Origin of the sequence: Streptomyces omiyaensis, assembly GCF_014650895.1 — a bacterium.
GTDB classification, from domain to species: Bacteria; Actinomycetota; Actinomycetes; order Streptomycetales; family Streptomycetaceae; genus Streptomyces; species Streptomyces omiyaensis.
Genome location: NZ_BMVV01000007.1, coordinates 166,753 through 224,423 on the forward strand (window position 1 = coordinate 166,753; position 57,671 = coordinate 224,423).

Annotated in this window: 38 protein-coding genes (2 of these 38 only partly in view); 13 read left to right on the forward strand and 25 right to left on the reverse strand. The window is 74.1% G+C overall.

Features of this window, described 5'->3' with window-relative positions:
- The 5 genes in view from IE287_RS14280 to IE287_RS14300 are tightly spaced (at most 48 nt apart) and all read left to right on the forward strand, a layout consistent with a single transcriptional unit that may run on beyond the window.
- Positions 1-304, forward strand: the 3' end of a protein-coding gene (locus tag IE287_RS14280; RefSeq protein ID WP_189849395.1) for an MCE family protein. Its footprint begins 965 nt before the window's first position; 304 of the gene's 1,269 nt are visible here — the last part of the coding sequence; its start codon lies beyond the left edge, outside the window; its stop codon occupies positions 302-304.
- Complete coding sequence (locus IE287_RS14285) at positions 301-810, forward strand: hypothetical protein (protein WP_189849396.1); 510 nt, start codon at positions 301-303, stop codon at positions 808-810. The genes IE287_RS14280 and IE287_RS14285 overlap by 4 nt, the downstream gene beginning before the upstream one ends.
- Positions 807-1,454, forward strand: coding sequence for a hypothetical protein (locus IE287_RS14290; protein WP_229883482.1), 648 nt, complete (start codon positions 807-809; stop codon positions 1,452-1,454). The genes IE287_RS14285 and IE287_RS14290 overlap by 4 nt, the downstream gene beginning before the upstream one ends.
- A gap of 26 nt (positions 1,455-1,480) precedes the next feature.
- Complete coding sequence (locus tag IE287_RS14295; RefSeq protein ID WP_189849397.1) at positions 1,481-2,023, forward strand: Rv1363c family protein; 543 nt, start codon at positions 1,481-1,483, stop codon at positions 2,021-2,023.
- Positions 2,024-2,071: 48 nt separating this feature from the next.
- Complete coding sequence (locus IE287_RS14300) at positions 2,072-2,887, forward strand: hypothetical protein (RefSeq protein WP_189849398.1); 816 nt, start codon at positions 2,072-2,074, stop codon at positions 2,885-2,887.
- 3 nt (positions 2,888-2,890) lie between these two features.
- On the opposite strand, the gene IE287_RS14305 is transcribed toward IE287_RS14300, so the two are convergent.
- Positions 2,891-3,682, reverse strand: coding sequence for a putative protein N(5)-glutamine methyltransferase (locus IE287_RS14305; RefSeq protein ID WP_189849399.1), 792 nt, complete (start codon positions 3,680-3,682; stop codon positions 2,891-2,893).
- Positions 3,683-3,902: 220 nt separating this feature from the next.
- A complete protein-coding gene (locus IE287_RS14310) occupies positions 3,903-4,385 on the reverse strand; it encodes a glutathione peroxidase (RefSeq protein WP_189849400.1) in 483 nt (160 codons plus the stop codon).
- Between the two features lie 43 nt (positions 4,386-4,428).
- On the opposite strand from IE287_RS14310, the gene IE287_RS14315 reads away from it, so the two are divergent.
- Together IE287_RS14315 and IE287_RS14320 are read left to right on the forward strand one after the other, a co-directional pair.
- Complete coding sequence (locus IE287_RS14315) at positions 4,429-4,677, forward strand: DUF6011 domain-containing protein (protein WP_189849401.1); 249 nt, start codon at positions 4,429-4,431, stop codon at positions 4,675-4,677.
- A 100-nt stretch (positions 4,678-4,777) separates the two neighbouring features.
- Positions 4,778-5,848, forward strand: a complete 1,071-nt coding sequence (locus IE287_RS14320) for an RNA ligase (ATP) (RefSeq protein ID WP_189849402.1) — start codon at positions 4,778-4,780, stop codon at positions 5,846-5,848.
- Between the two features lie 10 nt (positions 5,849-5,858).
- Here the strand turns inward: IE287_RS14320 and IE287_RS14325 are convergent, their stop codons facing one another.
- Both IE287_RS14325 and IE287_RS14330 read right to left on the reverse strand, forming a co-directional pair.
- Positions 5,859-6,725, reverse strand: a complete 867-nt coding sequence (locus IE287_RS14325; protein WP_189849403.1) for an acyl-CoA thioesterase — start codon at positions 6,723-6,725, stop codon at positions 5,859-5,861.
- Positions 6,726-6,747: 22 nt separating this feature from the next.
- Positions 6,748-9,261, reverse strand: a complete 2,514-nt coding sequence (locus IE287_RS14330) for a DEAD/DEAH box helicase (RefSeq protein WP_189849404.1) — start codon at positions 9,259-9,261, stop codon at positions 6,748-6,750.
- A gap of 132 nt (positions 9,262-9,393) precedes the next feature.
- Between IE287_RS14330 and IE287_RS14335 the strand changes: the two genes are divergently transcribed.
- Complete coding sequence (locus tag IE287_RS14335) at positions 9,394-10,185, forward strand: metal-dependent hydrolase (RefSeq protein ID WP_189849405.1); 792 nt, start codon at positions 9,394-9,396, stop codon at positions 10,183-10,185.
- 284 nt (positions 10,186-10,469) lie between these two features.
- Positions 10,470-11,195: a S1 family peptidase gene (locus tag IE287_RS14340; protein WP_229883483.1), complete on the forward strand. Its 726-nt coding sequence runs from the start codon at positions 10,470-10,472 to the stop codon at positions 11,193-11,195.
- Positions 11,196-11,275: 80 nt separating this feature from the next.
- On the opposite strand, the gene IE287_RS14345 is transcribed toward IE287_RS14340, so the two are convergent.
- The 5 genes from IE287_RS14345 to IE287_RS14365 form a co-directional block, all read right to left on the reverse strand.
- The gene (locus tag IE287_RS14345) at positions 11,276-13,057 is read right to left on the reverse strand and encodes an ABC transporter ATP-binding protein (RefSeq protein ID WP_189849407.1); all 1,782 of its coding nucleotides are present in this window, start codon (positions 13,055-13,057) and stop codon (positions 11,276-11,278) included.
- Complete coding sequence (locus IE287_RS14350; protein ID WP_189849408.1) at positions 13,054-14,862, reverse strand: ABC transporter transmembrane domain-containing protein; 1,809 nt, start codon at positions 14,860-14,862, stop codon at positions 13,054-13,056. The genes IE287_RS14345 and IE287_RS14350 overlap by 4 nt, the downstream gene beginning before the upstream one ends.
- A 238-nt stretch (positions 14,863-15,100) precedes the next feature.
- On the reverse strand, positions 15,101-17,107 hold the full coding sequence (locus tag IE287_RS14355; protein WP_229883484.1) for an ABC transporter ATP-binding protein: 2,007 nt from the start codon (positions 17,105-17,107) through the stop codon (positions 15,101-15,103).
- 209 nt (positions 17,108-17,316) lie between these two features.
- On the reverse strand, positions 17,317-20,241 hold the full coding sequence (locus IE287_RS14360; RefSeq protein ID WP_189849409.1) for an FAD-binding and (Fe-S)-binding domain-containing protein: 2,925 nt from the start codon (positions 20,239-20,241) through the stop codon (positions 17,317-17,319).
- Positions 20,242-20,272: 31 nt separating this feature from the next.
- Positions 20,273-20,734, reverse strand: a complete 462-nt coding sequence (locus tag IE287_RS14365; protein ID WP_189849410.1) for a MarR family winged helix-turn-helix transcriptional regulator — start codon at positions 20,732-20,734, stop codon at positions 20,273-20,275.
- Positions 20,735-20,831: 97 nt separating this feature from the next.
- Here IE287_RS14365 and IE287_RS14370 point away from each other — a divergent pair, with 97 nt between their 5' ends.
- The 3 genes from IE287_RS14370 (at position 20,832) to IE287_RS14380 (ending at position 24,275) form a co-directional block, all read left to right on the forward strand.
- A complete protein-coding gene (locus tag IE287_RS14370) occupies positions 20,832-22,667 on the forward strand; it encodes an ABC transporter ATP-binding protein (RefSeq protein ID WP_189849411.1) in 1,836 nt (611 codons plus the stop codon).
- Between the two features lie 289 nt (positions 22,668-22,956).
- Complete coding sequence (gene mltG, locus IE287_RS14375) at positions 22,957-23,853, forward strand: endolytic transglycosylase MltG (RefSeq protein WP_189849412.1); 897 nt, start codon at positions 22,957-22,959, stop codon at positions 23,851-23,853.
- A gap of 62 nt (positions 23,854-23,915) precedes the next feature.
- Positions 23,916-24,275, forward strand: a complete 360-nt coding sequence (locus IE287_RS14380) for a hypothetical protein (RefSeq protein ID WP_189849413.1) — start codon at positions 23,916-23,918, stop codon at positions 24,273-24,275.
- Here the strand turns inward: IE287_RS14380 and IE287_RS14385 are convergent.
- The 5 genes from IE287_RS14385 to IE287_RS14405 form a co-directional block, all read right to left on the reverse strand.
- On the reverse strand, positions 24,265-25,353 hold the full coding sequence (locus tag IE287_RS14385; RefSeq protein ID WP_189849546.1) for an NAD(P)-binding domain-containing protein: 1,089 nt from the start codon (positions 25,351-25,353) through the stop codon (positions 24,265-24,267). The two genes, IE287_RS14380 and IE287_RS14385, sit on opposite strands and share 11 nt — an antisense overlap.
- Before the next feature lie 191 nt (positions 25,354-25,544).
- Positions 25,545-26,720 (reverse strand): LLM class flavin-dependent oxidoreductase, encoded by a 1,176-nt coding sequence (locus tag IE287_RS14390; protein ID WP_189849414.1) that lies wholly within the window; start codon positions 26,718-26,720, stop codon positions 25,545-25,547.
- Between the two features lie 3 nt (positions 26,721-26,723).
- Complete coding sequence (locus IE287_RS14395) at positions 26,724-27,761, reverse strand: ABC transporter substrate-binding protein (protein ID WP_189849415.1); 1,038 nt, start codon at positions 27,759-27,761, stop codon at positions 26,724-26,726.
- 9 nt (positions 27,762-27,770) lie between these two features.
- The gene (locus IE287_RS14400; protein ID WP_189849416.1) at positions 27,771-28,535 is read right to left on the reverse strand and encodes an ABC transporter ATP-binding protein; all 765 of its coding nucleotides are present in this window, start codon (positions 28,533-28,535) and stop codon (positions 27,771-27,773) included.
- Entirely contained in the window at positions 28,508-29,377 is an 870-nt protein-coding gene (locus IE287_RS14405; protein ID WP_189849417.1) for an ABC transporter permease, read from the reverse strand. Before IE287_RS14405 ends, IE287_RS14400 begins: the two co-directional genes overlap by 28 nt.
- Positions 29,378-29,709: 332 nt before the next feature.
- Between IE287_RS14405 and IE287_RS14410 the strand changes: the two genes are divergently transcribed.
- Positions 29,710-30,132: a secondary thiamine-phosphate synthase enzyme YjbQ gene (locus tag IE287_RS14410; protein WP_189849418.1), complete on the forward strand. Its 423-nt coding sequence runs from the start codon at positions 29,710-29,712 to the stop codon at positions 30,130-30,132.
- Positions 30,133-30,646: 514 nt separating this feature from the next.
- Here IE287_RS14410 and IE287_RS14415 read toward each other — a convergent pair.
- The 11 genes from IE287_RS14415 to IE287_RS14465 all read right to left on the reverse strand — a co-directional run.
- Positions 30,647-31,201, reverse strand: a complete 555-nt coding sequence (locus IE287_RS14415; protein WP_189849419.1) for a hypothetical protein — start codon at positions 31,199-31,201, stop codon at positions 30,647-30,649.
- Positions 31,202-31,279: 78 nt separating this feature from the next.
- Positions 31,280-32,638 (reverse strand): nucleotide-binding protein, encoded by a 1,359-nt coding sequence (locus IE287_RS14420; protein ID WP_189849420.1) that lies wholly within the window; start codon positions 32,636-32,638, stop codon positions 31,280-31,282.
- A gap of 106 nt (positions 32,639-32,744) precedes the next feature.
- On the reverse strand, positions 32,745-33,254 hold the full coding sequence (locus IE287_RS14425; protein ID WP_229883485.1) for a sigma-70 family RNA polymerase sigma factor: 510 nt from the start codon (positions 33,252-33,254) through the stop codon (positions 32,745-32,747).
- A gap of 271 nt (positions 33,255-33,525) precedes the next feature.
- Positions 33,526-34,800 carry a S8 family serine peptidase gene (locus tag IE287_RS14430; RefSeq protein ID WP_189849422.1) on the reverse strand — a complete coding sequence of 425 codons (1,275 nt, stop codon included), beginning with the start codon at positions 34,798-34,800 and terminating at the stop codon, positions 33,526-33,528.
- Between the two features lie 26 nt (positions 34,801-34,826).
- Positions 34,827-38,234: a right-handed parallel beta-helix repeat-containing protein gene (locus IE287_RS14435; RefSeq protein WP_189849423.1), complete on the reverse strand. Its 3,408-nt coding sequence runs from the start codon at positions 38,232-38,234 to the stop codon at positions 34,827-34,829.
- A gap of 52 nt (positions 38,235-38,286) precedes the next feature.
- A complete protein-coding gene (locus IE287_RS14440) occupies positions 38,287-39,762 on the reverse strand; it encodes a hypothetical protein (RefSeq protein ID WP_189849424.1) in 1,476 nt (491 codons plus the stop codon).
- Between the two features lie 79 nt (positions 39,763-39,841).
- Complete coding sequence (locus IE287_RS14445; RefSeq protein ID WP_189849425.1) at positions 39,842-40,264, reverse strand: hypothetical protein; 423 nt, start codon at positions 40,262-40,264, stop codon at positions 39,842-39,844.
- 98 nt (positions 40,265-40,362) lie between these two features.
- Positions 40,363-55,995 carry a WXG100-like domain-containing protein gene (locus tag IE287_RS14450; RefSeq protein WP_189849426.1) on the reverse strand — a complete coding sequence of 5,211 codons (15,633 nt, stop codon included), beginning with the start codon at positions 55,993-55,995 and terminating at the stop codon, positions 40,363-40,365.
- Between the two features lie 126 nt (positions 55,996-56,121).
- Complete coding sequence (locus tag IE287_RS14455; protein WP_189849427.1) at positions 56,122-56,430, reverse strand: hypothetical protein; 309 nt, start codon at positions 56,428-56,430, stop codon at positions 56,122-56,124.
- Positions 56,423-56,989, reverse strand: a complete 567-nt coding sequence (locus IE287_RS14460) for a YbaB/EbfC family nucleoid-associated protein (RefSeq protein WP_189849428.1) — start codon at positions 56,987-56,989, stop codon at positions 56,423-56,425. The genes IE287_RS14455 and IE287_RS14460 overlap by 8 nt, the downstream gene beginning before the upstream one ends.
- 50 nt (positions 56,990-57,039) lie before the next feature.
- Positions 57,040-57,671, reverse strand: partial view of a hypothetical protein gene (locus tag IE287_RS14465; protein ID WP_189849429.1) — the 3' end only. It continues 1,624 nt past the right edge of the window; the window shows 632 of its 2,256 coding nt (coding positions 1,625-2,256); its start codon lies off the right edge, out of view; the stop codon is at positions 57,040-57,042.

The window sequence follows — 57,671 nt, forward strand, 5'->3', positions numbered from 1 at the left end:
CTGCACCGACGGCTACGGCGCCACGCGCTACCGCAACGGGCTCGACCTCGGCACCGCGCCCGCCCTCAACACCGGAGCCGCCTGCACCGCCCCGGCCGGCTCCGGGGTCAACGTGCGCGGCTCCGCCCACGCCCCGAAGGGCGACGCCGCCGCGGCCCCGACCCGCACCGGCCCCCCGGCCGGGACGGAGCGCGCCGCGCCCGCGAAGCCCGAGCTCCCCGGCGCGCTCTCCCTGCCGGGCGGGAACGACGGCCCGACGGACCTGGCCGGCCTGCTCGGCCTGGAGACCGGGAGCGGGCGATGAGGCGGCCCCGGATCCTCGCCGCGGGTGCCCTCGCCGTCGCCCTGGGCTTCTGCGCCACCGGTGCCTGGAGCTACGCGCAGGCCCGTACCGACCAGGAGCTCTCCTTCGGCCGCGAGCGGGACACCGCCCTCGCCGAGGGGCGGCAGCGCCTCGCCGTCCTCCACACCCTCGACGCCTCCACCCGCGAGCGCGCTGAGGCGGGCGTGCAGGCCTGGCGCGACGCCACCACCGGGGCGCTCCGCGCCGAACTGGGCCGTACCGAGCCGGCGGTGGGGGCGTCCGCCCGGGCCACCGTCACGGAGGCGGCGCTCACCGCGCTCGACCCGCGCGCGGGCACGGCGAAGCTCATCGCGACCGTACGCGTCGACGTCACCCCCCGGGGGGCGACGGCCGCCACCACCGACCGCAAGCGCCTGGAGGCCGTGCTGACCCGCACCGGCGAGCACACCTGGCGGGTGGCCGCGCTCAGCGCGGTCCCCGTCGCCGGAACGGAGGGGGGCGCATGACGCGCCGCACCCTGGACGGGACGGAGACCGGGCCCGAGACCGAGACCGACGTACAAGACGTAGAAACGGACGCCGACGCGGACGCCGACGCGGACGCCGACGCCGACGCCGACGCCGACGCGGACGCCGAAGCCCGTCGCCGCCCCGCCCGCCGGTGGACGGTCCTGCTGTCCGTCGCGGTCCTCGTGCTCCTCCTCGCCGGCGGCGCGTTCTTCCACCAGGCCGACCGGTTCCGCTCGACCGCCTCGGCGCGCAACCTGGCGCTGACCGACACCGCCGCGACCGACCGGGTCGCCGGCGACGTCGCCGAGGGGCTGGCCCGGATCTTCTCGTACACCCCGACCAGTTCCGACGCCGCCGAGCGCTCCGCCGGGACCGTGCTCGCCGGACGGGCCGCGCGTCAGTACGGCGACCTGTTCGCGCGGGTCCGCGAGAGCCTCGCCGCGCAGCGCGTCACCCTTTCCACCCAGGCCGTCCGCACCGGCGTGATCGAGCTCGACGGCGACAGCGCGCGCCTCCTGGTCTTCCTCGACCAGGTCTCGCGGCGGGACGGGGGCTCCGCCACGGCCGTGGCGGCGCAGCTCACCGTCACCGCGCGGTTCCAGGACGACCGGTGGCGGATCACCGACATCAAGGCCCGCTGACGTTGAGCGGGAGACGGGAGCACTCCATGACACGCGCGGTCCGCACCCCGGCCGGTTCCCGGCCGGTCCTGACCGTGGCCCTCGTGCTCACCCTGGTCGCGGGCGGTTTCGCGGCCTGGACCGGGCAGGGCTGGTACGCGGCGGCCCACGACGACTCCGCCGGGTACGCCGCGGAGCGCGACCGGGCGCTCGCGGCGGGGGAGCAGGCCGTGCAGAACCTCAACACGCTCGACCACCGGAGGGTGGACCAGGGGCTCGACCTCTGGGAGGCGTCGACCACCGGCGAGCTGCACGAGCAGCTCGCCGACGGACGCGAGGAGTTCGCCGGGCAGGTGAGGACGGCGAAGACGGTGACCACCGCCCGGGTGCTGGCGGGCGCGATCACCGAGCTCGACGACCGCGCGGGGCGCGCCCGGCTGCTCGTCGCCCTGCGGGTCACCGTCACCACCCCCGACAGCAAGAGCACCGACAAGGACAGCCGCATGCTGGGCGAGCTCACCCGCACCGACGGGCAGTGGAAGCTCAGCGGTCTGGGGCAGGCCCCCGTGGGCGGCACGGCGACCGGCTGACCGGGGCCGTCCCGCGAGAGCCGCCCGCACCCGAAAGGACACCGCACGATGCCGACGCCCCGCCACCACCTCAACCAGCAGCGCCGCCGCCGGGCCCGCGCCGACGCCCCGGCCCCCGCCACCCCCTCGGCCCCCGCCCCCGCCGCCGCCGGGGAGCGGGACGCCGGCCCCGGCGCCCCGGTCGGCGTCCTGACCGGGCCCGCGCCCCGGACGCGACGGCGACCGGCGGCGAAGCCCGTACCGGAGGGGGCCGGGGCTCCGGAACGGGAGGAGGGTGGAGGGCCGGCGGCGAAGGGGCCGCGCCGCCGCGTCCCCCTGCTGGTCCTCTGCGTCCTGACGCTGCTGCTCGGGGGGTTCGCGGGCTGGGCGCAGAGCAGGGCCGGCGCGCTCCGCGACGATCCCGCGCGCGGGAACACCGCCCTCACCGACCCGGCCCGCACCAGCGAGGTCAAGGGGCGGACCGCCGAGGCGGTCGCCGCGCTCTTCTCCTACGACCACACCGATCCGGGCGCCTTCGAGCAGGCCGGGAAGGCCTTCCTCACGGGGAGGGCGGTGGAGCAGCACCGCACGCTCTTCGCGGGGGTGCTGGCCCAGGCCGCCCGGCAGAAGTCGGTGATCACCACGACCGTCACCGAGAGCGCGGTCGAGCGGATCGACGGCGACCGCGCCCGGGTCCTGGTCTATGCCGACCAGAGCAGTGTGAGCACCGCCGGCGCGCCGAAGCCCGCGGCGGGCGGGGCCAAGGCCAAGGCCCAGGAACAGGCCCAGGACCAGGGCGTCTACGCGGGAGCGATGTTCGCGGTGGACGTCGTCCGGAGGAACGGCACCTGGCTCGTCGAGAACATCGACACCTTCGGCCGCTGACCGTCAGGCCCCGAGGGTGGCGACGAGCACGGTGGCGTACCGCTCCTCGCAGGTGACGAAGCGGGGCGTCAGGCCGTGCGCGGCGACGGCGTCGGCCGCCGCTCCGGTCTGGCGCCCGCTCGTCTCGACGAGCAGGCTCCCGCCGGGCGCCAGCCACTCCGGCGCCGCGGCGGCCACCCGCCGCAGCACGTCGAGGCCGTCCGGGCCGCCGTCGAGGGCGACGAGCGGCTCGTGGTCGCGGGCCTCCGGGGGCAGCAGTCCGACCTCCCCGGTCGGGACGTACGGCACGTTGGCGACCAGCACCTCGACCCGGCCGCGCAGTCCGTCCGGCAGCGGCGCGAAGAGGTCGCCGCCGTGGACGGTGCCGCCGCGCGGCTCGATGTTCCGGCGGGCGCAGGCGACCGCCGCGGGATCGATGTCGGCGGCGTGCACCCGGGCGTCCGGCACCTCGGCGAGCAGCACCGCGCCCGCCGCGCCGGAGCCGCAGCACAGGTCGACGCAGAGCGCGCCGGGCGCGGCCAGCGCCACGGCCCGCTCGACGAGGAACTCGGTGCGCCGCCGGGGCACGAAGACGCCGGGGTCGACGGCGATCCGCAGCCCGGCGAAGTCGGCCCAGCCGACGACGTGTTCGAGGGGGAGTCCGGTCGCGCGCCGCTCGACGAGGACGTCGAGGCCGGCGGTGTCACGGGCGGCGGCGAAGAGGAGTTCCGCCTCGTCCTCGGCGAACACGCAGCCGGCGGCGCGGAGCCGGGCGACGGTGGCGGAGCGGAGGGCGGCGGAGGGGTCGAGCGGCATGGAAGACCTTTCGGGAAGCCGTGAGGAGGCTCCCGCGGCGCGCTACGACCGGGTCGTGCGTACGGCCGCCGAGGGGGAGCGTCCTGCCTGCGTGGTGCGGATGGGACCCACCTCCTCCGGTCGACACGAACTGATCTTGCCGATCGTAACCCATGCGCGGACGGACCCCCGGGCCGCTCGGTCCGGGGGTCCGTCCGCGCGGGGCGGGCGCGGGGTCCGCTCAGGCGAGGAGCGCCTCGATGGCCGCGACGACCTCGGGGGCCTCCGGCTCGGTGCGCGGACGGAAGCGGGTGACGGTGCCGTCGGCGGAGATCAGGAACTTCTCGAAGTTCCACTGCACGTCACCGGCCTCGCCCTCGGCGTCGGCGACCCGGGTCAGCTCGGTGTAGAGCGGGTGCCTGCCGTCGCCGTTGACCTCGGCCTTCTCCAGCAGCGGGAAGGTGACGCCGTACGTCGTCGAGCAGAAGGACAGGATCTCCTCCGCCGTCCCGGGCTCCTGCCCGAGGAACTGGTTGCAGGGCACGCCGACGACGGTCAGGCCCCGTTCCCCGTACGTCTTCTGGAGCCGCTCCAGGCCCTCGTACTGCGGGGTGAGGCCGCACTTCGAGGCCACGTTCACCACCAGGACGGCGCGGTCGCGGTAGTCGGCCAGCGAGACCTGCTCGCCGGCCAGGTTCTTCAGCGGGATGTCGTACAGACTCATGGGGGGATGCTCTCCTCGTCGAGAATCGGAGTGTGATGACAGCATGAGGGAAGAACCACTGGCAATCGCGCTGGATTCCGCGGGCCTGCCCGTCGGCCCGGTCCGCTGCCGCCTCTGCGGCCGCCCCCTCACCGGTGCGGGATCCCGCCGCACCGGCCTCGGCCCCACCTGCGACGCCAAGCTCCACCCGCCGGCGCCCGACATCCGCACCCGCCGCCACGAGGTCGAGCAGGACGCCCTGCCGGGCCTGGAGGCGCCGGAGCGGCGGCCGGGCCGGGCCGCCGGCGCGTGACCCCACCAGCGGTAAAACCGGTGGTGGGGGAATGACCCGCCCGGCACAGTGAACGGCGATGAGAACGAGACGCCGACCCCACCGAGCGGAGCCCTGAACCATGTCGACCCTGCGCGTCACCGCCGAAGTCCTCACCGTCCATCCCCACCCGAACGCCGACGCCCTCGAACTGGCGCAGGTCGGCCTCTACCGGGCCGTCGTCGCCAAGGGCGCCTACCGGACCGGCGACACCGCCGTCTACATCCCGGAGCAGGCCGTGCTGCCCGCCGGCCTCGTCGACGAGCTGGGGCTCACCGGCCGGCTCGCCGGGAAGGCCTCGGACCGGGTGAAGGCGGTACGGCTGCGCGGCGAGCTGTCGCAGGGGATCGTCTGCCGTCCGGGCGCCCTGACCGGGGTCGACCTGGCCCGGGCCGCCGCCGACGGCACCGACTTCGCGGAGGCGCTCGGCATCACCAAATGGGTCCCGCCGATCCCGCCGACCATGAGCGGGGACGTCGAGCCCGCGCCCGACCTCCTGCCCTGGGTCGACATCGAGAACCTGCACCGCTACCCCGGTGTCTTCGAGCCCGGCGAGCGGATCGTCCTCACGGAGAAGGTCCACGGAACGGCCTGCCTGCTCACCCACGTCGCCGACGGCGGCCGGCTCCACGTCACCTCCAAGGGCTTCGGCGCCAAGGGGCTCGCCCTCAGGGAGGACCCGCGCAACCTGTACTGGCGGGCCGTCCGCGCCCACGGCCTGCCCGCCGTCGCCGAGCGGCTCGCCGCCCGTCTCGGGGCGACCCGCGTCGGCCTCTTCGGCGAGGTGTACGGCTCCGGCGTCCAGGACCTCGCCTACGGCGCCGACGCCCGCCGCGAGGCCGTCGGCTACGCGCTGTTCGACGTCTCCGCCGAGATCGACGGCCAGGTCCGCTGGCTGGACCCGGTCGAGGTCCTGGAGCCCGGCGAGGTCCCGCTCGTCCCGCGCCTGTACGAGGGGCCGTACGACCTCGACACCGTCCTCGCGCACGCGAGCGGCGCCGAGACCGTCTCCGGCCGCTCCGCCCACCTCCGGGAGGGCGTGGTCGTCCGGCCGGCCGTCGAGCGGTACAGCCCGGTCACCGGCGGCCGGGCCGTCGCCAAGGCGGTCAGCCCGGCCTACCTCACCCGCAAGGGCGGCACCGAGTACGAGTGACCCGGCCGGCTCAGGCCAGCGCGCGGAACAGGCCCTCCTGCACCACCGAGACGAGCATCCGGCCCTCCCGGTCGTAGATCCGGCCCCGGGCCAGTCCCCGGCCGCCGGTCGCGACCGGGGACTCCTGCTCGTACAGGAACCACTCGTCCGCGCGGAACGGCCGGTGGAACCACATCGCGTGGTCCAGGGACGCCATGTCGAAGCCGCGCGGGCCCCAGAGCGGCTCGACGGGGATCCGCACGGCGTCGAGCAGGGTCATGTCGGAGGCGTACGTGACCGCGCAGGTGTGCACCAGCGGGTCGTCGCCCAGCGGCCCGACCGCCCGCATCCACACCGCGCTGCGCGGGTCCGCGTCCTTGACCTCGTCCTTCGTCCAGCGCAGCCGGTCGACGTACCGGATGTCGAAGGGCATCCGCCGCGCCATCCGCTCCATCGACTCCGGCAGCCCCCCGAGGTGGTCGCGGACCTCGTCCGCCAGCCTCGGCAGGCTCTCCGGGTCGACCAGGTGCCTCGGCGGCAGCTGGTGCTCGAAGCCCGCCTCCTCCGGGAGGTGGAAGGAGGCCGTCAGGTTGAAGATCGTCCGGCCCTCCTGGACCGCCGTGACCCGGCGGGTGGTGAACGACCGGCCGTCCCGGACCCGCTCCACCTGGTACACGATCGGCACGCCCGGCCGGCCCGGCCGCAGGAAGTAGGCGTGCAGCGAGTGCACCGGCCGGTCCGCGTCCACGGTCCGCCCGGCCGCCACCAGGGCCTGCCCGGCGACCTGCCCGCCGAAGACCCGTTGCAGCGACTCCTGCGGGCTGCGTCCGCGGAAGATGTTGACTTCGATCCGCTCCAGGTCGAGCAGGTCCACGAGCTTTTCGGCGGGATTGGTCACGAGCGTCCTCCTCGGGAAGGGCCTACAGCTGTCCGACCGAGGTCACGCGGACGACCGCCCGGCCCTCCTCGTCGGAGGCGGCCAGGTCCACCTCCGCGCTGATGCCCCAGTCGTGGTCGCCGTTCGGGTCGGCGAAGGTCTGCCGGACGCGCCACAGGCCGTGCGCCGCGTCCTCCTCGATCGCCAGCAGCTTCGGGCCGCGCGCGTCGGGGCCGGTGCCCAGGTCCTCGTACTCGTCCCAGTACGCGTCCATCGCGTCGCCCCACGCGTCGGCGTCCCAGCCGGACCCGGCGTCCATCTCGCCCAGCTCGCCGACCTTGTCGAGCGCCGCCAGCTCCACCCGCCGGAACATCGCGTTGCGCACCAGGACCCGGAAGGCGCGCGCGTTCGCCGTGACCGGCTTGACCTGGTCGGCCTTCTCCTGCGCCTCCTCGGCCGTCTGGACCTCCGGGTTCGCCAGCTGCTCCCACTCGTCGAGCAGCGAGGAGTCCACCTGGCGCACCATCTCGCCCAGCCAGGCGATCAGGTCCTCCAGGTCGTCCGTCTTCAGGTCGTCCGGGATGGTGTGGTCGAGCGCCTTGTACGCGCTCGCCAGGTAGCGCAGCACGATGCCCTCGGTCCGCGCCAGCTCGTAGTGGGAGGTGAACTCGGTGAAGGTCATCGCCCGTTCGTACATGTCGCGGATGACGGACTTCGGCGACACCGGGTGGTCGCCGACCCACGGGTGCGACTTCCGGTAGACGTTGTACGCGTGCCAGAGGAGCTCCTCCAGCGGCTTGGGGTAGGAGACGTCCTGGAGCCGCTCCATCCGCTCCTCGTACTCCACCCCGTCCGCCTTCATCCGGCCGACGGCCTCCCCGCGCGCCTTGTTCTGCATCGCGGCGAGGATCTGGCGCGGGTCGTCCAGCGTCGACTCGACCACGGAGACCATGTCCAGGGCGTACGACGGCGATTCGGGGTCGAGCAGGTCGAACGCGGCCAGCGCGAACGTCGACAGCGGCTGGTTCAGCGCGAAGTCCTGCTGGAGGTCGACGGTCAGCCGGATCGTGCGGCCCTCCGCGTCCGGGGCGTCCAGCTGCTCCACCACGCCGCCGTCCAGCAGCGAGCGGTAGATCGCGATGGCCCGCCGGATGTGCTTGAGCTGGTTGCGGCGCGGCTCGTGGTTGTCCTCCAGGAGCTTGCGCATCGCCTCGAAGGCGTTGCCGGGGCGGGCGATCACCGACAGCAGCATGATGTTGGTGACCTTGAAGCGGGAGGTCAGCGGCTCCGGCTCGGCGGTCTGAAGCTTCTCGAAGGTCGTGTCGCTCCAGGCGACGAAGCCCTCGGGCGCCTTCTTCCGGACCACCTTGCGGCGCTTCTTCGGGTCGTCGCCGGCCTTCGCCAGCGCCTTCTCGTTCTCGATGACGTGCTCGGGCGCCTGCGCCACCACGAAGCCGGCGGTGTCGAAGCCGGCCCGGCCCGCCCGGCCCGCGATCTGGTGGAACTCGCGGGCGCGCAGCGTCCGCACCCGGTTGCCGTCGTACTTGGTGAGGGCGGTGAAGAGCACCGTGCGGATCGGCACGTTCACGCCGACGCCGAGGGTGTCCGTCCCGCAGATCACCTTCAGCAGACCCGCCTGCGCCAGCTTCTCCACCAGCCGCCGGTACTTCGGCAGCATGCCGGCGTGGTGCACGCCGATGCCGTGCCGGACGTAGCGGGAGAGGTTCTGGCCGAACTTGGTGGTGAAGCGGAAGTTGCCGATCAGCTCGGCGATCTTGTCCTTCTCCTCGCGCGTGCACATGTTGATGCTCATCAGCGACTGTGCCCGCTCGACGGCCTGCGCCTGCGTGAAGTGCACGATGTAGACGGGCGCCTGGCGGGTCTCCAGGAGCTCGGTCAGCGTGTCGGTGATGGGCGTGAGCCGGTACTCGTACGAGAGCGGCACCGGCCGGGTCGCCGAACGGACCACCGAGGTGGGGCGGCCGGTGCGCCGGGTGAGGTCCTTCTCGAACATCGACACGTCGCCGAGCGTCGCCGACATGAGCACGAACTGTGCCTGGGGGAGTTCCAGCAGCGGGATCTGCCAGGCCCACCCCCGGTCCGCCTCGGCGTAGAAGTGGAACTCGTCCATGACGACCTGGCCGATGTCGGCGTCCTTGCCGTCCCGCAGCGCGATCGAGGCCAGCACCTCCGCCGTACAGCAGATGACCGGCGCGTCCGCGTTCACCGACGCGTCGCCGGTCAGCATGCCGACGTTCTCCGTGCCGAAGATCTTGCACAGGTCGAAGAACTTCTCCGACACCAGCGCCTTGATCGGCGCCGTGTAGAAGGTGACCTGGTCGTTGGCGAGCGCCGTGAAGTGCGCCCCCGCCGCCACCAGCGACTTCCCGGACCCCGTCGGGGTCGACAGGATGACGTTCGCCCCCGAGACCACCTCGATCAGCGCCTCCTCCTGCGCCGGGTAGAGCGTGATGCCGCGCTCCTCCGCCCAGGAGGAGAAGGCCTCGAAGAGGGCGTCGGGGTCGGCGGTCGGCGGCAGCTGATCGATAAGGGTCACGTCACCATCTTGCCTGCATTCCGCCCGGATGAGGGAACCGGCTGTCGAACGTCAAGATCACGCCCGATAGGCTGCCCCGTCGACCGGTCGTCAATGCGGCGCCGGCAGGGGAGAAACGGGGCGGAACCGACCATGATGGGACCGGCGCACTCGCTGTCCGGAGCGGCGGCCTGGCTGGGCGCGGGAGCCGCCGCGGCCGCCCTCGACCACCCGATGCCCTGGCCGGTGCTCCTCGTCGGGGCGCTGCTGTGCGCGGGCGCCGCCCTCGCCCCCGACCTGGACCACAAGTCGGCCACCATCTCGCGCGCCTTCGGCCCCGTCTCCCGGGGCCTGTGCGAGGTCGTCGACAAGCTCTCGTACGCCGTCTACAAGGCGACCCGCAGCCCCCAGGACCCGCGCCGCTCCGGCGGCCACCGCACCCTCACCCACACCTGGCTGTGGGCCGTCCTCATCGGCGGCGGCTGCTCGGTCGCGGCCGTCACCGGCGGCCGCTGGGCGGTCCTCGCCATCCTCTTCGTCCACCTCGTCCTCGCCGTCGAGGGCCTGCTGTGGCGGGCCGCCCGGATGTCCAGCGACATCCTGGTCTGGCTGCTCGGCGCGACCAGCGCCTGGATCCTCGCGGGCGTCCTCGACCAGCCGGGCAACGGCTCGGACTGGCTCTTCACCGCTCCCGGCCAGGAGTACCTGTGGCTCGGCCTGCCGATCGTCCTCGGCGCCCTCGTCCACGACATCGGCGACGCGCTCACCGTCTCCGGCTGCCCGATCCTCTGGCCGCTCCCCATCGCCCGCAAGCGCTGGTACCCCATCGGCCCGCCCAAGGGCCTGCGCTTCCGCGCCGGCAGCTGGGTCGAGCTGAAGGTCCTCATGCCGGTCTTCATGATCCTCGGGGGCGTCGGCGGGGCCTCCGCGCTCGGCTTCCTCTGACCCTTCCGGCACGGTCGCCCGGACACCGGCCCGGCGGCGCGGGAGCCGGGCCCCGGCGGCCCGCCGCCCCGCGCCCCGCCCACCCCGGACCCGGGACGCCACGACCGCCGGGCCCGGGGGCGCCAGACCCCCTCCGGACCCGGGGGCGCCACGACCGCCGGGCCCGGGGATAACACGGCGTTATGGCCGAACGGGATTACCCGGGGATCCCCCGCGTGACCACTCTGGTTCCACCCACTCCCCCCACAGGCGGCACTTCCGCGTGCCGTCGGAGACGAGGAACCTTGCGCACGCACCGCATATGGGCGTCCGTCGCAGCCTCGACGCTCTCCGTGCTCGCCCTCTTCGCGCCCGCCGCCACCGCCGCGGAGCGGACGCCCGTCCGCGCCGACGCCGCGGCCGTCCAGCCGATCATCGGCGGCGGATACGCCCAGAGCGGCCCCTGGGCGGCCCGGCTCTTCTCCAACGGCAGGGAGACCTGCTCCGCGACGATCATCGCCCCCACCTGGATCCTGACGGCCAAGCACTGCGTCACCGGGGGCGGACTGTCCTTCCGGATCGGCAGTCTGGACCAGCACAGCGGCGGGACCGTCGCCAACGGGGCCCAGACCTACACCCACAGCTCCGATCTCGCCCTGGTCCGCCTGGACCGCTCCGTGACGGCGACCTACGCCCGGCTCGGCCAGCCCGGTTCCGTGAGCGTCGGACAGAGCGTCCAGGTCTACGGCTGGGGCGCCACCTCCCAGTGCGGCTCCGAGGCCACCTGTCAGTCCCGCTACCTGAAGGTCGCCGACGTGACGGTGACCGGCGGCTGTCGTGACGCGTACAGCGGCTCGGCGATCTGCGCCCGGCGCGGCAACGGCATCACCGCCGGCGGGGATTCCGGCGGCCCGATGATGGCCAACGGCGTCCAGGTCGGGGTCGCCTCCACCAGCGACCGCCAGACGACCACCGCGTACACCAACGTGACGGCCTACCGCTCCTGGATCCAGTCGGTCGCCGGCGTCTGACCGCCGGCCGGACGGTCGTGACCCGCGCCCGGTCGGGGCGGGTCACGACCGTCGCCCGGGCCGGGCACGACGGCCCGGGCTCAGCCGTGCCAGGAGCGCCACAGCGCCGCGTAGGCGCCGTCCGCCGCGACCAGCTCGTGGTGGCTGCCCAGCTCGCTGATCCGGCCCTGCTCGACGACCGCGATCAGGTCGGCGTCGTGGGCCGTGTGCAGCCGGTGCGCGATCGCCACCACCGTGCGCCCGTCCAGGACCCGGCCGAGCGAGCGCTCCAGGTGCCGGGCCGCGCGCGGGTCGAGGAGCGAGGTCGCCTCGTCCAGGACCAGCGTGTGCGGATCGGCCAGCACCAGCCGCGCCAGCGCGATCTGCTGGGCCTGCGCCGGGGTCAGCGCCCGCCCGCCCGAACCGACCTCGGTGTCCAGGCCCGCCTCCAGACCCCGGGCCCAGCCCTCCGCGTCCACCGCCCCCAGCGCCGTCCACAGCTCCGGATCACCGGCCTGCGGGCGGGCGAGGAGCAGGTTGTCGCGGAGCGTGCCGACGAAGACGTGGTGCTCCTGGTTGACCAGCGCCACGTGCTCGCGGACCCGCTCGGCCGGCATCCGGGCCAGCTCGGCGCCGCCGAGCGTGACCGACCCGGCGCGCGGACCGTAGATGCCCGCGAGGAGCCGGCCCAGCGTCGACTTGCCCGCCCCGGAAGGGCCGACCAGCGCGACCCGGGTGCCCGGAGGGACGGCGAGCGACACCCCGTGCAGGACGTCCACGCCCTCCCGGTAACCGAAGCGCACCCCGGCGGCCTCGACCGCACGCCCCTCGGGCCGCACCGACCCGTCGCCGGGCTCCGGCTCGATGTCCCGCACGCCCACGAGCCGGGCCAGCGACACCTGCGCCACCTGGAGCTCGTCGTACCAGCGCAGCACGATCCCGATCGGGTCCACCAGCATCTGCGCGAGCAGCGCGCCCGTCGTCAGCTGCCCGACGTCCATCCAGCCGCGGAGGACGCAGAAGCCGCCGATGGCGAGCACCCCGCACAGCACCGTCGTGTGGGTGAGCGTGACGACGGGGAAGAGCACCGCCCGCAGGAAGAGGGTGTACCGCTCCCAGCGCGTCCACTCGTGGATCCGCCGGTCCGAGAGCGCCACCCGGCGCGCGCCGAGCCGGTGCGCCTCGACCGTGCGGCCCGCGTCGACGGTCTCGGCGAGCACGGCCGCCACCGCCGCGTACCCGGCCGCCTCCGAGCGGTAGGCGGCGGGCGCCCGCCTGAAGTACCAGCGGCAGCCGGCGATCAGCAGCGGCGCGGCGAGCACCACGGCCAGGGCGAGCGGCGGCGCGGTGAGGGCGAGCCCGCCGATCAGCAGCCCAACCCACACCACGCCGATGACGAGCTGCGGCACGGCCTCGCGCATCGCGTTGGCCAGCCGGTCCACGTCGGTGGTGATGCGGGAGAGCAGGTCGCCGGTGCCGGCCCGCTCCAGGACGCCCGGCGGGAGGCCGACCGCCCGGACCAGGAAGTCCTCGCGCAGGTCGGCGAGCATCTCCTCGCCGAGCATCGCCCCGCGCAGCCGGACGAGCCGCACGAAGACCGTCTGCACCGCCAGCGCGACGGCGAACACCGCCACCGAGCCGCCCAGATGCAGCTCCCGGGCGCCCTCGGCGAGCCGGTCCACGACCTGCCCGAGCACGTACGGCCCCGCCATGGACGCGGTCACGGCGACCGCGTTCACCCCGACGAGCAGCGCGAAGGCCTTCCGGTGCCGGCGCAGCAGCGCCCGGACGTAGGCCCGGACGGTCCCGCCGGCGGCGACGGGCAGGGTCGTGGCGGTCGTGGGGGCCGCCGGGTCGTACGCGGGCGGCGCCAGGCCGATCATGCGGTGTCCCCTTCCGGTGCTTCGCGTCCGGCCACGGCCGTCGCGGCGAGTTCGTCGTCGGTCTCCCGGGTGACGACCGCCCGGTAGCGCGGTTCGTCCGCCAGCAGTTCGCGGTGGGTGCCGTGGGCGACCGCCCGGCCCTCGTGGACCAGGACCACCCGGTCCGCCAGGTCCAGGAGCAGCGGCGACGAGGCCAGCACCACGGTGGTGGCGCCCGCCCGCAGCTTGCGGACCCCGTCCGCGACCCGGGCCTCGGTGTGCGAGTCGACCGCCGAGGTCGGCTCGTCGAGGACGAGCACCTCCGGGTCGGTCACCAGGGACCGGGCGAGCGCGAGGCGCTGGCGCTGACCGCCGGAGAGGGAGCGGCCCCGCTCCGTGATCCGGGTCCGCATCGGGTCCCCGTCGGTCTCCACCGACGCCTGCGCGAGCGCGTCGAGGACGTCCTCGCAGCGGGCGGCGGCGAGCGCGTCCCGCGCCCGGACCGCCCCCGACGAGGGCACGTCGAGCAGCTCGTGGAGGGTGCCCGACAGCAGCACCGGCTCCTTGTCCTGGACGAGGACGGCCGTCCGGGCCGCGTCCAGCGGCAGTTCGTCCAGCGGCACCCCGCCCAGGCGGACGGAGACGTGGTCCTCGCCCGGCTCCGCCGGGTGCCCGCCGAGCCGGTCCGCGAGCCGGCCCGCCGCGTCCGGGTCCCCGCACACCACGGCGGTCAGCAGCCCGCCGGGGGCGATCAGGCCGGTCAGCGGGTCGTACAGGTCGCCGCCCGGCTTCCGGGGCCGGTCGCCGGGCCCCCGGCCGGCGGGCTCGGTGACCCGGGCCAGGGCCAGCACCCGTGCCGCGCGCCGCGCGGACGGGCGGGAGAAGGCGTACGCCATCGCGATCTCCTCCACGTTCCGCAGCGGATGGTGGGTGAGCGCCACCGCGCCGTAGACCGTGACGAGCGCGCCGACCGTGATCCGGCCGTCGAGCGCCAGACCCGCCCCGTAGGCCACCACCGCGATCAGCAGCAGGCCCGGCAGCAGCACCTGGACGGCGGCGATCAGCGCCCACATGCGGGCGCTGCGCACGGCCGCCCGGCGGACCTCCTGGGAGGCGGCCCGGTAGCGGCCGAGGAACAGCTCCTCGCCGCCGATGCCGCGGAGCACGCGCAGCCCGGCGACCGTGTCGGACGCCAGCTCGGTGGCCTTGCCGGCCTTTTCTCGCTGCTCGTCGGCCCGGCGGGTGGCGCGCGGCAGCAGCGGCAGCGCGGCCAGGGCGAGCGCCGGGACGCCGATCGCGACGACGGCGCCGAGCGCCGGTTCGTAGAGGACGAGTCCGACGCAGACGGCCAGCAGGGTGAGGACGGCGGCGGCGAACCGGGAGAACGCCTCGACGAACCATCCGATCTTCTCGACGTCGCCCGTCGACACCGCGACGACCTCTCCGGCCGCGACCCGCCGGGTCAGCAGCGAGCCGAGCCCGGCGGTCCGGCGGGCGAGGAGCTGCTGCACCCGCGCGGCGGCGGTGATCCAGTTGGTGACGGCCGTGCGGTGGAGCATGGTGTCGCCGACGGCGATGCCGACGCCGAGCGCCGCCGCCACTCCGCAGCCGAGCGCGAGCCCGCCGCCGTCGCGGTCGACGACCCCCTGGACGGCGATGCCGACGCCGACCGGCAGCCCCGCGATGGACAGCTGGAGCAGCAGGCCCCACAGCAGGGACCGCACCTGCCCGCCGAGCTGCATGCGCCCGAGCCAGATCAGGAACCGGGTGCCCGAGCGGACGTCGGGCACCCCCGGGTCGGCGTAGGGGAGTTGATGGATCTGCATGACGTCCCCAGGGGTGCTCGGGGGCGGACGGGGGGTGGTCCGGCGGCACGCGGGCGTGCGTCGGCGGGGGTCCCGGAGAGGGACCCCGTGGGTACGGACCCCGGGGTGCGGGATCCGTGCCAGGTTCGCCCCCCGCACGGGCCCGCGGCAACGGATTTTCCGGCTGCCGCGGTACGGATCGGACCCCCGGACCCCGGTGGCGCACGCCCGTCGCTCCCGCCCCGTCGCTCCCGCCCCGTCACTCCTGTCCCCTCGCTCCCTCCGGCGGGGTTTCGCGCGCGGTCGCCCCCGGCCCGGCCGTCGCCTCCGGCGGGCCTTCCCGCCCCGTCGCGTCCTCCGGCCGGCGCTGGCCCGGGACGCTGCGGTCGTTCTGGAGCTCCAGCAGCTCCCGGAAGAGCCCGGGCGCGACCGAGAGTTCCTCGAACGTGCCCTCCTGCACGATCTGCCCGTGGCCGAGCACGACGATCCGGTCGGCCACCGCCACGTTCGCCAGCCGGTGGGTGACCAGGACGACCGGCCGCCCTTCGGCGACCTCCCGCAGCCCGGCGAAGATGCGGTGCTCGGCGCGGGCGTCCAGCGCGCTGGTCGGCTCGTCGAGGACGAGCACCCCCGGCCGGTAGAACGCCCGGGCGATCGCGATCCGCTGCCACTGCCCGCCGGACAGCTCCACCCCGCCGAACCACTCCCGGGCCAGCAGCGTCCCCCAGCCGCTGCGCAGCCCGTCCACCACCTCGCCCGCACCGGACCGCTCGGCGGCCCGCAGCAGCGCCGCGGTCCCGCCGCGCGGCTGTCCGAGGGTCACGTTCTCCTCGGCGGACAGCGGCCAGTGCGCGAAGACCTGCGGGACGACCGCCGTGTGCCGCCACATCGCGTACGCGTCGAGCTCCCGGACGTCCCGCGCGTCCCAGGTGACGGTGCCCTCCGTCGGCAGGTACAGGCCGGTGAGCAGCCGGGAGAGCGTCGTCTTCCCGGAGCCGTTCTCGCCGACCAGGGCGACGATCTCGCCGGCCCGCACCTCCAGCGTGACGTCGGCGAGCGCGGGCCCGTCGGCGTCCGGGTAGGTGTAGCCGAGGCGTTCGGCGCGGACGGCCTTCGGCGGGTCGGGGACGATCGAGCCCCGGTCGAGCCGGTGGCCGCCGGCCTCCGCGATGAAGTCGGCCCAGTCGTCCACGTACAGGCCGGTGCGGAAGATCCGGGTGCCGTAGCCGACGATCCCGTACAGGTTGTTGCCCACCGTCTGGAGGGCGAAGACGGCGGTGCCGGCCGACGCGAGCGTCATCCGTCCGGAGGCGAGCAGCAGCACCAGCGCGCCCCACATCACGGCCGAGGCGGCGCCGCCGGCCACCGAACCCGCCATCGCCCAGCGCGAGCCGCGGTGGATGGCCCGGTCGGTGACGTCGTCCACCCGGGCGCCGATCTCCCGGTAGCGGCCGAGGAGGAAGCCGAACATGGTGCCGGAGCGGAGCTGGTCGGCGATCTGCCGGTCGGCGATGTACCAGCGCAGGTGGCCGAGGGTGCGCCGCTCGGCGGAGACGGCCCGGCCGCTCTCCCACTGGAGGTGCGCGCCCTTCATCCGGGCCAGCGCCTGCGGGAGCACCGCGAGCACGAGCAGCGGCAGCAGCACCGGGTGGAGCACGGCGACGACGCCGGCGGCGGCGATGATCGAGGCGAGGCAGGACATCAGCATCTGCGACTCGGTGATGAGGTCCTTGGCGACGTCGGCGCCGCGGTCGGCGTGGTCCCACTGGTCGTTGAAGCCGGGGTGGTCGTACGCGGTGAGCTCGGCGTGGGCGGCGGCGTGCAGCATCTCCAGCTCGGCCTCGCGGGAGATCCGGGGCGAGAGGCGCGAGGAGACGTCGGAGATCACGATGCCGAGGACGGCCCGCAGGCCCACGGCGGCCGCGATCAGCGCGATGGAGGGCAGCGCCTGCGCGATCCGGTCGCGGATGTCGCCGGGGGCGACGAGCGAGGTGAGGGTGGACCCGGTGGCGACCAGACCGGTGGCCTCCAGGACGGCCGACAGGGCCTGGCAGGAGAGGAGCAGGGCGACGGCGCGGCGGTCCACCCGCCAGCCGAGCGCGAGCCCCTTGCGGACGAGCTGCGGCAGCCGGCGGGCCATCACCCACGGCGAGGTGGGTCTGCCTTCGAGGGCGGCGAGCTTGCCCTGCTGGAAGCGGTACTCCTCGGCGGGCGGGGTCGGCGCGGGGGCCGGCGGCGGGGTGTCGGAGGTCTGCTCTGCGGTCACGGTGGTGGTTCCCCCGTCCGGGTGGCGACACGGAAGGGGAGGAGTTACCCAGCCTCGTCCGCGGCGCACCGTCCGGCGGGCGGTTCACCCGCCGGGGGGAGCCGTTTCCGGACAGGCGCCGGTGACCGGGCGGCCCGCCCCGCCCCGGCCCGGGGCGGGCGGCGGGCCGGGGCAGGGCGGGGCGGCCGGGCCGAGGCGACCGGGCCGGGTCAGGGGCGGGTGGCCCGCTCCAGGGCGAGGAGGGCGGAGGCGTACCGGCGGCCGGTGGCGCGGTCCATGCCGATCTCGCACATGCGGTTGGCCGAGAGGTGCGCGTCGAAGGGGCGGGCGGTGACCTCGGCGGCCTCGCGGGCGGTGGCCGAGGCGGTCAGCTCGGGGTGGAGCATGCCCCGGTCGCCGGCGAAGGCGCAGCAGCCGGCGTCGGCCGGCACGACGACCTCGTCGGCGCAGAACTCCGCGATCTCGGTGAGCTTCTCCGCGTCCCCGAGGTGCCGCATCGAGCACGTGGGGTGCACCACCGCCGAGTCGACCCGGCGGCGGGCCTCCAGGCGGGGGAGGAGCTCGTCGGCGGCCCACACCAGGGAGTCCACCACGGTCAGTTCGGCGTGCAGGGCGCGGTTGTCGTCGGTCAGGTGGGGGACGACCTCGTGGGCGATGCCGAGGGTGCAGGAGGAGGCGTCGACCACCAGCGGGAGCCGGCCGCCCGCCGTCCAGCCCCAGGCGGCCTCGACGATCCGGTTGGCCATCACCGCGTTGCCCTCCTCGTACCCCTTGGAGTGCCAGATGGTGGCGCAGCAGGTGCCGGCCACGTCGTCGGGGATCCAGACGGGGCGCCCGGCCCGGGCCGAGACGGCGACGACGGCCTCGGGCAGGGACGGGCCGGGGGTCCCCTCGGGGTTGCCGAAGATGCGGTTGACGCAGGCCGGGTAGTAGACGGCGGTGGCCGCCGGGCGGTGGGTGCGGGGGAGCCGCCGGCGCGCCGCGCCGGGGATCTCGGGCAGCCACTCGGGGACGAGGTCGGGCCGGACGGCCTTGCGGGCGAGGCCGGTCACCCGTGCCAGGAAGCCGTCCCCCATCCGGTCGGCGGCGCCGACCGCGAGCCGTGCCGAGGCCTCCACCGCGCGGAAGTGCCGGGCGGCGAGGGCGGCGATCCGCTCCTCGCGGGGGGAGTGCCGCGCGTGCCGGAAGTCCTTCATCAGCGCGCCCGTGTCGATGCCGACGGGACAGGCCAGCTTGCAGGTGGAGTCGCCGGCGCAGGTGTCGACGGCGTCGTAGCCGTACGCCTCCAGGAGCCGCTGTTCGACGGGGGAGCCGTCGGCCTGCCGCAGCATCTCCCGGCGCAGCACGATCCGCTGGCGCGGAGTGGTCGTCAGGTCGTTGCTGGGGCAGGTCGGTTCGCAGAAGCCGCACTCGATGCACGGGTCGGCGATCCGCTCGACGGACGGGATGGTCTTCAGGCCGCGCAGGTGTGCCTGCGGGTCCCGGTCGAGGACGATCCGGGGGGCCAGGACCCCTTCCGGGTCGACGAGTTCCTTGGTCCGCCACATCAGCTCGGTCGCCTTCGGTCCCCACTCCAGCTCCAGGAAGGGGGCGATGTTGCGTCCGGTGGCGTGCTCGGCCTTCAGGGAGCCGTCGAAGCGCTCGACGGTGAGCTTGCAGAAGTCCTCCATGAAGGAGGCGTACCGCTCGACGTCGGCGGGGTCGGCGGCGTCGAAGGCGAGGAGGAAGTGCAGGTTGCCGTGGGCGGCGTGCCCGGCGACGGCGGCGTCGAAGCCGTGCCGGCCCTGGAGGTCGAGCAGTTCCGCGCAGGCCTCGGCCAGCCGGTCCGGGGGCACCGCGAAGTCCTCGGTGATCAGGGTCGTGCCGGAGGGGCGGGAGCCGCCGACGGCCGTCACGAAGGCCTTGCGGGCCCTCCAGTAGCCGCCGATGACGGCCGGGTCGCGGGTGAAGGCGTTGTCGACGGAGGGGACCGGGGCGACGAGGGCGAGCCCGGCCAGGACCTCGTCCGCCGCCCGCCGGTACGCCGCGAGGGCGGGTTCGTCGGGCGCCCGGAACTCGACGAGCAGCGCGGTGGTGTCCTTGGGCAGCTCCGCCCAGTCGGCCGGCACGCCGGGCACGCTCACCGAGGCCCGCAGGGTGTTGCCGTCCATCAGCTCGACGGCGAGCGCCCCCGCCTCCGTGAAGCGGGGCACGGCCGCGGCGGCGGCGGGCAGGGTGGGGAAGAAGAGCAGGGCGGTGGAGACCAGCCGGTCGAGCGGGAGGGTGTCGAAGACGACCTCGGAGAGGAAGCCGAGGGTGCCCTCGGAGCCGACCATCAGGCCGCGCAGGATCTCCACCGGGGTGGCGCCGTCGAGGAAGGCGTCGAGACGGTAGCCGTTGGTGTTCTTGATCCGGTGCTTGGCGCGGATCCGGTCCGTGAGCTCCGCGTCGGCCTCGATCTCGGCCTTGAGGGCGAGCAGCCCCGCGCAGAGCCGGGGCTCGGCGCGGGCCAGCTCCTCGTCGGCGGCCGGGTCGGCGGTGTCGACGACCGTGCCGCCGGGGAGCACGACGGTGAGCGAGGCGACGGTCCGGTAGGAGTTCCGGGTGGTGCCCGCGGTCATCCCGGAGGCGTTGTTGGCGACGACCCCGCCGATGGTGCAGGCGACCGCGCTGGCCGGGTCGGGGCCGAGCACCCGGCCGTGGGGCGCGAGGGCCGCGTTGGCCCGGACGACGGTGGTGCCGGGGCGGATCCGGGCCCGCGCGCCGCCGTCGAGGACCTCCACGCCCGCCCAGTGGCGGCGGACGTCGACGAGGATGTCCTCGCCCTGCGCCTGTCCGTTGAGACTGGTGCCGGCGGCGCGGAAGACCACCTCGCGCCCCTTGCCGCGGGCGTAGGACAGCACCGCCGAGATGTCGTCGACGTCCTCGGCGACGACGACGACCTGCGGCAGGAAGCGGTAGGGGCTCGCGTCGGAGGCGTACCGGACGAGGTCGGAGACGCCCGAGAGCACCTTCTCCGGTCCGATCAGCGCCGCCAGGTCCTCGCGCAGCCGCCGTGGGGTGCCCCGCGCCTGGAGGTCCGGGACCCGGTCGGGGGCCGGGGTCCGCTTCCGTCCCGGGCTGAGGGCCTGCGGGTTCGGTTCCAGCAGCGGCATGGCACGGCTCCCCTCGGCGCGGGCGCCGGCGTCAGCAGCCGCTCTCCGGGACGGGCCCGGCCAGGGCGGTCAGCAGACCTCCGAGCACCTCGCGCTGTTCGACGGTCAATGGAGCCAGGATGTCCTCTGCGGCGGCCCGGCGCGCGCTGCGCAGCTCCCGCAGCGTGGCGCGTCCCTCGTCGGTGAGCTCGATCCGCACCACCCGGCGGTTGCTCGGGTCGGGCGCCCGGCGGACCCGCCCGGCCGCCTCCAGGCCGTCGACGAGGCTGGTCACGGCGCGCGGGACCACTTCGAGGCGGGCGGCGAGGTCGGTCATCCGCGGCGGCGCGTCGCCGTAGTGCGCGACCAGCCGCAGGAGCCGGGACTGGGCCGGGGTGATGCCGACCGGCTCCAGGTGGCGCTTCTGGATGCGGTGGAGCCGGCGGGTGAGCCGGAGCAGCTGCTCGGCGAGGAGCCCGTCGGGATCGGGGGTGCTCACGGCGGCGGAGTTCATGGGGGAACGATATCAGGACCTTGTTCATTGTGAACATAGGTAAGAATGGGCTATAGTCCCCTCTGCACCCTCATGTCTCGCATCCTCGAAGGAGCCCATGCGTCCCCACGACGAGTCCACCTGGACACCTCCGCCGCGCGATCCCGCGCAGCCGAGGGAGCCCGCCCAGCTGCGGCGCATCCTCGGCCTCTTCCGCCCCTACCGCGGCCGCCTCGCGCTCGTCGGCCTCCTGGTCGCCGCCGCCTCGCTGGTCTCGGTCGCCTCCCCCTTCCTCCTCAGGGAGATCCTCGACACCGCGATCCCCCAGGGGCGCACCGGGCTGCTCAGCCTGCTCGCCCTCGGCATGATCGCCACCGCCGTGCTGACCGGTGTCTTCGGCGTGCTCCAGACCCTGATCTCCACCACGGTCGGTCAGCGCGTCATGCACGACCTGCGCACCGCCGTCTACGGCCGCCTCCAGCGCATGCCGCTGGCCTTCTTCACCCGGACCAGGACCGGCGAGGTCCAGTCCCGGATCGCCAACGACATCGGCGGCATGCAGGCCACCGTCACCTCGACGGCGACCTCCCTGGTCTCCAACCTCACCGCGGTCGTCGCCACCGTGGTCGCGATGCTCGCGCTCGACTGGCGGCTCACCCTCTTCTCCCTCCTGCTGCTGCCCGTCTTCGTCTGGATCAGCCGCCGGGTGGGCGACGAGCGGAAGCGGATCACCACGCAGCGCCAGAAGCAGATGGCCGCCATGGCGGCGACCGTCACCGAGTCGCTCTCGGTCAGCGGCATCCTGCTCGGCCGCACCATGGGCCGCGCCGACTCGCTCACCGAGTCCTTCGCCCGGGAGTCCGAGCGCCTCGTCGACCTCGAAGTGCGCTCCTCCATGGCCGGACGCTGGCGGATGTCCGTCATCGGCATCGTGATGGCCGCCATGCCGGCCCTGCTCTACTGGGCGGCGGGCTTCGCCGTACAGGCGGGCGGCGCGGCGATCTCGCTCGGAACCCTGGTCGCGTTCGTCTCGCTCCAGCAGGGTCTCTTCCGGCCCACCGTGAGCCTGCTCTCCACCGGCGTCCAGATGCAGACCTCGCTCGCGCTCTTCCAGCGCATCTTCGAGTACCTCGACCTCGAGGTGGACATCACCGAGCCCGAGGAGCCCGTCCGCATCGGCACCGTGCGCGGAGAGGTCGGCTTCGAGGGGGTCCGCTTCCACTACGACCCCGAGCGCCCGGACCGCCCCACCCTCGACTCCATCGACCTGACCGTGCCCGCCGGAGGCAGTCTCGCCGTCGTCGGCCCCACCGGCTCCGGCAAGTCCACGCTCAGCTACCTCGTGCCCCGGCTCTACGACGTGACCGGCGGCAGGGTCACCCTGGACGGCGTCGACGTCCGCGACCTCGGCTTCGACACCCTCGCGGCCGCGATCGGCGTGGTCTCCCAGGAGACCTACCTCTTCCATGCCTCGGTCGCGGACAACCTGCGCTTCGCCAAGCCGGACGCCACCGACGCGGAGATCGAGGCCGCCGCCCGGGCCGCCCAGATCCACGACCACATCGCCTCGCTGCCCGACGGGTACGACACCCTGGTCGGCGAGCGCGGCTACCGCTTCTCCGGCGGCGAGAAGCAGCGCCTGGCCATCGCCCGCACGATCCTGCGCGACCCGCCGGTGCTCATCCTCGACGAGGCGACCAGCGCCCTCGACACCCGTACCGAGCACGCGGTGCAGCAGGCCATCGACGCCCTCTCCGCGGGCCGCACCACGATCACCATCGCCCACCGCCTCTCCACGGTCCGCGACGCCGACCGGATCGTCGTCCTGGAGGCGGGCCGGATCGCGGAGAGCGGCACCCACCGGGAGCTGATGGCCGCCGACGGCCGCTACGCCGCCCTGGTCCGCCGGGACGAACAGGCGAACGCGGGAGCGGTTGTTCCCACGAACGTGTGATCGTCTCGGGATCCATTGCCCAACTCCCGTACGGAGTCGGATGATTACGTTGTGCGAGCGAGGGGCTGCAGACCACCGATCGCACCGTCCCACGAAACATCTGTACGAGGAGAAGCACCACCATGAACGTCATCACCGATCTGCTCGCCGGCGTCCTCCACTTCCTGGGCTGGCTCGTCTGACGCACGCAGTTCCCCGGCGCCGCCGGCCCCCCGTCCCAGGGGGCCGGCGGCGCCGCCGCGTGCGCGGGCTCCCCGGAATCCCGCCCCCGCCGGGTTACGGTGCGGCCATGCCGTACCGGCCGCCCTCCCCGTACGCGCCCCGCCGCCGTCCCCGGCTCACCCGCCGGGGCCGCGCGGCCGTCCTCGCCGGCGCGCTCCTCGCCCTCGCCGTCGTCACCGCCGTCCCCCTGCTGCTGCTCCTCCCGCGCGACCGGGGACCCGTCACCCCGCCCGCGCCCCCCACCCTCCTCGTCCCCGAGGGGTGGCGCTCCACCCAGGTGTACGAGGCCGTCGACCGCGCCCTCGCCCTGCCGGACGGCACCGCGCGCGCCGCGGCGACCGCCCCCGCCGCGGCGCTCGGGCTCCCGGCCGCGGCCGGCGGCAATCCGGAGGGGTACCTCTTCCCCGCCACCTATCCGCTGCCCGACGGCACCACGGCCGAGGGCCTCCTCCGTTCCATGGTCGACACGGCCGGCCGCCGCTTCGGCACCCCGGCGACCGCCGGGGCGGCCCGGGCCCAGGGCCTCACCGTCCACCAGGCCCTGATCGTCGCGAGCATCGCGCAGGCCGAGGCGGACACCGCCGACGACATGGGGAAGGTGGCCCGGGTCGTCCACAACCGGCTCGCCCGGGACATGCCGCTCCAGATGGACTCGACCCTCAACTACGCCCTGGGGCGCAGCACCGTCGACACCACCGCGGACGACACCCGCATCGGCAGTCCGTACAACACCTACGCCCGCAAGGGGCTCCCGCCCGCCCCCATCGGCAACCCCGGGGAGCAGGCGATGGCGGCGGCCCTCCGTCCGCCCGCGGGCGACTGGCTGTACTTCGTCACCGTCGCCCCCGGCGACACCCGCTTCACCGCCGACTACGCGGCCCACCGGGCGAACGTGACCGAATTCAACGAACGGCGGAGGCGGGCGCGGGAGGGCGCGGAAGAGGGGGTGGAGGGCGGTGGATGACTTCTGGCGATATCGACCGATTCGCGCGGTATCGCGAGGGCGTTCGGCTCGTTGGGCAGCGCATGAAGCAGCTCAGACGACGTCGCTGGATCTGGTCGCCCATCACCTCCTGGCAGGCCAGGCGGCTGGCCCGGGTGACCGGGATGGACGTCGACGACGCCTGGGTCGAGATCCGGCTGACCACCCATCCGGACGAGCGACATTTCGCCCTCGCCCACGACGTCCTCACCCAGGTCCTCCTCGCCCGGAGCGCCGTCTGCCTGGAGGACGGACCGAGGTACGCGCCGGAGTCCGGACCGAGGTACGCGCCGGAGTCCGGACCGAGGTTCGCGCCGGAGTCCGGGACGAGGTTCGCGCCCGGGGCGGGGCCGCGCTCGCCGGAGGGGGAGTGGCGGCCCCGCGACGGGTCGCTCAGACCGTGACCGGTCCGCCGCCGCGCGCCGGCTCGCGCGACAGCAGGCGGCGGATCTCGTTCACCGCGGCCCGCCCGGCCCGGTTGGCGCCGATCGTCGACGCCGACGGGCCGTAACCGACCAGGTGGACCCGCTCGTCCACGGCGGCACGGGTCCCCTCCAGCCGGATGCCGCCCCCCGGGTCCCGCAGGCGCAGCGGGGCCAGGTGGTCGATCACCGGCCGGAAGCCGGTCGCCCAGAGGATCACGTCCGCGTCGGCCGTGCGGCCGTCCGCCCAGACGACGCCGGTCGGCGTGATCCGTTCGAACATCGGCCGCCGGTCCAGGACCCCGTCGGCGAGCCCCGCCCGCACGGCGTCGTTGAGGGGGAGGCCGGTCACCGACACCACGCTCCGCGGCGGCAGCCCCCGCCGGACCCGGTCCTCCACCAGGGCGACGGCGGCGCGGCCCTCCGCCTCCCCGAAGGAACCCTCCCGGAAGACCGGCTCGCGCCGGGTCACCCAGGTCGTCGCGGCGGCGTGCCCGGCGATCTCCAGCAGGTGCTGGGTGCCCGACGCGCCGCCGCCCACCACGATCACCCGCCGCCCGGCGAAGGCCTCGGGCCCCGGGTAGTCCGCGGTGTGCAGCTGCAGCCCCCGGAAGGACTCCTGACCGGGGTAGCGGGGCCAGAAGGGACGGTCCCAGGTGCCGGTGGCGTTGATCAGCGCCCGGGTCGCGTACGCCCCCTCCGAGGTCTCCACCCGCAGTCGCCCGCCCCCGCCCTCCCGCACGGCCGTCACGTCGACGGGCCGGTGCACGCGCAGGTCGAAGGTGCGCTCGTACGTGTCGAAGTAGGCGCCGATCACCTCGGAGGAGGGCCGGGCCGGATCGGCACCGGTCAGCTCCATGCCCGGCAGCGCGTGCATGCCGTGGACCTTGCCGTAGGTCAGCGACGGCCAGCGGAACTGCCAGGCGCCGCCCGGCCGCGGAGCGTGGTCGAGGACGACGAAGTCCCGGTCCGGCTCCCGTCCGGTCCGGCGCAGGTGGAAGGCGGCGGAGAGCCCCGCCTGACCGGCGCCGACGACGACCACGTCGACGTCGGCGACCACACCGCCACCGGCATCGGCGCGGTCGGGCGCGGCGCCGGTCGTGCGGAAAGCCGCTCCGGCGTCCGCCCGCGCTCCGGCCGGCCGGGCCGCTTCGGCCGCCGCCACCGCTTCCACCACTGAATCGTTCACGTTTCTACCAACGGGGGTGGGGGCCGGGATCTTCCCGGCCCCCACCCCGTCTCCGCCGACGGCTATCGCCCGCCGCCGACCCCCGCCGCGCCCGCCAGGAGCGGGGATGCCGGCACCGTCGTCAGCAGGCCGCGCTCCGCGAGCAGCGGGGTGACGCCCTCGCCGAACCAGTACGCCTCCTCCAGGTGCGGATAGCCGGAGAGCACGAAGTGCTCCACGCCCAGGTCGTGGTACTCCTCGATGCGGTCGGCGACGTCCGCGTGGCTGCCGACCAGCGCCGTGCCGGCCCCGCCGCGCACCAGCCCCACGCCCGCCCACAGGTTCGGCGCGATCTCCAGCCGGTCCCGGTCGAGCGCGCCGCCCCGGTGGAGGGCGAGCATGCGCTGCTGGCCCACGGACTCGCTGCGGCCGAGGAGTGCCTGCGCCGCCGCGACCGTCTCCGCGTCCAGGTCGGAGAGGAGCCGCTCGGCCGTCGCCCACGCCTCTCGGGAGGAGTCGCGCGAGATGGTGTGGAGCCGGATGCCGAAGCGCACGGTCCGGCCGCGCTCCTCCGCGAGCCGGCGGATCCAGTCGATCTTCTCCTTCACCTGCCACGGGGGCTCGCCCCAGGTGAGGTAGACGTCCGCGTGCTCGGCGGCGACCGGACCGGCAGCCGCGGAGGACCCGCCGAAGAACACCTCCGGCACCGGGTCCGGCGGCAGCGCGGTGAGCCCGCCCTCCACCTGGTAGTGCTCGCCCCGGAAGTCGAACGGGCGTCCGCTCCACACGCCCCGCACGACCGACAGGAACTCGGAGGTCCGCGCGTACCGCTGGTCGTGGTCCAGGTGGTCGCCGAACCGCCGCTGCTCGACGGAGTCGCCGCCGGTCACCACGTTGAGCAGCAGCCGGCCGCGGGTGATCCGCTGGTAGGTCGCGGCCATCTGGGCGGCCAGCACCGGGGACAGCACCCCCGGCCGGAACGCCACGAGGAACTTCAGCCGCTCGGTGTGCTGCGCGAGCGCGACCGTCGTCAGCCAGGCGTCCTCGCACCACGTGCCGGTCGGGGTCAGCACGGCCTCGAAGCCGAGCCGTTCGGCCGCCTTGGCGATCTGCGCCAGGTACTCGACGTCCGGAGCGCGGACCCCGGCGATCGCGCCGGTGCGGTTCCGGGTGATCCCGCCGTCGGTGTAGGCGTGCCGGTCGACGAGGGTGCGCCCGTCGCCGCCGGTGGGCAGGAACCAGTGCAGGTGGACCGTCATGGGTCAGTCGTCCTTTCCGTAGGAGCGCGCCGGGGTGGTCGACGGCGGCAGGTCCTTGTCGAAGCGGTTGTCCACGAAGTCGGCGAAGCGGAACGGGCGCGGGATCAGGCCGAGCCCGGCGAAGGTGTCGGCGATCCGCTGCTCCGAGGCGATCGCGGCCCCGTCGAGCGCGACCGGGATCCGGGTGCCGCTGCTGCGCTTCACGGCGGCGAGCGCCACCTCGTACGGCAGCCCCGTCTCCTTCGCCCAGACCTTCGCCCACTCCTCCGGGTGGCCGAACACCCACTCCTGGGCGCGCCGCAGCCGTTCGACGAAGTCCCCGACGGCCTTCTCCTTCGCGGGGTCCGCGAGCGCGGCCGGGGCGGCGACCTGGAAGCCGAGGCCGTTGACGACCCCGCGCCCGTCGGTGAGGATCCGTCCGGTACCGCTGTGCAGGACCTGGGAGGTGTACGGGTCCCAGACCGCCCAGGCGTCGACCTTCCCGCTGGTGAAGGCGGCGAGCGCGTCGGCCGGCTGGAGGAGCGTCACCTGGACGTCCTTCAGCGTCAGTCCGGCCCTCTCCAGCGAGCCGACCAGCTGGAAGTGGGCCGAACTGCCCTGCGTCACCGCGACCTTCCGTCCCTTCAGGTCGCCCGGGGTGCGGAGAGGGGAGTCCTTGGGCACGAGGATGGCCTCGCCCGCCGAGTCGCCGTGGGTCGCGGCGATCACGGTGATCTTCGAGCCGGCCCCGGCGGCGAAGACGGGCGGGGTGTTGCCGACGCCGCCGATGTCGACGGCGCCGGCGTTGACGGCTTCGAGGAGGGGTGGTCCGGAGGTGAAGGTGGACCATTTCACCCGGTACGGCAGGTCGTCGAGCTCTCCGGCGGCGCGCAGCACGGCCTCGGAACCGCCCTTCTGGTCGCCGACGTTCAGGACGAGATCGCCCTTGCCGTCGGTGTTCCCGCCCGCGTCGGCGCCGGAGGCGGAGGTGCAGGCGGTGGTGGCGAGCAGGGCGAGCGGCAGCAGCAGCGCGGCGGCGAGGACGTGTCGGACGGACTTCACGGGAGGCTCCTAGGGGTGGGCGGCCGCGACGGGCGCGCGGACGGGGGCGGGATCATCGGCGGACTCGCCCTCCTCGACGCCGAGTTCGGCGAGGAGGCGGCCGCGGAGGGCGGCGAAGGCGGGGTCGGAGGGGGAGCGGGGGCGGTCGAGCGCGACCGGGGTGTCGTACGCGATGACCCCGTCGCGCATCACCAGCGCCCGGTCGGCGAGGAGCAGTGCCTCGTCCACGTCGTGGGTGACCAGGAGCACGGTGCAGCCGCGCCGCCGCCACAGTTCGGCGACGAGCCGCTGGGCCTTGATCCGGGTCAGCGCGTCCAGCGCGCCGAACGGTTCGTCGAGCAGCAGCAGATCCGGATCGCGTACCAGCGCACGGGCGAGGGAGGCGCGTTGGGCCTCGCCGCCGGAGAGGGTCTTGGGCCAGGCGCCGGCCCGGTGCGCGAGTCCGACCTCCTCCAGGGCGCGGTCGGCGACGGCCCGGTCGGGCCGGCCCGGCAGGCCGAGGAGCACATTGCGCCAGACCCGCTTCCACGGCATCAGCCGGGGAGCCTGGAAGGCGACGGCGCGGCGGCGGGGCACGAGCACGGTGCCGGAGATCTCCCGGTCGAGCCCGGCGAGGACGCGCAGCAGGGTCGACTTGCCGCATCCGCTGTGACCGAGCAGAGCGGTGAACTGCCCGGTTTCCAGGGTGAGATCGAGGCCGTCGACGACCGGCCGGCCGTCGAAGGAGCGGGTGAGACCCTGGACGGTCACTGTCCGGTGAAGGTCGGTCGCCATTGCAGCAGCAGCCTTTCGAGAGTGCGGACGACGGCGTCGGCGAGCAGGCCGAGGAAGGCGTAGACGACGAGGCAGACGACGATCACGTCGGTGCGGAAGAACTCGCGCGCCTGGTTCATCAGGAAGCCGATCCCGGCGTCGGCGTTGATGGACTCGCCGAAGACCAGGGCCAGCCAGGCGGTGGCGAGGGCGTACCGGAGCCCCGTCATGGCGCCCGGCAGGGCGCCGGGCAGCACCACGTGCCGCACCAGCCCCCACCGTCCGAGCCCCAGCGACTGCCCGGCCTCGACGAGTTGGGAGTCGACGCCGCGGATGCCGGCGTAGACGTTCAGGTAGAGGTGGAAGGCGGTGCCCAGGGCGATCAGGGCCACCTTCGGGGCCTCGCCGATGCCCAGCCAGATGATCAGCAGCGGGATCAGTCCGACCCAGGGCACGGTCCTCAGCATCTGCACGGTCGCGTCGATGAGGTCCTCGCCGAGCCGCGAGAGCCCGGACAGCAGCGCGAGCGTCACCCCGACCGCCCCGCCGAGCAGCAGGCCGGCCGCCACCCGGCGCAGCGAGACGCCCATGGCGGTCGGCAGGGTGCCGTCCGCGACCAGTTCGGCGGCGGACCGCGCGATCGTCCCGGGCGAGGCGAGCACGTCGGGCGCGAGCAGCCCCGTGGCGCTCGACACCTGCCAGGCGAGCAGGAGCAGTAGGGGCCCGACGGTCCGTCGCAGCCAGCGGGGCACGACGGGCCGACGGCCGGACCGCCGTGCGGGAGTCAGTGACTCGACATCCGGAATGGGGGACATATCCGGCGCGAGAGGGGCGGGAGGAGGGGGCGCGTGACCGACGGCCATGACGGGGCTCCGGGAAGAGAGGAAGGGAAGCGGGGAGGGGGCGGGTACGCGTCGACGTCACCGCACGCGGAAGGCACACGCGTACGGCGAGAGGATCAGAGCGTCGGGAGGGGGAACCGTTCCGGCGAGCGGGCCGGAGAGCGGGGAGAGGAAGGCGTCAGCAGCCGCGGGAACAGGTGGCGGAGGCCACCCGCAGCAGGTCGATGTGACCACGCGTGGTGAGCAGGGCTGTACGCAACATGGCGCGAACGTAGCGACCCGCGGCCGACACGGTCAACGGTGTCTCGGAGCGTGGACGCGCCATCCTGCGCTTCGGACGGCAGGATGACCCCATGTCACACTCCTTCACCACCCGCGTCCTCAGCCTCACCACCGGCGCCCGCGAGACGGTCACCGACCTCACCCGCGCCTGCGAGACCTTCCTGACGGAGACGGCCGTGGGCCGCGACGGCCTCCTCAACCTCTTCGTCCCCCACGCCACCGCCGGCCTCGCGGTCCTGGAGACCGGCGCCGGCAGCGACAGCGACCTCCTCTCGACCCTCCACCACCTGCTCCCCGCCGACGACCGGTGGCAGCACCGCCACGGCACCCCCGGCCACGGCCGCGACCACGTCCTCCCCGCCTTCCTCCCGCCCCACGCGACCCTCCCCGTCATCGCCGGCCGCCTCGCCCTGGGCACCTGGCAGTCCGTCTGCCTCGTCGACACCAACAAGGACAACCCGGAGCGACAGGTGCGGCTGAGTTTCCTGGGCTGACCGAGCGGCCGTACGACGGCTGCGGAAAGTGCCTGCTCGGAATAGGCCGGCTGTCGAGGGTCAAGGCCGCCGCGACCTCGCCCGAGCGGCGGCGGGAGGACGTGCCGACGGCCGCCGCGGCCGTAGGCGGTCGCCTCATCGACCGGGCGGACGCCGGGGAGGTGTCCGGCGCCACCGACCCGACGGCCCGTCCCGGGCCCGGCCCGTGGCCGCGCGACGAGCGGGGCACGTACGACGGGCGCGTCGCCGCGGCCGCCGACCGGCCCGGCCGCAACGCGGTCGACCGCCCCGACACCGGCTACGAGATGCGCGACGAGGGCGGGCTCCTCGTCTCCCACGGGCACGGGGGCGTCCGGAACCTCGACGACCCGAACCGCTTCACGGGGGAAGCGCGGGGCGCGGCCCTTCGTGTGTCCTCCGCCCGGTTCGGCTCCGGTCGCCGCAGGCCGGCGTCACGTACGGAATCGCGTGGCGCCGGTGCGGGCATCGACGGCCGGCAAGCCGGTCCCCCGTCTCACCAGGGGCTGCTGCTGCTCGTCGACGTCGGGCCGGGGGAGGCCGTGTGCGCCGGAGCGGTGGTGGGCCGGGCGCCGAAGGCGGAGCCGCCCGAGGACGACTCCGTGGGAGAGTGCGCCCGTCCGGCGGCCGTGAGGCGGACCGGGGTGGTCGACGCCGACTGGGTGGCGGCCCGTGCCGGCGCCTCCCCGCCCGCCTCGTGGGCGCGCTCGTCCACCTCGCCGATCCGTTCCAGGCGCAGCACCAGATTGCGCTCGTGCTGGTTGCCCCGGGGCCAATCCACGTCCTTGCTGGTGACCAGCTGCGTCGACACGCCGTCCACTGTTTCCCAACGGCTGCGGATCGCACGGACGTTGGGACGCCACTTCCCCTCGTGCAGGTGCTCCACCTCCAGGTGCCAGCTCGGCGCGTCGATGTGCCGGACCGTTCCCGCCTCGCCCGGGATCTCGATGCGCGCACCGCGCGATCCGGACACCGCGACGACCGCGCGCTGTGGCCAGTCGGCGTCGACGTCGACGACGGTGATGCGGCAGGGGCCCTCGTACCAGGCCATGGGTGTCCTCCGGTGTTCTTGTGCGGGTGGGTCGCGATTGCGGTCGCGGATCGCGCGTGGGGCGGGGGAGACGGGGCGTCAGCCCCGGTCGAACTCTTGCGCCACCAGCGACGCGAGTTCGTAGTACGCGGCCCGGGTCCGGCCGCGCATCCACTCGGGGTCGACCTCGCCGCCCCGGGCCAGATACGGGTCGTACGGAACGCTGACCACGGCCCGGCAGCGCTGCCGGAAGTGGGCGACGACCTCGTCGACCCGGATCAGCCGTCCCGAGGACGACCGCACTCCGGAGACGACCGTCACCGCTTCGCGCGCCTTCTCCTCGTAGCCGTGGGCGGCCAGCCAGTCGAAGGTGACGCTGGCGCTGCTCGCACCGTCCACGCTCGGCGTCGCCGCCACGACAAGCTGGTCGGAGAGGTCCAGGATGCCGCGCATGGTGTCGTGCAGCATGCCGGTCCCGGAGTCGGTGAGGACGATCGGGTAGTGGCCGCTGAGGAGTTCGACGACCCGCCGGTAGTCCTGGTCGCCGAAGATCTGCGAGACCGCCGGGTCCGAGTCGTTGGCGATCACCTCCAGGCCACTGGGCGCCTGCGAGGTGAACGCCCGGATGTCCATGTAGGTGCGCAGGCCGGGGATCGCGGTGACGAGGTCGCGTACGGTGGCGCCGGACTGGCGCGGGACGCGCCGGCCGAGGGTGCCCGAGTCCGGGTTCGCGTCCACGGCCACGACCCGGTCGGCCCGCTCGCGGGCCAGTACCGCGCCGAGCGCCAGGGTGGTGGTGGTCTTGCTGACGCCGCCCTTCAGGCTGAGCACCGCGATCCGGTGGCTGCGGAGCAGCGGGGTGCGGAGCGCGTCGGGCACATGGGCGGGGGCCCGGCGCAGACCGACGCGGAAACGCTCGCGGGCCGTGCGGCGCACCAGGCGTTCGCCGGACAGTTCCCGGTCCGCGGCCCAGCCGATACGCCGTGCCGGTGCCCCGGCGGGTTCCGCGGGAGGGGGCGGCGTCGCCGGGTCCGGGTCCGCTGCCCCCGCGGGCCGCGCTCCCGTCGCCGCGGGCTGCGGCAGGGAGTGCTCGGCGTCGGGCTCCGACGCCGTCGGGGCGGGGTCCGGGAGTGCCGCTTCGCCCGGGTCCGCCGTCGTGGCGGCCGCCGTGACGTCTCCGTCGTCCTCCGTGTCCGCGCGTACGTTTCCGTCGTACTCGGGATCCGCAGGCCTGTCGCTGTCGCTGCCGTCGTCGGTCGCCGGGGCCGTGGGCAGGTCCCCGTCGTCCGCCGGACCCGGGTGCGCGTCTCCCGCGCCCCCCTGACCCTCCCCTCGCGTCGTCCCGTCGCCCCCCTCGCCCTTCGGCGCTCCCGCCGCCGGCAGGTGCTCGCCCCGGCCCGTACGCCACTCCTCCGGGCTGTAGTCGGGTGCGTCCGTCCAATGCCCGGGTTCGTCCATGTCGTTTCTGGCTACGACGGTAACCACCTGGCGGTCCCCTCTCGTCGGTCGTCCGGAGGAACGGGCCGGCGGACGCGCCCGGTTCAGGTGGGGACGTGCCGGCCGGTCAGGCCGGGGCGAGGTCGCGCTGCTCCAGGAGGGGGCGCAGCGCCCGTACGGCATAGAAGTTGCGGGACTTGACCGTGCCCGGCGGTATCCCGAGTGCGGCGGCCGCGTCGGCGGTCGAGCGGTCGTTGAGGTGCAGTTCCACCAGCACGTCCCGGTGGTGCGGGGCCAGTTCGGCGAGCGCGTCGCCGATGGCGTGCGCCGACAGGATCTCCTCGAACGGGTCGTCCGGGGCCGCCCGGTCCTCCGGCGTCTCGTCGCCCAGCTCCTTCGGGCGGGCGGACTGTGTCCTGAAGTGGTCGATGGCGATGCGGCGGGCGACGGTGAAGAGCCAGGGGCGGCCGTGCTCCGGTCCGCGGACCAGGGCCTGGGGGTTCTGCCAGGCGCGCAGGAACGTCTCCTGGAGCATGTCCTCGGCCTTGCCCCGGTCCCCGCTGGTCAGGCGGAGCAGCGCGCGGAGCAGGGCGGAGGAGTGGAGCCGGTAGAACTCCGCCAGGGTGTCCCGGTCCATCGTGGGGCGCGCCTGCGCGCGTGCGCCCGGCCCCGCCCCCGCGCGGGTCGCGCCCGCCGGTGCGCCGTCGGCACTGTCCCCCTGCATTCCCATCCCGGTGGTTCCTCCCGCGCTGCGCCGTCGGCGGCTCCTCGCGCTCGACGGCGGCACCAACCGACCGCCTCTGAGGGCTCGTCGGGCTCGTTCCGGCAGAATCGCAACCTTGACTAATGCTTTGCTAACGATCATGTGCCTTTCGCGCCCCGCGTGGTAACGCCTCGCTTGCGTCTCCCTAAAGGGGCTCCGGGCCTCGGTTCCGGCCCGCCTCCGGGGCCCGGTAGCCACCCGGCCGCCACCGCCGCCGGCGCCCGCGCGGCACCACGGCGGCGGTGCCCGTCACCGCCGCCAGCAGCGCCAGACAGCCTGCCGACACCCACCAGGCGGACCCCGCGGCGGAGGGCCCGGCACCGGGCGGCATCGCCACCCCCGGCGCCGTCGCGCGGACGCCGGAGGGCGAGGCGCCGGGCCCCTCCTCGGGGAGGACGGCCGTGACGGCGGCCACCGGGTCGACGGGGCCGTGCCCCCGCACCGGGTCCGGCAGACGGCCGCCCGGACTCGACGTGGTGGCCTGCAGCCGGTGCGCGAGCGCCTCGGCGCCCAGGTCCGGGTGGTAGCCGAGGACCAGGGCCGCCGTTCCGGCCACGAACGCGGCCGCGTAACTCGGCCCCGAGGCCGTGAACTTGCCCCTGCCGCCCGGTCCGGGGCCCATCACGGCCTCGCCCGGCGCCGTCAGGTCCACCCGGCCCACGATCCCCTGACGGGGCACCTCCCCGCCGGGGCCGGTCGCCGCCACGGACAGCACCAGCGGGTGCGCCGCCGGATACGCCGCGCCGCCGCCGCTCACCCCGGTCGCCCCGTCCGGAGCGGCCGGCGCGATCACGAGAGCGCCCCTGGAGACGGCGTACCGCACGGCGCTCGACAGCGCCGGGCTGTCCCGGCCCGCCACCGCCACGGTGACGATCACCCGGGCACCGCCGTCGGCCGCCGCCCGGATGCCCCGGGCGAGGAGGTCGGGGGTGGTGTTCCCCCGCCGGTCGGTGACCGGGACGTCGAGTATCCGCGCCCGGGGCGCGAACCCCGCGAACCCCTCTCCCGCGGTGGGGGCCGCCGCGATCAGACCGGCCGTGAAGGTGCCGTGGCCCGCGCAGTCCTTCGCCGGGCCGGCGTCGAACAGCCGCGGTGCCCGCTTCAGCCGGTCGCCCAGAAGCCCCGCGGCGTCGTCCACGCCCGAGCCCACCACGGCCACCGTCACCCCCGCGCCCTCGGAAAGCGGCCAGACCGTCTCCGGACGCAACCGGGCCTGCGGCCACGGCAACCGGGTGACCATCCGGTGCGACGCCTTGCGGCACGCGTCGCCGGAGAGCCGCTGCGTGAGGGCCGGCAGCGAGGCGGGGTCCGTACCCGGAGCCGCCGCCGGGGCCACCGCGGCGAGGGGACCGGCCGTCGCGGCAGCGGCGCTCCCCGGAGGAGGGGCCACCGCCCCGCACAGCAGGGCCGCCGCGATCACCGCCGTACCCCCTCTCGTCCGACGGCTCACGCGACACCGCCCGGCACGCGGTCCCAGGGCACGTCCTGCGGCAGCAGCAGGCTCAGCTCCGCCACGTCGTCGATGTCGAGCCGGCTGAGCCGCCCGGCCTGCCGGGTGATCATCGACTCCATGGTCTGGCGGGCGAAGCGGCCGTTGCCGAACGTACGGTCGCGCGGCACCGAGGCGAACAACTCGCCGAGAGCCGACAGCGTCTCGGGCGGGCACAGGTAACCGGCCTTCTCGGACAGCGCCCCGACGATCCGCACCAGCTCCTCGTCCGTGTAGTGCTCGAACGAGACGGACCGCGAGAACCGGGAGGCCAGGCCCGGGTTGGAGTCCAGGAAGCCCTGCATCTCGTCGGCGTACCCGGCCACGATGACCACGACCTCGTCGCGGTGGTCCTCCATCAGCTTCATCAGGGTGTCGACCGCCTCCTGGCCGAAGTCGTTGCCCGTGCCGCCGCGGGGTGTCAGGGTGTACGCCTCGTCGATGAACAGAACACCCCCGCGCGCCCGGTCGAAGGCCTCCTTCGTCAACTGGGCGGTGTGCCCCACGAACCGTCCCACCAGGTCCGCCCGCGCCGTCTCGATCAGCTGGCCGCCCGGCAGCACCCCGAGTTCGGCGAGCAACCGGCCGTACAGACGCGCCACCGTCGTCTTACCGGTTCCGGGCGGTCCCGAGAACACCAGGTGATGGCTGATCGTGGCGGTCGGAAGCCCCGCCTCCTTGCGCCGGTTGACCTGCTTGATCAGGTTGACCAGGTCCTCGACCTGCTCCTTGGCGGCGGGCAGCCCGATCATCGCGCGCAGCTCGTCGAGCAGCTCCGTCCGGCGTTCCGCGGGCTCCCCGGCGGCCACCGTCACCCCCACGTCCTCGGGCGTGAGCAGCGCCAGGTCGGCGTTGCCGATCTCCGGCAGCGCGGCCAGCCGCGAGGCCTGCCGGTCCACCATCTCCTCGAAGACCTTGCGCGCGGCCCGGCCGTTGCCGAAGTCGGCGCCCTTGGCCACGCCCCCGAAGTGCTGCGCCAGCGCCTCACGGGTGCCGTCGGCGAGCTGGTAGCCGTGCGAGGCCGCGGCCATCGCCACGATCGTCGTCAGCTCGTCGTCCGAGTAGTTCTCGAACTCCACCGTGCGGCTGAACCGCGAGGCGAGCCCGGGGTTGGAGTCGAGGAAGCCCCGCATCTCCTCGGAGTACCCCGCGACGATGACCACGACCTCGTCGCGGTGGTCCTCCATCAGCTTGACCAGCGTGTCGATGGCCTCCTTGCCGAAGTCCGGCCCGCTGCCCCCGGTGCCCTGCGACAGCGTGTACGCCTCGTCGACGAAGAGCACGCCGCCGAGCGCCCGCTGGAAGATCTCCGTCGTCTTGATCGCCGTGCCGCCGATGATCGACGCCACCAGGTCCGCGCGGGCCACCTCGACGAGATGGCCCGACGGCAGGACGTCCAGCTCGGCGAGGATCGAGCCGTAGAGCCGGGCCACGGTCGTCTTGCCGGTGCCCGGTGGGCCCGCGAAGATCAGATGGCGGCTCATCGGCAGCGCGGGCATGCCCGCCAGCTCCCGTCGTCTGGCCAGCTTGTTGAGGTTGACCAGGGTGGAGACCTGCTCCTTCACCCCGTCCAGGCCCACCAGCGCCTGCAAGGCCTCCAGCGGCCCGTCCGGCCTGCGCGGCGCGGCGGACGGCACCGGACCCGAGGCCCCGCCGGAAGGACCGTCCTCCGCGCCCTCGCCGTCCGTGTCCCCGCGCGTCCCGTGCGACTCGCTCCCCTGACCGCCGGCCGGGGCGGTGACCTCCCCGTACGAGTCCGGCAGTTCGTTCTCCACGCTCGTCAGGTTCTCCACCGCGACCCGGACCGACGGCTTGAGCTGGCGCAGCCCCGAACCCCGGTTGCCGGAGACCGTGCAGTCGTGCACCCGCACCGCCTCCGTCGAGTCGACCCGGATGCCGTCGGCCGCGTTGTCCACCGCCTCGCACCGGCTGAGCGTGGCCCGGCCGCCCGCCGCGACCCGGAAGCCGTAGCGCCGGCAGGACCGTGCGCGGGTGCGGGTCGCGGTCAGCTCCCCGCCGTCCTCGACGAGTACCCCCTCCTGCGGCGATTCGGCGACGCTGCAGTCCCGCAGCGTGGCCACCCCGCCCGCGCCGACCGACACGCCGGCCCCGCCGGTCTCCCGCACCACGGTGTTGCCGACGTAGGCGTTGCCCCCGTCGGCGATCCGCACCCCGGCCTGTCCGGTCGCGGAGACCTCCGAACCCTCCAGCCGGCCACGCCCGTCGCGCGTCACCTCCACGCCGGGTCCGGCGACGTCCGACACGGTCACGCGCCGCAGCATCGGGTTGGCCCCTTCCAGGACGCGCACTCCCGCCCCCGCGCCGCCGGACACCTCCAGCCGGTCGAAGTCCGGCGCGCTGTCCCCGGTCAGTACGACCCCGGCGTCCCTCGCGTCCCGCACCGAGCAGCGCTTGAACGAAGGCCCCGAGGTCTCCTCCACCCAGATGCCGCTGCCCTCGGCCCCGGTGACCTCGCACTCCTCGAAGGTGCCGCGCGAACGGCCCGTGACATGGATGCCGTTGCCCTTGGTGCGGGAGGTGCGGCAGCGGCGCAGCACCGGGTCGGTGCCCTCGGCGAGGGCGATGCCGTGCACCTGGGTGCCGGTCACCGAGCACTCCTCGAGGACCACCCGCTCCTTGGAGCCGATGAACACGCCCAGCAGGCAGTCCCGCACCGAGGTCCGCAGCACCTGGGTGGAGCTATTCTGCTCCAGGGCGATGGCCGGCTTGTCGGTGGCCGAGATCTCGCAGTCCTCGATCACCCCCCGGCCCTCGCCGTTGGCGCACACCCCGTTGCCCCGGGCGTCGCGCAGCACGCAGTTGCGGAACGTCGGATTGGCCCGCTCGCCGATGACCACCGCCGAGGTGCCCAGATGCTCCACGACGCAGTCGTCGATCACACTGGTGCCGGTGGACGTCTCCACGATTCCCGCCCCACCGGGGTTGGTCACCCGGCAGCCGCGCATCGCCAGCGAACCCTGCTGGCGGGTGAGTACGGCGGCCCAGGCGTTGCCCACCACCTCGCAGTCCTGGAGTGCCGCCTGACCGCGCGGCACGTCCACCGCGGGCAGCTCGTCGTCCAGCCCCTGCAGCACCAGCCCCGTCAGCTGCACCGCTTCGGCCACCACCTGGACCACCGTCCCCCGGGGCGGCACGATCCGCACGCTTCCGCGCCGGTCCTCGGCGGTGATGGTCACCATCTTGGTGATGACCAGGTTCTCCTCGTACCGCCCCGGCCGCACCGAGATCACCGCGCCGTTGCGCGCCGCCTCCAAGGCCGCGCCGATCGTGCGGAACTGGCCGCCGGAGCCGGACGGCCGGTCGGTCTGCGCCTCGGCGCTCACGGTCAGCACATGGCGCGACATGCGTGGTTGTTCCCTTCGTGGTGGGCCGCCGGCCCCGGTGGGCCGGACCGCTTCAGGAGGCGGTGCACTGGACACGGGCGGCGTCGCCCGCGTGATGGGCGTAGGTCCGCTTCGACCCCGACCAGTCGAGACCCCGGTCGTGGAGCTTCACCGTCAGCAGGCCGCGGGTGACGTTGACGCTGCCGGCGCTGATCCACTGCCCCCGCCGGGAGACCTGGTCGACGGTGAAGGACTTCAGGATCGGGTCGTTGCCCGTCGCACCGGCGTGCACGGTGTAGTACGACGGCTTGCCGCCCACCGCCTTGATGTCGCTGTGGTGGGGAACGTGCACCGAGACCTGGCAGGTGCCGGAGGTGACGTCGCCGGTACGGAACGTCCAGCGCAGCGCGTTCCCGGCGTCGCTGCCCGAGTGCCCGGACATCGGCAGGGAGTAGAAGTCGCCGTTGCAGCCGGAGCTGCCGTAGCCGCCGGTGTCGTACCGCTGCCAGCCCTCCTTGCCGTCCGTGTACCAGCCGCTGTACGTGAAGGTGGCGCCCGAGCCCGCGCAGCCCGGGCCCGCCACGGCCGAGTACTGCGCCTTCGCCGGGGGAGCCGACGTCTGCTGCGGCGCGGTCACCCGGGTCTCGGTGGGCGTCGGGCCGGGCCGGGTGGGCGTCGGGCCGGGCCGGGTGGGCGTCGGGCCGGAGGTGGACCTGGACCCGTCGGAGGTCGGACCGGTGGTGGGACGGGAGCCGCCGGAGCCGGTGCTCTTCGTGGCCGTCGGCACGGGGCCGCCGCCGAGGCCGTCCGCCCCGGCTCCCGCGCCGAGACCGGCGGCGGACTTGGCCAGGGGGTTGTTCGCGGGGCCCGGACCGCCGTCCCGCGGGCCGGGGGCCGCCCCCGGGGCGCCGGTTCCCGGCAGGGCGGAGCCCTTCTCCGGCGCGTCGACCCCCGGCACGTAGCCGTCGGGGCCTCCGCCGGCCTGGTTGTACCCGGTGGGGCGAGGGGGCACGGGGTTCGGGCCGGAGCCGCCGCCGAGCTGAGAGAACAGCAGGGGTACGCCCATCAGGACCACGCCCGAGGTGGCCGCCGCCGCGATCATCGGCTTGGAGAGCCGCCTGCCGGGACGGGAGACGGCGCGGGGGATCGCCGCGGCGGTGGCGGCCGCGGCGAGGCCGTCCGCGTCGGGGGCGGCCTGGCGTCCGCCCTCCCGTTCGCCGTCCGGCGCGCCCTCCCCGGCGGTCTCGGCCCCGCCTTCGGGGGCCGTGGTCCCCGGGGCGCCGGGGCCGGCCGCGGGGACGGTGCCGATCGGCGCGGCCGCGGTTCTGGCGCTCGTCTCCGGTTCGGCGACCTGCTCCGACCCGGCGCCGGCCGGGTCCGTCCCCGGTCCGGAGCCGTTCGCGGCCGGCGCGGTGCCGGTACGCGGCTCGGGCGCCGCGCCGGACCCGTCCGGATCGTCGTCCGCCGACTGCCAGGCGACCGTCGGCAGGCTGATGGCCGACGCGGCCTGCGCGGCGGTGCCCCCGGCCCGTGCTTCGTTGTTGTCCACCGTGATTCCCCTCGGTCGTCGCGGACCCCCCGCGACACGTACGAACGGACCGGCGGTGTCGCGTGGTTCACCGGACCGGTCAACTCGGCGGGCGGACTTCCGCCCCTTCCGGCGCGGGGGTCAGCACGAAGGCGGCGGCGCGCTCGACGACGTCCTGGCCGAGGGGGCCCGGGGCGGTGTAGCCGGGCCTGTCCAGGTGCGCGAGCAGCCCGGCCTCGGGAGCGAGCGCGTACTGCTCCAGGTAGTACGTGACGGTGTCGGTCCACACCCACCGCCCGTCCGTGCGGAAGTTCAGCGGCACCTCCGCCACCCGGGAGGGGTCCAGCACGTCGTCCATGAGCACCGGCGTCATCAGGACGGGCGTGCCGGCGTTCAGCCGCTCCACCAGCAGGGCGCGCAGGTCCGGGTCCTCGACCACCGGGTGGTCGAGGCCGAACCCCGGGCCCGTCTCCGGTCCCGCGTGGTCGAAGACGGCGGCGAGTCGGAACTCCGGGTCGGTCATGGCGAGGTCCTGTCCTGGGATCGGGGCGGCCCGGCGGCCGTACGCTCCCGGGAGAACGTACGGAACGCCGGGCACGGTTCAGACCGGGCGCGGCCGGTTCAGAACGACCAGTCCACGGCCGGCAGCGTGAGGGTGGCGCGCCCCTGACCGAGGCGTACGTGCCAGTCGTCCCCCGGGGACCCGTACGCGTCCCCCGCCGCGGCCGCGAACGCCCGCGCCGCCTCGGCCTCGGCCCGCGCCAGGGCTGCGGGATCGCCCCCGTCCCGCACGCGGTGCAGATCGGCCAGAGCACGCGCCAGCACCGTCCGGGGGTCCGAGAGCCCGGGATCGGACCGCTCCGACTCTTCGGCGATCCGTTCCAGCGCCGGACCGTAGTGGGCCAGGTTGGCGTCCACGGCGCGTCGCATGTCGGCGTCCCGCCGGGCGGGCCGCGCGTCGTCCCGGAGCGCGACGTGAGGTCCCTCGGGGTCACCCGCGAGCACCAGGGGCGCGGAGCCGGAGGCGCCGGCGCCCCGCACCGTGACCCGCAGCAGGGTGTGCTCCACACCGTCCCGGGTGAAGCGGACGTACGCCTCCGGGTCGACGTCCAGCCGTACCGCGGCGGCGGGGGCCAGACGGGTCCGCGCCTCCGCGACGACGTCCGCCGTCGCGTAGAACGCGCGGACACCGTCGTGGTCCGGCACCGCCAGCCGGTGGTCGGCGGACACCCGGAGGGCGGGCCGCTCCACCGCCTCGACGGGGCGGACGGGCCGGAACGCCGGGAAGGACGCGGCGTCCCTGGACGGGCCGTTCAGGGCGACCGCGATCGGGTCCTCCCCGTCCGCGAACGCCACCACGCGCGTCTCGCCGACGCGGTGGGTGTGCGACGTCGTCCCCGCCGCCTCGTAGTCGGTGAGCCGGTAGGCGGGCGCGGGCGGTGAGGCCGGGGGAGCCGGCGGGGCGGCCGGGTCGAGGGGCGGGGTGACGACGATGACGGGCGGCCCGGCCACCTTCGGCCGGATCTCCCGCTCCTGCCCGGTCCTCCCTCCGGGGATCGGCCCGGCCTGATCGTCGAACCGGTCGGCGGCGTCACGCGGCGTGGTGGGAGCGGAGGCGGGTGCGGGGGCCGGGGTTTCGCCGCTCCCGAGGGAGACGAACCGGTCCGCGTCCGCGTCCTCGTCCTCGTCCGGGAGCCCGAAGCCGAAGCCGTAGTCGTCGTCGTCCTCGGAATGGACCGATGCGGCAGGCGGTGTCTCCGGCCGTGCGTTGGCCGTGTCGCCCAGCTTGCCGGCCGCGGCGCGGAGGCGCGCCGCTCCGATCCGTTCGAAGTGCCCCTTCACGGTGGCGTCGTCGGCGAACATCGCGGCCAGATCGCGGTACCGCGTCTCGTAGGCGAACCGTTCCGGCCCCTCGGTCCTGTCGACGAGCGCGAATCTGCGGTAACGCGGGAAGTCATCGTCCGTCCCGTCGGCGGGCACCTCGGCCGCGGCCAGCTCGGGGCCGGTTCCCGACGCGGGGTCTCCGCTGCCGAGGGGTCCGGTCGCGGGGGCCTCGAAGTACTTGTCGAACGTGGCCTTTCCGGAATGCCAGGCGCCTCCTTCCCGACGGTCGCGGTAACGGCTGTAGCTCGTGTACGAGGAGAGGTCCGCCTGGTAGTACTGGTGAAACTCGTGGAAGAGCCTGCGGATGGTCCTCAGCCGCTCGCTGTCGAGGTCCACGAGACGACGCCGTGTGCCCTCCGTCGTCTCCACGGGCGTATCCGTGAGCCGGAGGGCGGCCTCGGCGATCCACTGGAAGGTGCTGTCGGCGCTCTCCTTCCCCCGGAAGTAGAAGCCCATCGGGTCGGAGTCGACGAGCAGGAGCGAGGCCCGGAAGGCGAAGCCGACCTGATCCCGGGTCATGTCGCCCCACAGGTTCCGGTAGCGCCTCATGAGATCGACGGCGCCGCGGTGCTCCGGCTCGTCGTCGTGCGCGTCCTTTCCGGCGCCGTACATCGCCTTCGAGTTCAGCTTCTCGATGTCGTGGAAGAGGATGGCCTTGACGACGGCGTCCACCGGAATCAGGCGGGTGCCCTCGTCGCCGGTGGCGTCGACGAGTCTGATGTACTGGCCGGCCACCATCTGCGCGTGCTCGTAGAAGGTGTACTCCTCACTCGCCGCGCAGATCATGCCGTAGCGGTCGTCGAGTCCGGGGAACGTCTCGGCGAGGAGGTCGAGCATCCGGAACACCGGCGCTCCGTCCTCCCTGAGCCGGGTCAGTCGCTCACCGGTCTCGATCTGCAGGGCGACCTCGGCGGCCCGTGACTCGCGCAGGGCGGCGAAGTCCTGCCGCGCGGGCTCCCGGGGGACGTGGAAGTCGGCGGAGACCTCCTTGTCCTGGCGTGCGAGTTCATGGGCGATCGCCGCGTGGGTGGCCCAGGAGGCCACCGTTCCGTGCATGAGGCGGTCGACGGACCTGTTGTACCGGTCCGGCCAGTCGGTGCTCGGAGTGTCGGTGCCGTCGAGGAACCGCAGGTGATCCCCGAGGAACTTCCAGAGCTCCTTCTCCCTTGCGGCGTACGGGATCGGATCCTCCAGGAGGGGTTCCCGGACGCGGTCGACGGGCTCCTGGAGGTACTGCTTCCAGGTGACGTGGTGCTGGCGCAGCTTCCGGGATATCCAGCCGAGAGTGGTCTCGTTGTTCTGGTGCGAGGCCCCCGAGATCCACGGGTTGTACTCGGCGTTCAGGTCGGGGGCCTCGGAGTCCGGCATGCCGACCCGGTTCCGGAGCTCGTTCACATGGAGGTGTTCACCGTGCTTCGGGAACGTGTGGCCGGGGTCGTCGGCGTTCTCGCTCAGATGGTCCTTCGCTCCGGCGAAGTAGGTGATGAGGGAGTTCGGGCGGATGTTCTCGCGGAGCAGCGTCAGGTCGTCTCCGCGGATTCCGAACTGGTTGCGGTCGCCCGAGTGGTCGACGTTGAGCGACGGTCTCCCACCGGCGACATCCGGAGTGTCGAGGTGCCGGGCGCCCTCGGAGATGCGGTGGTAGACGTCCTGGGGAACGAGGTAGGAACGGATGAGCGGCTTCTTGGCGTCGCCGTGCTCCGCCTGGTACTTCATGAGCCAGGCGACGGAGCGGGCGGGAGTTCCGATGCTCGTCCACATGGTGCCGTCGCCCGAGCCGGTGCAGAGCAGCACCTCCCCCGTCCGAGGGTCCTGCTGGACGTCCTTGCGGTTGTCGGCCGAGGTGGCCCGGCCGGGGACACCGGGAGTGACGGTGAGGGGGACCTCCTCGACCACGGCGGTGTAGAAGCGCACGTACGGCGTTCCGTCGACCACCTCGACCTCCGCCTCGCCGCGGTGGACGTACTCCTTCGTCGCGTATCCGTAGCGCTTGTTCTTCCAGGCGAGACCGTCACCGGTGGGACGGCTCGGCCCCGGGTAGCTCATGCCGGGGACACCGATGACCGGGCCGCCGGGGGCGGTCCGTCGGGACGGGCCCCGTTCGGAGCCCTCGGGAGCCTCCGGATCCACCTCGCGCAGCTTCACCAGGGACCGGCCGCCGGTCGCACGCGTCACCGACGTCACCTCGTAGTGCGAGCCGGGCGTGAACACGACCCGGTTCTCTCCGAGCGCCCCGGGCACGGACCAGGTGACCGAGGGGTGCACCTCGACGATCGCGTTGTCGGCTGTGCCGGCCTCGTGGCCTTGCCGGGTCGACCAGACGGGGGCGGCGGACACCAGCTCGTCCAGGGAGTACGTCGTCCGGTCGTCCGCCGACTCGCGCAGCCGCGTCAGCAGTTCGGGCGAGATCGAGGCGCCCGTCTGTACCGGGTGCCGGTAGGGCCTGACCGTCCGGTGGATCTCGGCGATCGACTTCGCCACAGCGCCGTCGGGGTCACCTGCCAGGCCGCGCAGGGACGCGTCGCCCCGGGCGTGGCCGATGACCAGGGCCAGCTGCGTGAGGTCGATTCCCGCGTCGGGCAGCTGCCGGAGCAGCGCCCTGGCCTCCTCGGTGTAGGGCGTCAGCGTCCGTACGTCGCCGGAGACGGTGCTCTCGCGCCGGGACTCCGCCGTCGAAGGACCGGTCGGCGTCAGGCTGTCGAGGAGCGAGAGGCCCTGCGGCCGACGGTCGAACGTGACGTGGTCGATCAGCGTCCGGTCCGGCTCCGGTGCCACCCTCCCGAGGCTGTCGGACAGCGCGGCGACGAGGGCGGTGACGCGCGCGTCGGCAGCCTGCTTCGCCTGCCCGGGGAAGCGGTTGTTGCCCCCCGCGGTGACGGTGACCTCCAGGTTCGGCTCGCCGTCCCGCCGCCGGCGCTCCAGCTCGGGCCGCAGGTCACGCGCGAACGCGTCGAGCTCCGCTCGCTGGTCCTCGCTGAGGCTCTTTCCCCTCTCCGGGAACCGTACGGTCACCTGCCGCGGCGCGGAGGGTTCCCCACCGGGCCCGAACACCGCGGTCAGTGACGCCTCGTCCTCGTCGCCGAACCGCACCGCTCCGGGGTGGCCGGGCGTGTCGGTGCCGGCGTCACGGACCGCGTCGGCGGGAGCTCCGTCCCCGTCGGTGACCGTCCTGTCGGGGGTGTGGCCGGACGTGCCGGTGTCGGTGTAGCGGTGCCAGCGTGCCGGGGGGTCGCCGAGGACGGTGATCCTGCCGTCGGCGGTGATCCCGACGTGACGGGCCGTGAAGAGAGGGGAGCCCGGCACGGACCAGACCGGGGCGTCGGCCGCCAGCGCGGTGAGGGGGTCGCGATCCGTGCCCCCTCGGGAGCGGTGCGCCCACAGGCCGCTCATGACCGTTCGGACGGTGCTTTCGTGGAGGGGCGTGGCCAGGTCGCAGCCGGTGAACTGGATCTCGGTGACGCCGTCCAGCCTGCCGCTGTCGTGGGCGTCGGTCAGTGCCTTGAGGACGAGGTCGGCGGAGGGCGGCCCGTCCGCGCCGACGTGCATGCCGACGACGAAGACCCCCGGGCGGGGCGGCAGGTCGGCGAGGGCCTTGTTCCGGGCCGGTGTCATGGCGCCCACAGCCACTCCGGCGGGGAGGGGGCGTGCCGTCCCCGCCACCAGGACCTCGGTGATCCGGGCCACGGACCCGCGCCAGAACTCCGGGGTGTACGCGTCCGCGGGCAGCAGGTCCGGTGAGTGGCCCTGGTCGAGCAGGAAGCGGTGGGCCACGATCCGCACGTCCGCGGTGAGCGCGGTCCCCGGAGGCTCCACGGCGTCGAGCCGCTGGAGCCTCGTGACGGCCTCGGCGAGGGCGGTCAGCCGCTGCCGGCCCGGGGCGGGGGCGTCTCCGGCCTGTGCCACCGCGGCGTAGTAGTCGTCGAAGACCGCGTCGATGTCGGGCCGTGCGGGGGGCGCTTCCGGGTCGTCGTCCGCCAGCCACGGCCGGGTTCCCTCCGGCTCGGGGCGCGGCTCGACTCCGTATGCGACGCGGCGCCGCAGTTCGAGGTAGGAGTCGGCGTGCAGGACGCGCCAGTCCCGGTTGCCGTTCGGCCGCAGGTCCAAGACCTCGCGGAACAGGGCGGTGACCCGTTCGTCGGGGTCGGGAGCGGTGCCGTCGCCCAGGAGCGAGGACCAGGAGTTCTCGGGCAGGACGTCCGAGAGCCGCAGCCCGCGCGGCCCGGGAGCCCGGACGTGGTGTGCCGAACCCGGTGCTCGCTCGCCGGGCTCCAGACCGAGCGCCACCTCGTCGGGGAACCTTCCGCCCGGCATGACCTTGCGGAGGTGCTTCTCCTCCAGGGGAGCCAGCGCGTGGTACCTGCTCCAGTTGTCGGCGTAGTCGAGGGGGTTCTCGGTGAAACCGAGCCGGGTGTCCTTCAGCAGCACCGTCCGCCCGAACTCCTCCGCAGCCCGCATGACTTCGTGGAACGAGTGGTGGCGGACCGGCAGCATGTCGGCCAGCAGGGCCAGGCGCAGCAGCCGGTAGTCGACCGGGACATCCCATCGCCGGCTCAGGGAGTGGACCGCCGCGAGCGTGAAGTACGCCGTATTGGACGTACCGGCGTTCAGGAGGCCACCGGTGCTCTGCGCTTCCACCTGGCCCATGCTCTGCATCTTGATCGAGCGGTGGTTCTCCCCGGGGATCCAGGTCAGCCGGCCGTCCTCGCCCACGGCGTGGCGGAGCTCGCGGGGGCTGAGCGGGGGCACCACGTCGCCCGGCCGGAGGTCGGTCGGTGCGAGCCGGTTGACGTCGGGCGTCCGCTGGTGCGCGTGCTCCTGACCGAGGACCATCGGCGTGGTCTTGGCGAAGCCGAGGTGGGGCAGGACCGCGTGCACGGCCGCCCCGAGCAGATGCATCTGCTCGCGGATGTTGCCGTCCTCGACGACCTCCCGCAGGGTGTCGAGGTCGTTGCCCACGGACCCGCTGCCCGTCGCCGCCGCGCTGCCGAGCAGGGATCGGAGCCGTTCCGTCTCCTTCGCCTTCTCCTCGGCACCGGAGAACTTCCCGTCCTTCGCGACCGTGGCCTCGATGCCGTCCCAGACGGCCCGTACCAGCTTCTTCACCTCGCCGTGAACCGTGGGGAGCTGGGCGAGGAGATGGCCGAGCGGTCGTTCCGCCGCCAGGGAGGCGTCCGTGTACGCGATGCGCGTGGCCAGCCGCACCAGGGGGTCGTCGACCCCCTGGTGCGGGGTGGCGTGCGATGCCCGGCCGAGCCGGGTGAGGGCCGACAGCGGGCGCCCCGGCAGATCGGTGCCCGAGGTGAGGGGGTGCCATCCGTCGGCGGCCTCGTCCGGGGTGGAGACCGCGGTGATGGTGCTCCGTGCCAGGTCGTCCTTGTCGACGAGCAGGCGGCCGTCGGGCGTGCGGACGGCCGCCCCGGCGGCCACGGTCACGCGCAGGAGCGTCCCCCCGCCCGTGCCCGGCGGGGTCGTGGTCAGCGTGGCGTGGGGCCGGTCGCCGGTACGCAGGAACGCGTCGGAGCGCCGGAGGACGAGGTCCGGGGTGACGGGGAGCCGCAGGTAGGCCTCGGTCTCGGTGCCCGTACGGGTGCCGAGGGCGTCCAGTTCCGACCGCCGGTCGAGCGGGGCGTCCGGCTCGTCCGTGACCGTGCCGAGCACCTGAACCACCTCCGCGTGGAGGTCGGCGGCGACATCGCGCGTGAGGGGGGCGTCCTCGTTCGCCGGCGCGTCCGTGCGCACCGGTGCGTCCGTGCCGAGTGGCGGCGTGTGCGCCCCGCCGTCACCGGCGGTCGTCGTCTCCGGGCCGGGCGAGGGGGTCGGCTGGGAGATCGCACGGGTGGCCTCGGCCATGCCCAGGACGAGGTCGTCGGTGATCCGGGACGGGCGCGCGCGGAGCCAGTAGTCCGCCGTGTGCTGATCGGCGGTCAGCCGCGTCGGGCGGTATCCCTGGTCGAGCAGGAGGCGCTGGACCAGGATCCGGACGTTCGTCGTGATCTTTCCGTCCGCCGTCGCGGGGTGCGGTTCGTCGAGCTTCTGCAGCTTCGTGACGACCTCGCCGACGGCCTTGAGACGTGCCTGATCCGTGAGCGGGGGCCTGACTCTGGTCACCGTCTTCGCGTACGCCGCCAGCACGGTGCCGATCGTGTCGCGCAGGGAGCCCGCGTACTCCGGGGGCAGCTCGCGCCCCTCGACTTCCGCGCGCAGCCTCAGGTAGGCGTCGGCGTCGAGCGGCGGCCGGTCGCTCGACGCCGACGACAGGAGGTCGCCGAGCAGCCTCGTGCCCCGCTCGTGGACCCCGGCGTCCGGGGAGGCCGCACGGGCCCGCGCGGAATCCACCTCGACGATCTGTGCCACAGGGGCGGGGGACAGGTCGGGACGCCGGCCGTGCGGGGTCCGGGTGCGGACGAAGGACGCCATGCCCAGAGCCAGTTCGGCCGCCAGCTGGGCAGGCTCGTTGGCCGCCCAGAAGTCCGGGGTGATGTTCCTCTCCGCCAACAGCGCCGGAGAGTAGCCCTGTTCCAGCAGGAATCGCTGGGCCAGGATCCGTATGTCGGTCGTGGCTCCCGCGTCGGACTCCGCGTCGGGATGGTCGAGGGTCCGGAGGCTGCTGATCAGCTCGGCGATCGTTTCGAGTCGCTTCGCATCGGTCGGAGCCCGGGACACTTCGGCGTAGTAGTGGTCCAGGGCCTCGGAGATGTCCCTCCGTAGGTCGTCCGTCTCGTTCCCCGGTTCGAGCGGCCCGGAACCGCCCACCCGGACGCGCAGGGCCAGATAGCCGTCGGCGTCGAGGCGCGGCCGCTCGTCGGGGTCGCCGCGCCAGTCGAGCTGCTCCGCGAGCACCTCCCCCAGGTCGTCCGTGAGATCGGCTCCGGGCAGCAGAGCTCCCCACTCGTCCCTGTCCAGCACCGTGGACAGGGGGACCGCCACCCGCTCGCCCGCGCCGAACCGCTCCGTGCCCGGGCGGTTGAGATCGATGTCGCCGAGGAAGGCGTCGGGAGATCCCTCGGTGCGTCGCGGGGTGTGGTCGGGGGCACCGCCGTCGCTGTACTCGTGCCAGCCGACGGCCACCGGGGCGATCCTGAGACGGCCGCCCTCGTCGACGGCCTCGGCGGTGATGAGACGCCCGGGACGCGGGTGGGCGTCGGAGCCGGTCGAAGCGCCGGCGGAGGTGTCCGGACGTGCGCCGGGCACGAACCAGACCGGTGCGCCGGAGGCCACGGCCCTGAGGGGGCCGGGAGGTGTCGCGCCGTTGGCGCGGTGCTTCCACAGACCGCTCATCACGGTCCTGACCGTGGCCTCGTCGACGGACCCGGCGAGGTTGCACGCGGTGAAACGGATCTCGGTGACGCCGTCCAGCCCGCCGCTGTCGTGGGCGTCGACGAGCTTCCTGAGAACGGCGTCCGTGTCGGGCGGGCTCGCGGGGTCGGTGTGCCAGCCCACGACGAAACGTCCGGGCTCCCGCGGCACGGAGCTGAGGGCTCTGCTCTGGCCGGGGCTGAGGGGGCCGACGGCGATGCCGGCGGGGATGGTGCGTACGGGCTGTGACCGGGCGAACTCGCCCATGCCGGCGATCAGGTCGGCCGCCACCCGGTCCGCGGGCCGCTGCCAGAACCCCGCCGTGCCGCTGTCCTCTCCCAGCAGGGCCGGGGTGTACCCCTGGGCGACCAGCAGGTGCTGCACCAGGACGAGGGTGTCGGCCGGCACCGCGGAGTCCGGCGGCGGAGGGACCGTCGCGCCCGGCTCATGCCGCGCCTGGTGCGTCTGGAGCTTCCCGATGACGTCCGCGACGGCCGCCAGACGGGTGCGGTCCGTGCCGGCCGCCGCCATGGCGGAGTAGTACTGATCGAAGATGCCGTCGAGTTCCGCGTGCAGGTCGGCCCCGCCGGGGTGCGCCGGCTCCTCGGGGTCCACCGCGGTGGTGTCCTCCGGCAGCCGGATCAGCCGCTCCATGATCGAGGTGACTTCGTCGCGCACGCCGGTCTGGGGGTCCGGCTCGACGTCCCCGATGAGACGGCTCCGCAGCTCCTGATAGGAATCGGCGTGGACACGTCGCCAGTCACGGGTCTCGCCCGGCGTCCCGCCCAGGAGTTCCCCGAGCAGCGGCTCCAGCCGGTTCCTGTCGCCGGGAAGACGGTCCAGCAGAACGGACCACTCGGCACCGCGGGGCGCCCGCGCGTCGCGCGGGGCGACGGTGATCGGGACACGGGCGGGGTCCGGCGAGTCCACCGGTGTCGTCTCACCGGGCTCGAGACCCAGCGCGACCTCGTCCGGGAACCTTCCGCCGGGCATGGCGGCGCGCAGCTCGCTCTCGGTCAGCGGCGGAAGATGCCGGAACCTGCCCCAGTCGTCGCCGTACTCCAGGGTGCCGGGGGCGTGGCCGGGTTCCCTCGCCAGCACGTCCCGCTCGAACGCGTCGGCGGCCCGCATGATCTCGTGGAAGGTGTGGTGGCCGACGGGCAGCATGTCCGCCAGCAGGGCGAGCCGCACCAGCTGGTAGTCGACCGGGATCTTCCACTGCTTGCCCATCGCGTGGACGAGGGCGAGCGTGAAGTACGTCGTGTTGGACGTACCCGCGCTCATCAGCCCGCCGGTGCTGTCCGCGGTCACTTGACTCTCGGCGATCATCTTGATCCCGGTGCGCCGCTCACCGGGCTCCCACAGCAGCTGGTCGTCCCGCAGCGCGTGCCTGCGCTCGCGATCGCTCAGAGGCGGATTCACCTCGTCCGGACGCAGACCGGTCCGCAGCCCGCGTTCGATCTCGGCGATGCGCTCGTCACGCGCCGGGGACTTCGGCAGGGCCTGGAGGTCTTCGATGAGCGCGGCGGCCCGCTGCTGGTTCGCCCAGTCGCCGCTGAGGATCGGCGGCTTGGGCTTCGTGAACTTCAGGAGGGGCTTGGTGACGTTGCCGTACAGCGCGTTGCTGTGCACGACATTGCCGAGCAGGTGCATCTGCTCACGCACGTTCCCGTCGGTGACGACGGCCTTGAGCGTGTCGGGATCGTTGCCCACGGAGCCGCTCCCCGACGCCTCCGGGGACCCCAGCAGCGCGATGCGGTCGACCTCTTCACCGGTACGGGTCCTGGCGACGGGCTCCTTCTCGATCCTGTTCCAGATCTGCCGGACCAGCTGCCGTACCTCCCGCTGGACGTCCTCCCGCGCGGCGAGCGCCGTGCCCAGCCGCAGTTCGGCCTCCCGTGACGCCTCGGCGTACACGACGCGCCGGGCGGCCCGCACCATCGGATGGTCGCCGTCCAGGCCGGGATGGGCGTGCAGCACCTGTCCGACGGGCGTCAGGACGGACAGCGGCAGCGGCCGTGTGTCCGGTGCCGCGTCGGGCTCGCGCAAGCTCTGCTGGAACCTCTGGATCGCGGTCAGTTCGCCGTCGGGGCCGATGACGGTCACCGCGGCCAGGTCGTCCTTGCCGAGCAGCAGCCGTCCGTCACCCGGGTCGACGGCGCGCCCTGCGGGGATCCGTACCGTCAGCCAGTGGGCCGCGTCCCGAGGGAGGTCCTTGGTGAGCGTCGTGTACGGCTTGTCGTCGGTGCGCACAGTGCTGTCGGAGCGGCCCACCAGCCGGACCGGGGCGTCGTTCAGCACCAGATGGGCGGTGGTGTCCTCGGGCGTGCGCGTGCCGAGGGCGTTCAGATCAGCCCGCCAGTCCTCCGGGCCGGCCGCGCCGTCGTCCCGACCGCGCGCCGGTTGTCCGTCCCCCGCCCCGCGGGCTTGCGCGAGGGCGGGTCCGCCGACGGGCGTGGACGTGTGGTCACCGGCCGGCCGGGCGCCGTCCCCGGCGGGCCGCCCCGTGGCCGCGCTCGGGCCGCCGGCCGGACTCCCGCTGTCCGCGGAGGTGGACGCGGGCGTGGAGGTGGAGGCGGGCGTGGACGCGGGCGTGGGTGTGGAGACGGGCGTGGGCGTGGAGGGCCACCGGTGCGACGACACGACGGCCCTGGCCACGTCGATCGCGAAGGTCTGAAGCCTCGTGGCCTTCATGGCGGGCATCTTGGGCTTCTTCCAGAGAGCCTCCGTGTGGTACTTCGCCGGCAGCTTCACCGGGGTGACACCGAGGTCCAGGAGCATGCGCGGGACCACGAATTCGGCGTCGGCGGTGAGCGCGCCGTTCGGGGACGCCGGGACACCCGTGATCTGATGGAGCGTCAGGGCAGTGTCGGCGACGGTCTTGAGCTGCCCCACGAGCCCGGTCGCCCCGGCCAGGTCCTGCCGGTGCTTGGCGAAGACACCGTCGAGCGCGTGCCGCACGTCGTCCGCGAGCGCACTCTGTTCTCCGCCCTCGATCGCGGCGCGCAGGGCGAGGTACGCGTCGGTGTCCAGCGTGCGCCAGACGCCCTCCTCGGTGTGCGCCCCGTTCAGGAGGTCACGGAGCAGGGCCGTCCTGGCCTCGTCGGGTTCCCGCAGCAGGTCCCGCAGAGCGTTCTCGGGCGGCGGCGGTGCCGGAGAAGGAGCGGCCGTACCCGGAAGGGTCGCGGCCCGGGCGAGGCCGGACATGCCGAGGGCCAGCTCGGCCGAGAGGACGGGGGGCGTGGAGTCCCGCCAGAAGGCGGTGGTGCGGGCCTCGGGCGACAACCGCGCCGGGGGGAAGCCCCGGTCGAGGAGGACACGCTGGATCAGGATCTCGGCGTCCTGTCCGAGCGGGCGGTCCGACGCGTCCAGGTGGAGCGCCTTGACCAGGTTGGCGACGGCCTCCAGGCCGCCCCAGCCGTCCTCGGCGGAGGCGGCGGTCTCGGCCTCGTCCGCGTAGGCGGTGAAGGCCGCCGCCACGTCGTCGGCGGACGGGCGGGTGTGGTCGGGCGCCGGGGTCAGGGTCAGCAGCCTCCGGTACGCGTCCGCGTCGAGCGTCCTCCACGCGCCGTCGGCGTCCCGCGCACCGTCCGCGACCTCCGCGAGCAGGTCGGCTCCGGAAGGATCGGTCAGCAGGAGTCCCCAGTGTTCCCGGGCGAGGTGCCGGGACAGGGGTCCCGGAGCCGCCCCTCCGGAACCGAACTTCACGACCTCCCCGTCGACCGGGTCGAGCCGGTCGGGCAGGTCGGGCAGGTCGCCGGAGCGGGGGGCGGTGACCTCGGGGGTGTGGTCGGGGGCGCCCGTGTCGGCGTACTCGTGCCAGGCGGCGTCGTCGCGCCGGACGGAGAGCCTGCCGTCGGAGGCGACGGAGACGTCCGCGGCGGTGACGAGACGCCCGCCGGGGACGTACCAGACGGGGGCGTCGGCGGCGAGGGCCTTGACGGGGCCGGGCGGCGGCACGTCGTTGGCGCGGTGCTTCCACAGGCCGCTCATGACCGTCTTGACGGTGGCTTCGTGGACGGGGGAGGCGAGGTTGCAGGCGGTGAACTGGATCCGGGTGATGCCGTCGAGCCGGCCGTCGTCGTGCGCGTCGGTGAGGGCCTTGAGAACGGTCGCGGGATCGTGGGGGGTGTCGGGGTCGGTGTGCATGCCGACGACGAAGACGCCGCGCTGCTTGGGGATCGCCTGGAGGGCATGGTGCTGGGCGGGGCCGAGGGCGCCGACGGCGATGCCCGAGGGGATGTCCCGTACCGGACCGCCGGACGGAGTGAGGCCGTCGCCGTCGACCGGGACTTCCGGGCCGTCGTCGCCCGAGTCCGCCGGGATCCCGGGGTCGTGGTCGCCGGCCGGGGCCTTGGGACCGCCGTCACCGCCGGCCGGGGCCCCGATGGTTTCGCCGTCGGGGTCCGTCCGGTGCGCGGGGGCGTCGCCGGAGGGTGCGTCGGTGTCGTCGACGTCGACGAGGAGGTAGCCGAGTCCTTCGGCGGCGGCCCGGTCCGCTTCGGCCTGGAGCGGGTGGGGCCTGACGCCGGACGCCGTGCCGGCGGGCGCCTCCGCCGACTGCTCGGTGGCCCTCGGCACGGGGGCGGCGAACCGGTCGCCCCCGCTCTGGGTCACGGTGCGCGACGTGAGCCGGTCCTCCTCCGTCCGGTTCGGGCCCCGGTTCTCCGTGTCGCCGCCCAGCAGGGAGGAGAGGTCCGACGAGGTGGTCGGGCGGGCGGCGCCGGGCCCGTCGTCCTTCGTGCCGGAGTCCTTGTCCACGCCGCCGGACCTGGACGTGTCGCCGTCGGATCCGACCCGGAACAGCGGGTCCTCGGCGATGTCGTCGGCGAACGAGGGCCCCAGGTCCACGTCGAGCGGCGTGAAGGCGCTGCCGCCGTCGCTCTGGACCGTGACGTCCGGGCCACCGGGCGTGTCGGAGAAGAAGGACGTGCCGGTGAAGGGGTTGGAGAAGACCCACTTCACCATGTCCTTCATGTCGCGCGCGAAGCTCGGGTCCGTCGTGTCCGATGTGGGGCGGGGCACCGGCCACGGTGCCGGGTTGCCCGTCATGTTGGCCACGAACGAGGCGATGTTGATGGGGTGCAGCAGTCCGAAGTACTTGCTGTCGTCCGGGTTCTCGGCGTACTGGTGGCTGAGGACCCAGTTCTGGTACCTGACCATGACCGGCTCGAACATCCGGTGCAGGCCGTGGCTCAGCGCGCCCATGGCCACGCCGGAGGCGAACGGACCCGCCGTGATCTTGAACGTGCCGTCTCCGAAGACGAGGTTGTAGAAGCCCTCGCTCAGCATCTCGTGCGTGCCCTCGCTGAGGAGGGACGCGACGGCCCCGCCCAGCTGGTACATCGGGCTGCCCTGCAGGGGGTTCTCCTGCTTGAAGATGCGTGCGAGGGCGTTGCCGTGTTCGGAGCGGGCGAAGAGGTCCGGCATCGCGTCGGCGAGGTTCCTGAGCGGCGCCAGGTTGCCCAGGTCGCCCATCGCCTTGGTGAGGAGCTCGGGGAGGTCGGCATGGTCCGCGCCGAGGCGGACCCACTGGTGGGCCAGGACGTCGCCGAACTTCTTGCCCGCCTCCCTCGCCGCCTGCTTCGCCGCGGCCTCCGCCACCTCGTCCGCGCCCTCGTGCTTGAGGTGCTTGGCGAAGACGTCGCCCATCTTGTCGGCGAAGGCCTCCGCGATGGTCCCCTCGCCGAACCGCATGAAACCGGTCTCCAGCTGGCGGTTGACACCGCCGAGGAGTTCGCCGACGTCCTTCGCGAACGCCGAGCGCGCCTCCTTGGTGGCCAGCAGTTCGTCCAGCGGGTTCGCGCCGTGCCCCGCGGCCCCACCCGTCCCCGGGGCGTCGGAGGACTTGGCGGGCGCGCCCGTCGTCGGTGCGTCCCCGGCGGCGGACTTGCCCGCCCCCGGCGCCGTCGCACCGGCGCCCGACTCCGTCCTGCCCGGTGCGGGAGCGTCCTTGGTACCCGGGGCGGGCGTGTCCTTCGCACCCGGGGCCGGGGTGTCCTTGGCGCCCGTGACCGGCGCGTTCGGCTTGTCCTTGGCCGTGGCGCCGCCCGGGGCGTCCGGCTTGGCCGGGACCGGAGCGGGGGCGGCGGTGTCCGGCTTCGGGCGGGCGGCGGGCGCGGACACGCTGCCTTCGGTGGGCGTCTTCGGGGGGACCGGGGGAGGCGTCGCGTCGTTCTTCGCCTTGTCGACCGGAGTCGGCGGCAGTTCCTTGTCGGTCTTCGACGCGACGTCGTTCAGCTTCGACTCGGGGCCGGCCGAGCCCTGCGGGACGTCGGGCTTCTTGTTCTTCGGGGCGCCTTCGAGCTTGTCGTCGGCCTTGTTCAGCACGTCGTCGATCCGCTTGCTGATGATCGAGCCCGGGGTCCTGCCGCCCAGGAGCCTGCCGAGCATCTTGCCGCCGTAGTGGAAGACGACCTCCAGCGGGCCGCCGACCAGGCCGGTCAGGGCGCCCTGCTTGATGGAGTCGATGAGCGACTCCGTGTTCCAGCTCGTGGTGTGGCCCGCGTTGAGCTGGTAGAGCTGGATCACCGTGTCCTGGAAGACGCCGCCGGTGATGCCGATGAACGTCTGACTGACGATGGTCTGGAGCAGCCACCGGAAGAGATGGTTGAGGCCCTCCCTGGTCGCGGCGAACATCGCCGACACCGGGCCCCACACCGCGCCGAAGGTGAAGGCCGAGAAGAGCGTGGCGAACAGGATCTCGGCCAGCAGCTGCACGAGCTGGAGGATCGCCATGATCTTCGTGTACTCGACCTGGTTGGCGACCTTCAGCGCCACCTCGGACAGCTGGCGCGACAGCTCCGCCGTCTGCGTCAGCTGGTTCGCGCCGGCGGTCGCGCCCGTGAGGTCGTTCATGGCCACGAGGAAGGAGTCGGCCGCCTCGCCGTCGAAGTCGTTCTTGACGATCGGGATGAGCTCCGTGACGTACCCGGACAGGGTCTCCAGGTCCGTCGCGATGGCACCGTAGTGCTCCGACACCCGCCGCATGAGGTCCTCGTCGGCCTCGGGCCATTCCATGCCCGACACGAAGGCGAGGAAGTCGGCGATCCCTTCCGGCGGGTTGATGGCCATGGCGTGAGGGTCCTCTGATCGTGCGGACGGCTGTGCCCGGTGGAACGGGGTCGGCCGTCCGCGCGGTTCAGAGGGAGGACGTCCCCCGCACGCGGCGCCGGGCGGACGGCGCTCGGCGGTCCGGGCTCAGAAGCCGTCCGCCCGGGACCCGGCCTCCTCGTCCGACCTGTCCATGATGTCGGAGGTGTCGTTGCCGGCTTCGACGACCGTGCCCAGCCGCTTGGTGACGTAGGAGAGCGTCTCGGTGAGGTTCTCGGTGGGCTTGTCGACCTGGTCGTGGTAGGTCGTGCCGATCTCGTCCTTGCCCGCGGACTCCTTGTTGATCCGGTTGATCTCCAGGATCGCCTTGCCGAGGTCGGCGAGACAGCGCTGGTAGTCGTCGTAGTGGGCGAACTTGCTCTTGAGGTCGCTCAGCACCCTCAGGTCGTCAGCCACTGAACTCCTCCTGCTTCCCGGTGGGGATGCGGCTCTCGGCCTGCGTGGCGAACTCCTCCTGCTTGGCGTCCTGTTCGGAGGCGCGGCGGGTGGCCGCCTCCTCCTCGGCGGCGAACTCCCGCTGCCGGGCCGCCTTCGCCTCCTCCTGGGCCTCCTCCAGGCCGAAGGACGGGGCCATCGCCCGCAGCGGCTTGAGGAGTTCGTCCATGTCGTCGGGCGTTCCGGCGAGGCCGGTCACGCTGCGCAGGTGTCCGCCGAAGTCCTGGAAGCCCTTGATGTGCTCGATGACGTGGCTGCCCATCCTGGCCCGCGCCTCGTTGAGAACGGCGGTCAGGGCCGAGGCCAGTTCGGCCGGTGCCATCGACTGGTAGGCCTTGGTGTGGAAGGTCATCGAGACCACCTGGCCCTGGGGGCCGACCGTGACCGACACCATGCGGTCCTTGGAGGTGACGGACGCGGTCGCCGCGTCCAGTTCGCGCTTGGCCGCGAGCATCCTGTCCCGCTGATCGTGCAGGGCCGACATCGCGTCCTTGAGGACGCCGTCGAAGTCGATGGCCATGGTCCGCCTTTCGTGCTGCTGGGATGGGTGGCGTCGGTGACGGGTGGACGTCAGCGTCCGATGACTCCGCTGACGGAGCCGGTGTCGGTGCCCCAGGTCTCCTCGTCCTCGGTCAGCCAGGTGGTGCGCTGCCGGTCGTTGCCCTGGTTGGGGCCGCCCGCGCCCGCTCCGGCGCCGGGACTCATCGGGGGCATCATCGGGGACTGCGGCATCTGTGCGCCGCCGCTTCCGGTGCCGCCGCCTCCTGCCCCTCCGCCTCCGGTGCCGCCGCCCGACTGCCGGCCGTCGGGGGTCGCGGTGGCGGTGAGCGGCGGACCTTCCGGAGGGATGCCGAGCATGCGCGCGGCCCGCTCGCCAAGCCCCCCGGTGCCGGTGACGACCGAGGAGCCGCCCTTCGGCCGGGAACCGTCGCCGCTGCCGCCCGAACCGCCGCCGTCGAGGGTGAACCGGTCGCCGCCGCCGCGCGAGCCGTACCCGTCGGGGATCAGCTTGCCGTCTCCGCCCGAGCCGCCACCGCCGGTGGTGATCTTCCGTACGGGGGGCGAGTCGACGGCGTGCTCGGCGTTGGTGAGCAGCTGGTGCATGCGGCTGATCGGGTTGCCGTTCGCGTCGACGACGATGCCGTCCTTGAGGGTGGCTCCCTTGGGCAGGGCGTAGGGGTTGCCGTTGGAGTCGAGCAGCT

Bases quoted from the DNA above. Each gene is read 5' to 3' on its own strand.
- IE287_RS14370 (WP_189849411.1), top strand. From the start codon at position 20,832: ATGCGTCCCCACGACGAGTCCACCTGGACACCTCCGCCGCGCGATCCC.
- mltG (WP_189849412.1), top strand. From the start codon at position 22,957: ATGCCGTACCGGCCGCCCTCCCCGTACGCGCCCCGCCGCCGTCCCCGG.
- IE287_RS14360 (WP_189849409.1), bottom strand. From the start codon at position 20,241: ATGCCGCTGCTGGAACCGAACCCGCAGGCCCTCAGCCCGGGACGGAAG.
- IE287_RS14380 (WP_189849413.1), top strand. From the start codon at position 23,916: ATGAAGCAGCTCAGACGACGTCGCTGGATCTGGTCGCCCATCACCTCC.
- IE287_RS14450 (WP_189849426.1), bottom strand. From the start codon at position 55,995: ATGGCCATCAACCCGCCGGAAGGGATCGCCGACTTCCTCGCCTTCGTG.
- IE287_RS14315 (WP_189849401.1), top strand. From the start codon at position 4,429: ATGAGGGAAGAACCACTGGCAATCGCGCTGGATTCCGCGGGCCTGCCC.
- IE287_RS14410 (WP_189849418.1), top strand. From the start codon at position 29,710: ATGTCACACTCCTTCACCACCCGCGTCCTCAGCCTCACCACCGGCGCC.
- IE287_RS14300 (WP_189849398.1), top strand. From the start codon at position 2,072: ATGCCGACGCCCCGCCACCACCTCAACCAGCAGCGCCGCCGCCGGGCC.
- IE287_RS14415 (WP_189849419.1), bottom strand. From the start codon at position 31,201: ATGGCCTGGTACGAGGGCCCCTGCCGCATCACCGTCGTCGACGTCGAC.
- IE287_RS14460 (WP_189849428.1), bottom strand. From the start codon at position 56,989: ATGGCCATCGACTTCGACGGCGTCCTCAAGGACGCGATGTCGGCCCTG.
- IE287_RS14335 (WP_189849405.1), top strand. From the start codon at position 9,394: ATGATGGGACCGGCGCACTCGCTGTCCGGAGCGGCGGCCTGGCTGGGC.
- IE287_RS14320 (WP_189849402.1), top strand. From the start codon at position 4,778: ATGTCGACCCTGCGCGTCACCGCCGAAGTCCTCACCGTCCATCCCCAC.
- IE287_RS14305 (WP_189849399.1), bottom strand. From the start codon at position 3,682: ATGCCGCTCGACCCCTCCGCCGCCCTCCGCTCCGCCACCGTCGCCCGG.
- IE287_RS14350 (WP_189849408.1), bottom strand. From the start codon at position 14,862: ATGCAGATCCATCAACTCCCCTACGCCGACCCGGGGGTGCCCGACGTC.
- IE287_RS14420 (WP_189849420.1), bottom strand. From the start codon at position 32,638: ATGGACGAACCCGGGCATTGGACGGACGCACCCGACTACAGCCCGGAG.
- IE287_RS14390 (WP_189849414.1), bottom strand. From the start codon at position 26,720: ATGACGGTCCACCTGCACTGGTTCCTGCCCACCGGCGGCGACGGGCGC.
- IE287_RS14435 (WP_189849423.1), bottom strand. From the start codon at position 38,234: ATGTCGCGCCATGTGCTGACCGTGAGCGCCGAGGCGCAGACCGACCGG.
- IE287_RS14345 (WP_189849407.1), bottom strand. From the start codon at position 13,057: ATGATCGGCCTGGCGCCGCCCGCGTACGACCCGGCGGCCCCCACGACC.
- IE287_RS14365 (WP_189849410.1), bottom strand. From the start codon at position 20,734: ATGAACTCCGCCGCCGTGAGCACCCCCGATCCCGACGGGCTCCTCGCC.
- IE287_RS14425 (WP_229883485.1), bottom strand. From the start codon at position 33,254: ATGGACCGGGACACCCTGGCGGAGTTCTACCGGCTCCACTCCTCCGCC.
- IE287_RS14310 (WP_189849400.1), bottom strand. From the start codon at position 4,385: ATGAGTCTGTACGACATCCCGCTGAAGAACCTGGCCGGCGAGCAGGTC.
- IE287_RS14285 (WP_189849396.1), top strand. From the start codon at position 301: ATGAGGCGGCCCCGGATCCTCGCCGCGGGTGCCCTCGCCGTCGCCCTG.
- IE287_RS14290 (WP_229883482.1), top strand. From the start codon at position 807: ATGACGCGCCGCACCCTGGACGGGACGGAGACCGGGCCCGAGACCGAG.
- IE287_RS14400 (WP_189849416.1), bottom strand. From the start codon at position 28,535: ATGGCGACCGACCTTCACCGGACAGTGACCGTCCAGGGTCTCACCCGC.
- IE287_RS14445 (WP_189849425.1), bottom strand. From the start codon at position 40,264: ATGACCGACCCGGAGTTCCGACTCGCCGCCGTCTTCGACCACGCGGGA.
- IE287_RS14295 (WP_189849397.1), top strand. From the start codon at position 1,481: ATGACACGCGCGGTCCGCACCCCGGCCGGTTCCCGGCCGGTCCTGACC.
- IE287_RS14405 (WP_189849417.1), bottom strand. From the start codon at position 29,377: ATGGCCGTCGGTCACGCGCCCCCTCCTCCCGCCCCTCTCGCGCCGGAT.